We start from the raw sequence: 56,190 nt of genomic DNA, 5'->3' as shown, positions 1-56,190 counted from the left end.
CATGACGGGTCCCTCTCTCCGGTCACGGCACTGGGTGGTTCGCCCTGAAACACACCGTAATCATCGGGACCGGAACGGACCGAACATTCCTCCTATCTCCCCCCTAACGGAGCGCCGGCAGCCATCGTCAGTCGCCGTCCGTCAGCACCAGGGCCTGCACCTCGGCGTACGACGGCAGTCCCCCCGGCATGGTGGACCCGCCGTCGCGGACGGCGTCGGCGGCGGCGAGCGCGGCGCCCAGCGCGGCCCGGAACAGCAGCGAGCCGGTGCTGACCCGGGCCGCCCCGGCCCCGCCCAACTCAGCCAGCCCTGGGCCGCCCGGCTGGTACAGCGCGTTCACCGGAGCGTCGATCCGCTCGGTGAGGATGCGCAGGGTGGCCAGGTCGACGGTCCCGGGCACGAAGATCCCGTCGGCACCGGCCAGCCGGTAGGCGCGAGCGCGAGCGAGGGTCTGCGGCAGTGGGTCGTCCACCCCGAGCCACCAGGTGTCGGTGCGGGCGTTGACGAACAGCTCCGGCACCGCCGCCTTCACTGCCACAATCTTGGCAGCGGCGACCTCGGTGTCGGCGAGAGTGCCGTCGGCACGCCCGTCCTCCAGGTTGATCCCGACCACGCCGGCCCCGGCCAACTCCGCCACGTACTCGGCGACCTCGACCGGGTCGTCGCTGAACCCGGCCTCCACGTCCACGCTGAGCAGCACCGGCATCCGAGCCAACCGGCGGGCCAGGGCGAGGGTCTCCCCCGCGGTGGCCGCGGTCCCGTCGGGCAGGCCGGCGGTCGCGGCGACCCCGAGGCTGGTGGTGCCGATGGCCGGATGTCCACGCGCGGCGAGCGCCGCCGCCGAGGCGTGATCCCACGCGTTGGGCAACAGCAGGGGGCGGCCGGCGCGGTGCAGGGCGTGGAACGCCGCACGACGTTCGATCATCGGACGCTAACCTCCAGAGTTGTCGGCACCCGCAGGGTCGGGTGCGGCTCGTGGCGCACCGGGGTCGGAGCACGCCGGCAGCGTTCCCGCAGCACGTCGAGCACCCCGCTGGCCAGCGCCAGGGCGTGCCGGTCGCCGGGGCAACCCCGCTCCCCCGTCCCGAAGGTCAACAGCCCGGCACCGGGCCGACCGGGCTGGAACGTCGCGGGCTCGGTGAACGCCTGCGGGTCACGGTTGGCCGCGTCGAAGCGCAGCAGCACGGGGCTTCCGGCCGGCAGATCCCGCCCGCCCAGCCGTACCTCGTCGACGGTGACCCGTCGGGTGGCCCGGACCGGCGGGTCGAGGCGCAGCACCTCGGCCAGCAGGTCGGCGGTCGGTACCGTGGCCGCCGCTCGCGGGCCGGCCGGGGGCACCAGGTGATGGGCGGCGGCGCCGATCAGGCCGGCCGTCGCGTCGCACGCCTGGACCAGCAGACCGATCAGGTTCGCCAGTACCTCCGGCGGACCCTGCGGCGCGAGTGCCAGCAGCGTCGTCACCGCCCGGTCGGCCCGCGAGGTCGAGGCCGGGTCCACCCCCGGGTGGTACGCCGCCGCGACGACAGCGACCGCCGTCCCGGCGGCTGCCGGATCAGCGAAACCGAGGCGATCGGCCAACGCCCGCAGCGGCACCGGCCGGGCCAGTTCCCGCATCACGTCGACGCGGTCGCCGGCGCGGTCGAGAACGGCCACTGTCAGCCGCGCCGCGTCCTGTCGCAGGTCGTCCGGGGCCAGCGCGGCCAGCGCGCTCACTGCGACCGCCCGACGGTCGGCGTGCTGTCGTGGTGAACTGAACCGGCTGACCGTGGCGCGCAGCCAGGCGAGGGTGCCGGGCGGACCGGTGTCGACGGCCGGCACCTGGAATGCCCTGTCGGTCAGCGCCGCGCGTACGTCGGCGTGCCGGGTCACCCACCAACCGCGTTCCGGTTCGAACGAGGGCGGCCCACACGCCGGTGTTCCCGGGGCGGGCGCAATGTACGGCCAGTTGTCAGTCACCGCCCGACCGTAGGGCGCGAACCGTTCGCCCCACACCGAACGATCCCGCCCCGCCCCGCGCTGACCCTGCTCCGCGATCTTGCATTTTCTGTCCCGACGCAAGGGGCATATCCACGCATCTCAGCAACGGAAAGTGCAAGATCGGCGTGGTCCTCTTGCTCGACCGCCACTGGCGACGGCTGCCGCTGCGCGTCAGGCTCGGCCGCTGGTGGGTGCCGGGAAAGAAGCGGGGGCGAGGGTGTCGTCGGGGACGTCCAGGGTCTCGGCGAGGGCGACGCGGCCGGTGGGGGTGAGACGGATGGCGCGGCCGGCGCCCTGGCTGATCCAGCCCAGATCGGTGAAGCGGCGGCAGAGCGCCGCGCCGAGTGCTCCGGCCAGGTGCGGGCGGCGCTCGGTCCAATCCAGGCAGTCGCGGACCACCGGGCGTCGACCGGTGCGCAGCAGATGCACCGGTACGCCCAGTTCGGTCGCCCACGCCCATCCTTCGGAGGTCAACGCCAACCCGCTGGACTGGTCCAGCCGTCCGCCGGCCAGCAGCGCGTCGTACATCAGCACGCCGAGCCGCCCCGCCAGGTGGTCGTAGCAGGTCCGGGCGTACGCCAGGGCGGCGGTGGAGGTCGCCGCCCGCAGCGACCCGGTCGGTGCGGGCGTCGTTGGGGCGTGGCCGGCCAGGTCCTCGATCAGCTGGGCCACCGACGGCCCGGCCAGCCGCAGGTAACGGTGCCGGCCCTGCCGTTCCTCGACGAGCAGCCCACCGCGGACGAGTCGGTTGAGGTGGTCGCTGGCCGTCGACGGGGCGACACCGGCGCGCCGGGCCAGCTCGCCGGCGGTCCACGCCCGCCCGTCGAGCAGCGCGACACAGATGCTGGCCCGGGTGCCGTCGGCCAGCAGAGCGGCCACCTCGGCCATCCCCCGCCCCTCGGCACCTGCGGTCATCGCCTCATCATGCCCGGCGATGGCGGCGCATCAGCGGTGCGGGTGCCTGGCTCGAACCGACGGCCGCCACGATCAGGTGACCTCGTGCAACACCGGGACGATCCGGAAGTCGACGGTGGCGTGGTCGATGGTCGCGTGCACCGGCGAGTCGGCCATTTCGGTCATGATCCCTGACGCGCTGCGCCGGCCGTCCGCCACCGAGTCCCAGGCGACGATGTCGGTGATCGTGCCATCATCGGTCGCGATAATGCGGCGCCAGCGGAAGCCGGGCTGGCGTCGTAGGTAGTCGTCGATGTCTTTGTTGGACTTGACGAAGTCGGCGCCGGTGAGGCCGGGGACGAGCCGGAATGTCGTCATCTCGAGCGCTTCACTCATGATCTTTCTCCTCCTCGTGCGTGTTCAGCCTTGCGCGGTGGACCGCATGATGATCTCGTTGACGTCGACTGTGTCGGGCTGCGCGATTGCGTGGGCGATGGCGTCGGCCACCGCCGAGGCTGGCATGCCGAGTTCCTCGGTCGCTGCCCGAGCGGCAGCCTGGATCTGCGGGTCACCGCCGCGCTGGGTGAGTTCGGAGTGGGTGTACCCCGGGCTGACCAGGGTCACCCGGACGTCCCGGTTCTCCTGACGCAGGCCTTCGGTGAGCGCCCGGATGGCGTACTTGGTGGCGCAGTACACCGACGCCGTCGGGTCGACACGGTAGGCAGCGGAGGAACCGACGTTGATGATGTGGCCCTTGCCGCGGGCCCGCATGAGCGGCAGGGCCGCCGCGACGCCGTGCAGCGTGCCGCGTAGGTTCACGTCGATCATCTGGTCCCACTCGTCAGTCCGCAGGGAGTCGAGCGTGGACAGGGCCATCACCCCGGCGTTGTTGATCAAAACGTCGATGCGCCCGTGCCGGTCATGCACGCCCTCGACGAAGCCGAGCACGCTGTTCCTGCTGGTCACGTCGAGTTCCTGGTAGTCGGCCGTGCCGCCGTCATGGCGCAGTTCATCGACGAGCGCGGCGAGCCGCTCGACCCGTCGCGCGCCAAGCACGACGTGGTGGCCGTCGGCGGCCAACCTGCGGGCGGTCGCCGCACCGATGCCGCTGCTCGCGCCGGTGATAAGAATGATCTTTGAGGATGGGCTGGTCACTGCTGCTCCTGGTCTCGGTTGGTGCCTGCGTCGAGGCAGCGCGTGTCCAACCATCCTGCGGCGGCCGGGAGCCGGGAAGGGCGGCCTTTCCTAGGTGCACCGCACCCTGGAACGCCGCCCTGGACCTGCACGGCTCCGTCCGCCCCGGCCATCACACCGACCCAGCCCGGTTTCGACGTCGCTGTCCGGTTCCGCTGGCGAACGGCTGCCGGCGATGCCCGCCGTCGCGGTAGCGGCCGTCGAGGGCGGGGACCGGAGCTTTAGGCTGGTGGACATGGTCGCCACCAGCAACGGGCTCGGCGACTACCTCCGAGCCCAGCGTGCCCGTGTCGACCCCAGGGACGTTGGACTGCGCGGGGGCGGCGACCGCCGGGTGTCCGGGTTGCGCCGTGAGGAGATCGCGGTGCTGGCCGGCGTGAGCGTCGACTACTACGCCCGCCTCGAACAGGGCCGGGAGCGCAACCCTTCGGCGCAGGTGCTCGACGCGATCGGACGGGCCCTGCGCCTCGACCTGGATGCGCGCGGCCACCTCTTCCGGCTCGCCGGGCTGAACCCCAGCCTGGGTCCGACGAGCTTTCGAGATTCGGTTCACCCCGAGTTGCTGCGGCTGTTGGACGCGTTCCCCACCTCCGCCGCCTACGTGCTCAACCCCGCGTTCGACGTGCTGGCCACGAACAATGTGGCGGCGGCACTGCTGTCACCCTTCGTGGGCACTGTCAACATGGTCCGGGTGCTGTTCCAACATCCGCAGGCGCGCACCGTCTTTCCGGACTGGCCAACTCTTACCGAGAACGTCGTACACGCTCTGCGGCTCAATGCCGGCCTCTTTCCAAACGACCCGGAGATCCAGTCGCTGGTGGCCGACCTGGGGCGGGGCTCGCCAGAGTTCCGGACCCTCTGGGCGAACCAGAGCGTGCGCGGTCTTACCAGGATGTTCAAGGTGGTGCAGCACCCGGCCGCCGGACGGATCGAGTTGACCTACCAGACGTTCGACGTCCGTGATGCGCCCGGACAGCAGCTCCTGGTCGGCATGCCGGAGCCGGGGAGCCGCAGCGCCGAGGCCCTCGCCGCACTGGCCACCACGTACAGCCTGCCTGACAGGCGTCGGTGAGGCGCTTGCCTACTGCCCTACTCTGGAGGAGCCGCGGCGCCACTTCGGCAAGTCGGGGCCTTAGCGCCTGCATCGCCGGGCGGATAGAAGTAACCGGATGATCTGGACGAAGTTCAGAAGCGACCGCACCCCTCGCCGACTCCGTGCCGTGTCCGAACTGCGGTTTCCTGCCAGCGGGCGTCAACATCTCAGGAACCGGTATCCCCATCTCAGCGACGACGACCTCGTTCTCGTCGAAACCGCGACCCGGCAGTGGTTCCGGATCATCGCCCGCCAGCCCGGCGCGAAGCTGTCGATGCCGTCGGTGGTCGTGGACGATCTGTGGCAGGAGATGACCCTGCACGCGCGGGACTACGCCACCTTCTGCGACGCCGCGTTCGGGCGCTCTACGCACCACCGACCGACGTCCGCGACGAGCAGCGACAGGACCGACGCCAATCGCGGGCCTCTCCTGCTCGCCACGCTCGGCCATGGCCGGCGTGACGAGGGGTGTGGCCCGACCGGCCTTCCCCTGTTGTTCCGGGTGGACCAGGAACTGCACATCCACGACGGCAACCGCTACCTGGCCGACTGCGGAGGCCGTGGCGAATGCTTCCCGGTCTCCGGGCGGCTCTGCCTGCAACACCTCGCCGGGCCGGGCAGGCGGCCCAAGCCACCCGGCATTCGCGGCGACCTGCCCTTCAACGACGGCCGCCACGGCTACGCCGGCGGTGCGGGCGGTGGCGGCGGCGGCGAGTTCAGTGGCGGGGGCGACGGCGGAGGCGGCGACGGCGGTGGGGGCAGCAACTGAGGCTCCGGACGACGCGTGACGACCTCAGCCGCGGCCGGTCAACGGGCTCACCGTCCGGTCCGTGCCGTCGTAGCTGCGGGCGGCGTCGAAGTCACCCGTCGGACGCTGCCCCCCGGCGACGGCACGAGCCATCCGCAGGTCCGCGTTGCGGAACCGCAGGGCCAGGCTCAGGTGCGGCACCCATGCGTCGGGCGCATGCCACGGGCGGTGTCCGTCGGCCTCGGCGAGAACGTCCCAGACGGCGGCGTGCAGCGCGGTCAGCGCCGGAGTGGGTCGGACGAGCCAGACCAGTGGGGCGCTGCCGTCGAGGACGACGACCCGGTCGAGCGTCACCGGCACCGGCAGCGCGGCGTCGAACAGTGCGGCGAGGCGGTGCTCGACCCCCGGCGGGAACTCGTCGACGGCGGCGAGGGTGAGGTGCGGCCGGTTGGTCGGGTGGATGTTGCGGGCCAGGCTGGGCAACCCGGCGGCGGCCAGCCGACCCCAGACCGCCCGGACCGCGACCTCCAGGCCGGGCGAGCAGACCAGTTCCACCGTACGCACGCGCCCACGCTAGCCGGCGACGCTCCTGCTCGGCGGACGCCAACCGAAGTCAGAGCCAGCCGTTGTCCCGGGCGGTGCGGACGGCCTCGGCCCGGTCGGCGGCGCCGAGCTTCTGCACGGCGGCGGAGAGGTGGTTGCGCACGGTTCCGGTGGACAGGTGCACCCGACGGGCGATCACCGCGACCGGGGCACCGACCTCCGCCAGCCGCAGCGTCTCCAGTTCCCGAGGGGTCAGCGGGCACGGGGGCAGGGTCAACGCGTCGGCGGCCAGCGAGGGGTCGACGTAGCGCCCTCCGGCGTGCACCCGGCGGATCACGTCGGCGAGCGCCCCACCCGGCGAGCCCTTGGGCAGGAACCCTCGGGCGCCGGCGGTCAACGCCTGGCGCAGGTGCCCGGGACGACCGTGCCCGGTCAGCACGACCACCGCGCAGTCGGGTCGGACCCGGGTCAGCTCGGCGGCCACCGCGATGCCGTCCAGGCCGGGCATCTCCAGGTCCACCACTGCCACGTCCGGGCGGTGCGCCAGCGCCGCGGTGACGGCTGTCGGCCCGTCGGCGGCGTGTGCCACCACCTCGATGTCCGGTTCCAGGGCGAGCAGCGCGGCGACGGCTACCCGGATCAGGTCCTCGTCGTCGGCGAGCAGGACGCGGATCACGACGGCGCCGGCACTGTGGCTTCGAGGGTGAAGATCGTGTCCTCCCGGCGTACCCGCAACTCGCCCCCGGCAGCGGCGAGCCGGTCGGCCAGCCCGCGCAGGCCGTGGCTGTGCGCGTCCGGGCCACGGTCGTCGGCACCGTCGTTGGCCACCGTCATCCTGGCCACGCCATCCTCCCGATCGATGCGGATCCGGCACCAGTCGGCCCGGCTGTGCCGCAACACGTTGGTGCTCGCCTCGCGCAGCACCGCCGCCAGCTCGGTGGCGGCGGGTTGCGGCAGGTCCGCCGGCAGTGGCAGAACCGTGCACCGCACCCCGCAGGAGCGCAGCACCCCCACCACCGCGGCGAGCTGTTCGTCGAGGTCGACGGCCCGATAGCCGTGCACGGTCTCCCGTACCTCGCTCAGCGCGGAGGCGGCCAACCGTTGCACCTCGGCGGCTTCCCGCCCGGCCCGTTCCGCGTCGACCGGGGCGAGCCGGGCGGCGAGTTCGGCCTTCAACGCGATCACCGTGAGGCGGTGCCCCAGGACGTCGTGCACGTCGCGGGCGAAGCGCAGCCGCTCCTCGGCGGCGGCCAGCCGGGACTGGGCGGCCTGGCCCTGCCGGGCCTCCACGAGCAGGTCCCAGAACCAGACCTGGAACCCGTTGACGGCGGCCACTGCCGCGCCGATCCCACCGGTCACGGCGAGATGGCGCGGAACGGAACCACCGGTCCACCAGGCCACCGCCACCGCCACCGCCAGGACGCCGACCGCGACCGCCAGCGCGGCCCGCCACCGCACCAGCAGCGGCGTCATGCCGATCAGCGCCGCACCGAGCCAGGCCCAGGTCGGCCACCTGCCGGCCGCCACCGGACCCACCAGCGGAACGGTCAGCACCGCCACCGCGACCAGACTCAGCTCGGCCCGACGCCGCCAGCGCGGGTCGAGCCACGGCGTCACGGCCGCGTACAGGACGACGGTCTGGGCGATCACGAAGGCGAGGATCCCGACCGCGCCGAGTGTCACCCGGCCCGGGTCGGGCTCGCGGGTCAGGCCGACCGCCGGTAGCAGGACGCTCGCCCAGACGCCGGTGGCCAGCGACACCAGCGTCGCCTGCCGGGCGCGACGCAGCCGGCGGTCCGCCCGGGGAGTCACCGCCTCGCTCGCCACGCACCGATCCTAGGACCGCCCCGCGCACGGTCCACCCATGCGAACCGTCACGGTCGGGCCGTGCGGTCCGCACGGTTTTCCCGTGACGAACGGGTCTGCCGGCCACACCGGGGGCACCGGCAGGGTCGAGGCATGGAAAACACCCGGATGTACGCGGACAGCCTCACCGCCGTACCGTCGACCGCGCCCCTGCCCACCGACGAGCCGACCCCCTCGGCCCCGACACCGACCAGCGCGGCACCGACCGCCGCGGCACCGGCCAGCGGCAGACGGCGGCTGCTGGGGCACCTGGGCGAGATGGCAGTGGCGATGGTCGCCGGGATGCTGCTGCTCGGGCCGTTGTGGGAGCTGGCCGGCGCCGCTCTGGGCGTCGGCGACGCGCTGACCCGGCCGGAGGTCGCCGCACTGGTGATGGCCACGAACATGACCGTCGGGATGACGGTGGGGATGCGCTACCGGGCGCACCGCTGGCACGCGGTCGGCGAGATGGCCGCCGCGATGTACGTTCCGTTCCTGCTGCTGGTCGTGCCGTTTCGGGCCGGCCTGATCGACGCCGACGCGCTGATGCTCGGCGGTCACCTGCTGATGATCCCCGCGATGGTGCTGGTGGCGGTCCGACACCGACACGAGGCGTTGGCGCCGGTACGCCGACACCGGGTCGTGGTGGCGCTCGCCCACCGCTGGCCGACCGGGTTGGCGCTGCTGATGACCGTGGACATGTGGGTCGACCCGAGCGTGCTCAGCCCGTGGACCATGCTGGTGCTGCCCGGCGGCTACCTGGTGATCGGCGTGGCCCGCCGCACGCTGGGCGGGCGGGGCGTGCTCGCCACCCAACTCGCCGGTCTGTTCTGCTGGGTCGCCCTGACGCTGATCGCGGTGAAGGCCGGCGGGCGGACCGCCGACTGGCTGGTGGCGTTCGGGTGGTTGGCGCACGCCGGCTGGGACCTGGCGTACCACCGCAGCGGCCGGGTGGTGCCGCGCGGCTACGCCGAGTTCTGCGCGGTGCTCGATGTGGCCCTCGCCGCGGTGATGGTGCTGGCCATCCTGACCACCGACGCCTGATCGAGGCCGCCGTCGGGACCGCGGAACGGCCGCAGCACGGGCTCGGGGACAGCTCTTGTGGCGGTCGCCGCAACGCCCCGGACGGCGTGATGAAAGGCTTGGCGCATGAGTTCCGCACCTGCACAGCACGACGCACCGATCGACGCCACCCCCGACGGCACCGACGAGGTGAGCGCCTTCACCGAGCTCGGGCTCCGCGCCGAGCTGCTGGGCGCGCTCGCCGCCCTCGGGTACGAGGAGCCGACCCCCATCCAGCGGGAGGCTATCCCACCGCTGCTGGAGGGTCGGGACCTGCTGGGTCAGGCGGCCACCGGCACCGGCAAGACGGCCGCGTTCGCGCTGCCGCTGCTGAACCTCATGACGGCACACCGCCAGGGCGGCGACCCGGTGGCGCTGGTGCTGGTGCCGACCCGGGAGCTGGCGGTACAGGTCTCCGAGGCGTTCCACCGCTACGGCAAGGACCTGGGCGCGCGGGTGCTGCCGATCTACGGTGGGCAGCCGATCGGGCGGCAGTTGCGGGCACTGGACAGCGGTGTCGATGTGGTGGTGGCCACCCCGGGTCGGGCCCTCGACCACATCGCCCGGGGCACCCTGCGCCTCGGTGGATTGGCCACGGTGGTGCTGGACGAGGCCGACGAGATGCTCGACATGGGCTTCGCCGAGGACATCGAGGCGATCCTGGAGCACGCTCCGGCGCAGCGTCAGACGGTGCTCTTCTCGGCCACCATGCCGTCGCGCATCGACGGGATGGCCCGCCAGCACCTGCGTGAACCGGTGCGGATCGAGATCGGCCGGGAGCAGCAGGTAGCGGGCGAGGCGCCCCGGGTGCGGCAGAGCGCGTACATCGTGACCCGCGCGCACAAGCCGGCCGCGCTGGGTCGGGTGTTGGACGTGGAGTCCCCGACCGCGGCGATCGTGTTCTGCCGCAGCCGGGAAGAGGTCGACCGGTTGACCGAGACGATGAACGGTCGCGGCTACCGCTCCGAGGCGCTGCACGGTGGCATGAGCCAGGAGCAGCGCGACCGGGTCATGGGCCGGCTGCGGGCGGGCACCGCCGACCTGCTGGTGGCCACCGACGTGGCGGCGCGTGGGCTGGACGTCGAGCAGCTGACCCACGTGGTCAACTACGACGTGCCGTCCGCCCCGGAGTCGTACGTGCACCGCATCGGCCGGGTGGGTCGGGCTGGCCGCGAGGGCGTGGCGATCACCCTCGCCGAGCCGCGTGAGCACCGGATGCTCAAGACCATCGAGCGCGTGACCGGCCAGCGGATCACCATCGACAAGATCCCCACCGTGGCCGACATGCGTACCCGCCGGCTGGAGCTGACCCAGGCGGCCCTGCGGGAGAGCCTGCTGGAGGACGACCTCGACCCGTTCCGGGTGATCGTGGAGACGCTGACCGACGAGTTCGACCTGATGGAGGTCGCCCTCGCCGCCGTGAAGCTGGCCCACGAGGTGACGTCGCCGGGCTCCGACGACGAGGAGGAGATCCCGCAGGTTCCGGTCCGTGGGCCGCGCGAGGGTCGACCGGAGGCCGGCGGCCGGGGCGGCGACCGGCGGGGCGGGGGCCGGCCACGCTCCGGCGGCGGCAACACCGTCCAGGTCTTCGTCGGCCTGGGTCGACGCGCCGGGGTGCGCCCGCAGGACCTGGTCGGCGCGATCACCGGGGAGACCGGCATCCGCGGCCGGGACATCGGCTCGATCGAGATCGCCGACCGGTTCTCGCTGGTGGAGGTGCCGCAGGGGGTGGCCGACGAGGTCATCTCCGGGTTGCGCTCCAGCACGATCAAGGGCCGCAAGGCCACCGTGCGCCGCGACCGCGGCGGCGACGAGCGCTGAACACGCCGTCGGCGACCGCCGGGGCACGACGGTCGCCGACGACACGCCCGGCGGGGCGGCGGGAGAAACGCCGAGCACCCGCCGCCCCGCCGGCGCTAGCCGATGTTTCCGTTGACCACGTTGTTGGCCCCGGCCAGCGACGCGCCACCGGACCGGTGGTCGTACGCCCGCATCACGTTGTTGGTGACGATCCAGTTGTTGCTGGTGCCGACCGTCACGATTGGTCGGTCCTGGCGGCGGGGCGTCGCGTCGTCGTAGAACTGGTTGCCGATCACCTGGCACAGGTCGGCGTCACGGCCGAGGATCCCGTTCGCGCCGTTGTCGTGGATGTCGAGCCCCATGATCCGGGTACGTCCGGATGAGGAGACCTCGATACCGTTGGCGGCGTTGCGCCACAGCCGGCCGCCGATGAACTGGGTCCCCCAGACCTGCCGCAGGTCGGCGCCGCTGCCGGTGCCACTCGTGCCGTTCGACTCCAGGTAGACGTTCTGGAAGATGTTTCGATGGGCGGGTTCGCGCAGCTCCACGCCGTTGCCCCGGCAACCCCAGACGTGCAGGTTGTCGAAGAAGCAGGCGCTGTCCAGCAGCCGTATCCCGGTCTGGCACTCACCGACCCAGACGTTGAGGAACTCGTTGTCGTACGCGACCTTGTTCACGAGGATGCCGACGCCGAGGCAGTCCTCGATGTTGATATCGGTGATCTTGTTGGCGTGGGCGCTGGTGTCCGCGTCCTTGCCGAGGAACTCGATGGCGTGGCTGCCCGAGTTGCCGAAGTGCAGGTGGTGGAAGGTCGACCGGGGGCCGCGGACGGTCAACAGCACGTCGGAGGTCCGCATGCCGTAGAAGTGCACGTTGGAGATCTGGTTGTACTTACCGCTCGATACCAGACGACCGGTGTAGCCCGGGGCCGGCTGGATGATCGCCGCGCCGATGTTCTCGCCGGTCCAGGTCACGCTCGTCGGGAAGCGGACCTCCGATCCGAGACCGAGTGCGCCCACCGGTTGGAAGATCTCCCCGCCACCGGCCGGCAGCAGGTTCAGCGCGGTGGTGACCTTGTCCGACTCGTCACTGCCGTCGAGCCGGCAGCCGACCCGGGGGTCCCGGAGGCTGAGCGGGGCCTCCCGCACTGTCGTGACGGGCGGTGATCCCGCCTGTTCGGCACCGGCGAGGGTGGCCACCGTCGTCGCCACCGCGGCGCCCGCGCCGCCGGCGAAGAGCACCCGCCGTCCCAACCGTCGGCCCGGTGGATCTGACCGTTGTGGCACTGCCGGCGGTACCGCACCAGGTGCGCTCACGATCGGTTCCATGCCTCTCCCCCGTTGAGTGCCACCTCGAGCGGCGGGCAGACTCTACTGTGCATTGTCGCCTGCTGGCCGACGCGGATCAGAGAGCGTACGGGCCGAAACGGCCAACGGCCACCACGGCGGCGAGGACGAGCAGCACCGCGCAGGCGACAGCGCCCTGGATCTCGGTGCGACGCCCGTCCTGGGTGGTCTGCTGCTTGCGGGCGCGCAGGTGCACCAGGATGCCGCCGATCATGACGATGACCAGCCCGACGGCGGCGAGTGGGGTGAGCACTGTGGCGATGCCGGTGGCGGCCGGCAGCACGAGCCCGGCGGCGGCCAGCAACTCGACCGCGCCGAGCGACCTGACCTGTGACGGCGGCACCGGGTCCACCCACCGCATCACGTCGCGCAACTTCTCCTTGGGCTGGCTCAGCTTGGCCAGTCCGACGCCGGCGAAGACGGCGGCGAGAAGGATCTGAATGATCCAGAGCACCACGTTCACTGGGGTTCCTCCAGGGGGCCGCCTCGCGGCGGAGAGGTGGTTGACGGTGCAGACGAGACAGTAGACCTTCCCCCGCGTACCGAAGGGCCCCCGCCGTCGGAAGACGGCGGGGGCCCGAACGGTCGGAGCGTCAGACCGAGAAGAGCGCCGGACCGTCCAGCGTCTTCACGTCGGCCGGGCGCAGCGCCAGGGCGAGCACGTCGGCGACGTCGGCCAGGGTGTGCACTGTCAGCGCCTCGCGCACCTCGGTCGGCAGGTCGTCCAGGTCGGGCTCGTTGCGCGCCGGGATGATCACCTCGGTGAGGCCGGCCCGGTGCGCGGCGAGCAGCTTCTGCTTCACCCCACCGATCGGCAGCACCCGGCCGGAGAGCGTCACCTCACCGGTCATCCCGAACTCGGGGCGGACCGGGCGACCGGTGACCAGCGACGCCAGGGCCGTGACCATGGTGATGCCGGCGCTCGGACCGTCCTTGGGCACCGCGCCCGCCGGGAAGTGGACGTGGATCCGGCGTCCCGCGAGAGCGTTCGGGTCGATGCCGAACCGCCGCCCGTTGGAGCGCAGGTAGGAGAGCGCGATCTGCGCCGACTCCTTCATCACGTCACCGAGCTGGCCGGTCAGGGTCAGCCCCGGCTCGCCCTCCATGCTGGTCGCCTCGATGAAGAGCACGTCCCCACCGGCACCCGTGACGGCCAGACCGGTGGCCACGCCGGGCACGGCGGTGCGCTCGGCCGATTCCGGGGTGAACTTCGGCCGACCCAGGTAACCGGTGAGGTTGTCGGTGCCCACGCGTGCCGGCGTCGGGTCCGTCGCCAGCGTCACCGCCACCTTACGCAGGATCTTGGCCAGGGCCCGCTCGAGCTGCCGGACGCCGGCCTCCCGGGTGTACTCCCCCGCGATCAGCGCGAGAGCCTCGTCGGCAACGGCGACCTCGTCGACGGTCAGCCCGGCCCGCTCCCGCTGCCGGGGCAGCAGGTGGTCGCGGGCGATGGCGACCTTCTCGTCCTCGGTGTAGCCGTCCAGGGTGACCAGCTCCATCCGGTCCAGCAGGGGGCCGGGAATGGACTCCACCACGTTGGCGGTGGCCAGGAAGAGCACGTCGGACAGGTCGAGGTCAACCTCCAGGTAGTGATCCCGGAAGGTGTGGTTCTGGGCCGGGTCGAGCACCTCCAGCAGGGCGGCGGCCGGGTCACCGGCGTAGCCGGCGGCCAGCTTGTCCACCTCGTCGAGAAGCACGACCGGGTTCATCGAACCGGCCTCGCGCAACGCGCGGACGATCCGACCGGGCAGCGCCCCCACGTAGGTGCGCCGGTGCCCGCGGATCTCCGCCTCGTCGCGGACGCCGCCGAGCGAGACCCGGACGAAGTTACGGCCGAGCGCCCGCGCCACGGACTCGCCGAGGCTGGTCTTACCCACGCCGGGAGGACCAGCGAGGGCGAGCACCGCGCCGGAGCCGCGACCACCGACGACACCCAGGTTGCGCTCGGCACGCCGGTTACGCACCGCCAGGTACTCCAGGATGCGGTCCTTGACGTCGGCCAGGCCGGCGTGGTCGGCGTCGAGCACGGCTCGGGCGGCGGCCAGGTCGGTGTTGTCCTCGGTACGCGTGCCCCACGGCATCTCGAGCACGGTGTCCAGCCAGGTACGGATCCAGCCCGCCTCCGGGGAGGCGTCGCTGGCCCGTTCCAGCTTGCCGACCTCCCGCATGGCCGCCTCGCGTACCTTCTCCGGCAGCTCGGCGGACTCGACGCGGGACCGGTAGTCGGCGGAGCCGTCCGGCTCGTCCTCGCCCAGCTCCTTGCGGATCGCGGCGAGTTGCTGGCGCAGCAGGAACTCGCGTTGGGACTTCTCCAGCCCCTCGCGGACGTCACTGTTGATCTGCTCGGTGACCTCCTGCTCGGCCAGGTAGTCCTTCACCCAGCCGACCAGCAGCTCCAGCCGGGCGGTGACGTCCGGCGCGGCGAGCAGCTCGGTCTTCTGCTCCAGCGTCAGCCAGGGCGCGTAACCGGCCGAGTCGGCCAGCTCGGAGAGGTCGGTCATCCGCTCCACCGCGTCGATGACCTGCCAGGCGCCCCGCTGCTGGAGCACGGAGGTCACCAGGGCGCGGTACTCGCGGGCGAGTTCCCGGGCCCGACCGGCGTAGGCGGGTTCGTCGAGTTCGGTCGCCTCGACCCAGAGGGCGGCGCCGGGGCCGGGCACGCCGGAGCCGATCCGGGCCCGGGACAGGCCACGGATGACGGCGGCGGGCTCACCCTCGGGCAGCCGGCCGACCTTCTCGATGGTGGCGACCACGCCCACCGGACCGTACTCGCCGTCGATGCGCGGCACGGCCAGCAGCTTGCGGTCGCCGGTCGCCCGCGCCGCGTCGATCGCGGCCTGGGTGGTGGGGTCGAGGGTCACCGGGATGACCATGCCGGGCAGCAGCACGGCGTCGGTCAGGGGAAGTACCGGAAGAGTTGCCATCGAACACCTGCTATCGCGTTGAGTTGAGCGTGTCTCACTCAAGTAACAAAGCGTTCCCCTTGTTCCGACCTGTGACCCAGACCACTCTTCTCCCGGTCCGTCGGGTCGCCCGGGACCGGCGGGCGACCCGACGAGGCACCTCAGGTGAGCTTGCTCTTCACCGTGTTCACCACCGAGCCGGCCACCCCCGGGTTGGTGCCGTACAACCGAGGGTCACCCGGAGGCAGCACCGGTTCCGGCGCGTTCGCCCGCGGGTTGTCGTCGTACCGGAACTCGCCCTTGCCGTCCGGCGAGGGCCCGGACGCCCAGCGCCCCTGGGCGGCGTCGGTGCCCGAGGAGAAACCCAGGTACGTGTAGCCGTACTCCTCGGTGAACTCACCCGAGTCCGGGAAGGCCTCCGGCACCGGCATCTCCTCCAGCCCGTCCTCCTTGAGCTGCTCGATCGCCGCCAGCCACATGTTCTGGTGCATCGTGTCGCGGGCCAGCAGGAAGCGCAGCATCTGCTTGACGCCCGGGTCGTCGGTCATGTGGAACAACCGGGCGACCTGGAGCCGACCCTGCGCCTCGGCGGTGACGTTGAGCTGGAAATCGGCCAACAGGTTGCCGCTGGCGGTGATGAACGCGCCGTTCCAGGGCACCCCGTTGGAGTCGGTGGGCAGGGCCCCACCCCCGCCGTGGATGAAGTGCGCCGGATTCTCACCGGCGTAGGTCGCGGCACCTCCGGGATCCTCCGCGATCCCCTCGGTCAGCGACAGCGGCGCGTTGTCCAACAGCCGGGTGATCATCGTGACGATCATCTCGACGTGGCCCATCTCCTCGGTGCCGACGTCGAGCAGCAGGTCCTTGTACTTGCCGGGCAGCCGGCAGTTCCAACCCTGGAAGAGATACTGGTTGGCGACCGTCATCTCACCCCACTTGCCGCCCAGCACCTCCTGCAACCGCCGGGCGAACGCCGCGTCCGGGCCGTCCGGCTTGGCTTCGAACTGCAGATCCTTGACGTGGCTGAACATCCAACCTCCTCGGTACCGGAAAACAGGTAGCGAGGCCGTTCCCGCCCCGATGACCCGAGCGGGCCAACCGGTGTCCCGCCCGGGTCAGCGCACCGGCCGAGCCATCGGCAGCAGCACCTCCAGCGCCACTCCACGGGGCCGTAGCCGGTACGCCCGCAACGCTCCACCGTCGGTCGCGACGAGCTGCCGCGCGATCCACAGGCCCAGACCGGACATCCCGACGGCCGGCGCCGGACGCCGCAGCGCGACCAGCAGCGCTTCGTCGACCCGACCCTCGTCGGTGACCAGGATGCTCAGGCTGGGGCCGCGCACCGTGGCGTAGAGCCCGACCTGTCCGTCCGGCGGCCCGTGCCGCAACGCGTTCTGCACCAGGTTGACCAGCACCTGTCGAGTTCGTCCCGCCGGCACCGGGAAGGAGGCCGCTCCCCGGGTGGCCCGCGCCCGCCGACGGCCGACCGGCACCAGAGCGGCGGCCTCCCGCAGGATGCCCGCCAGCGCGACGGCCGGCTCCGGCTGCGGAGTCGGCGTCAGCACGCCGGTGCCGGCGGTCGCGTCGCGCAGCAGGCTCTGCAGGTGGGCGGCCTGGTCACGGGCCAGCTCACTGAGCGCCCGCCGGTCGTCCCCGGTCAGCTCCCGACGCTCGTCTGCCAGCGCGCGGGTCAGCGAGGTCAGGGTGCTGATCGGCGTCCGGAACTCGTGGCACAACACCCGCAGCAGCAATTCCGAATCGGCCGCCGTCGGTCGCCTCTCGCCGGGTGTCGGCTCAATGGGGCGCAACCCTCGCAGCAGGTCCCGCAAACCGTGCCGTACGCGCATCCACCCGACTCCCCTCGTTCGGTGCGAACCCGCATGATCGGTACCCGCTGGGGAACGGCGCAGACATGCCGGGAGCCTCCACCTTGCGACTCGTCGTCGTGGACGATCACCCCCTTTTCGTCCGCGGCCTGGAGTTGCTGCTCCCGATCACCACAAACGGCCGCGCCGAGGTGGTCGCCTCGACCGGCGACGCCGCCGCGGCGGCGGCCCTCGTCAACAGCTGCTGCCCCGACCTGGCCCTGGTCGACCTGCACATGCCGCCGCCCGGCGGTATCCGGGCGGTGGCCGCGATCCGGCGGACCACCCCACGGGTACGGGTGGTCGCGATGTCCGGTTCCGCCGAGCCCGGGCCAGCGGTGGAGGCGCTGCGGGCCGGCGCCGAGGGGTTCCTGCCGAAGACCAGCGAACCGGAGGAGCTGCTGCCCCCGCTGCTGGCGATCCTCGACGGCTGGGCGGTGCTGCCGGCCGAACTGCTGCGCGCCATGCTGCGGCCCACGCGCTCCGCGCCCGTCGACCTGGACGGCGAGGAACGGCGACTGCTGCGAGCGATCGCCGCCGGCCGCAGCACCGTCGACATCGCCGAAGAACTGCACGTCTCCGAACGGACGGTGAAACGGATGACCGCCGCGTTGCTGCGCAAGTTGCGGGTCTCGAACCGGGCCGAGGCGGCTGCCGTCGCCGGTCACAGCGGCATCCTCGGGGAATGAAGCCTCCGCACCGAACCGATTCACGGTTTTGCTCGGTAACGGAATCGCGACGCGCCGAATGAATGGAAGGCATATTGTTGCGGATTACCGGGGTGGTAGGTCAGACTTTGGACACATCCCGCCGCACACAGGGAGTAATCGGCAATGGCGAGAAAAGTAATCACGGTCCTGACCGACGACCTCGACGGTGGGAAGGCCGACCGGACGGTTGAGTTCAGTCTCGACGGCGTGGCCTACACGATCGATGTCTCCGACGAGAATGCCGGCGTCCTGCGCAAGGCGCTCGATCCGTACATCAATGCGGGTCGGCGGATCGGGCGCGGTCCGGTGGAGAGCACCCGTTCTGTCCGGCGACCGGGGCGACCCACCGGCGCGGGAATGGATCGGGAGCAGAACCGGGCCATCCGGGAATGGGCCGTCAAGAACGGCTACAAGATTTCCGAGCGCGGCCGGATCCCGGTTGAGGTCGTCGAGGCGTACAAGAGCCGCTGACGCGACTCGACGGGGCCCCGCCGGAAACGGCGGGGCCCCGTCGTTTGTCCAGGCACCCGAAGCGAGGCGGCGGCCGGCCACCCCGGGTTGTCGCCCCGGGTGGCCGGCCGCCGTTGGCACGTGAACTCAGTTGACGTCGATACGCACCGAGTCGAAGGCGGGAGTCTGGTTGGCCCGCTCCATCATCGGCAGGCGGTGCGAGCCGTCACCGGCCCAGACGGAGCACTGGGCGGTACCGGACTCCGGCAGGCCCGGAATCTGGATCGTCACCTCGTCGGGCTGGGCGCCACCGCGGCCGTCCTCGGTCGCGACGAAGAACGCGGGCACCTCCTGCGGCTCCGGCGGAGCGGTCAGGCTGTCCAGCATCCGGCAGGCGGTGTGGAAGTGACCGCGGACCAGGCCCTGGTCGTTGAGGAGCGAGCTCTCCACGTAGTAGCCACCCTGACCGGCGGCCAGGAAGCGGTCCCGGACCAGATTGCGGGTACTGACCCGCAGGGTGAAGGGCTGGTTCTGGCCGACCTGCTCGGGGAACTGGGTGATCAGCAGCGACGGGTTGTTGGCCGCCGCGCCGACCTCACCGAACTCGGTGCTCACGCAGCGGTTGCCGTTCTGGAAACCGTCGTGCGGCTGGAGCCGGCTCTCGTCGCAGTCGTTGGCGAGCACGCCGAGCCCGGCGCCGGGCTCGGTGCCACCGCCGTTGTTCCCGCCGCCGTTGTTGCCACCGCCGTTGTTGCCACCACCGGGGGTGGTGGTGGGCGTGGTGCCGCCGCCGTTGTTGCCGCCCGTGCCGCCGGTGGGCTGCACCTGGCACTCGGCGAGCTGCGCGAGGCCCTGCGGCCGGGGTCCGACCCGGTCGATGGCGGTCGTGATCCGGTCCAGCACGGCGCGGCGCTTGCCGGCCAACGGCTGGAGGATCGCGTTGCGGATGAACGCCTCACCCTTGTTGCCCTCGGCGGCGAGCCGGCGGTCCGCCTCGGCGATCTGGGTCTGCAACTGGGCGAGGTTGCGGTCCACCTCGGCCCGAGCCCGGTTCGGCACCTGCGGCAGTTTGGCCGCCACATCCGGACAGGCGATGGCGGTGCCGGTGCCCACGGTGCCGTCCTTGCCGTCCTCACACTCGGGAACCGACTGCTGTCCGTCACCCCAGTGATTACGCACCCACCGACCGTTCTGCCAGGTACGGCTGGTAGAACCGCCACCGGTCGGCGCGGTCGCGCCCGGGCTCGGCTCCACGCACTGCCCGGAAGCCGGACGGGGCTTATTTGTCCGCCGGTCCTGGGCCGACGAAATCTGAGTCACGGCGACAACTCCGCCGAAGACCGCGAGCGTGCCGACAACTGCCAGCAGACGCTTGCTCCGCGCGTTGCCGGAAGGCCGGCGCGCCCGAGTGGACCTGCGCATCGAATTGCTCTCCTTCTCGATCCGGTAGTGGATTTCTGCCCTCGGCGGACCGACGGATGTGAGTGGCACGCCGCGGTGGCGACCCACCGTGACCTACCCGGTAATGCGTCGATGGCCGACGATGCCCTTTCCGCACCGTCTCCCGCGCCCGGTGGACGCGGATGGGGAGATCCTGTTCATTCGCGCAGGAGTACGGGGCGGCGGCCGGGAAGGTTCAACAGACGCACAGGAAATTGCCGCGACCCGACGCGGAGCCGGTGTGGAGCAGGAGCAGCAGGTGAAAAGGGGCGCTGGTCAGTCGGCGCAGAGGTGGTCGAAGGCGAACCCGCCGACCAGTTCGTGGCGGCGCTGGCTCAGCGCGGCGATCTGCGCGGTCCACTCGGCGCGTGACAGCAGGTCGGCGACGGCGTTCTCCCGCAGTCGTTCCCCCACGGCGACGGCGGCGAGATCCTCGGCCAGCCGGGCCGCGTCGATGCCGCAGGAGAAGCGGTGTTCGGTCACCGAGACCTGCTCGATGAGGCACGCGTCGGGGCGTACCTGCACCCAACTCCACCCCTGTGCCGGCCCGTCCACCCAGCGGACGTGCAGTCCTCGCACGATCGGGTCGGCCACCCGCCCGGCCACGTACGCCTCGACCGCCGCAGCGCGGGTCAGCGCACCGAGGTCGTTGACCGGCCCGGTACGTCCGTCCGGCAGCCGGCCCAGGATGTCCCGGAAGCCCACCGGCGCCGGTTCGGTCCCGCCGGCGGTCGGCCCGCCCGCGGCGTAGGCGCGCGCGTCGATCACGTACTCGACCAGGCGGCGGCCGTGCTCGGCGGCGTTCAACGTGGGCGAACCGATCCGCAGAACGGGCAGGCCGGCGGCCGCGCTCACCGCGTCCGTGAGTCGCTCGACGCGCTGCTCCGCCGAGCCGGGAGACGGCACCGGGCCGATCTGCACGGCGGCGACCGGACGGCCGGTGTCGGCGGCGTGGACCACGAAGTCGAAGCTGGCGCGGCTCGCCGAGGTCCACTGGCTGCCGGTGACGCCGGGTGGGCGGCCCTGGACCAGATCAGTGAGCCGGCGTGCCGGCAGGACCCGATGGCCGGCGCGGCTGAGCAGCGCGTCGCGCCCCGCCTCGGCGGGCATCGCCCGCAGCCAACCGCGGTCGTCGCTCCCGATGCTCGTCATCTGCCTGATCCATCCGCCGGTCGGTCGAGCCGGGCCGAGTCTAGGTGGTCGATCATGGGCCACCGACTTCTTGTGTGACCGGGATCACAGTAGCGCCGACGTTCCAGAGACTGCCGCCAGGTGTATCCACCGACCGCCGGTACCGGACCGGCCCGGAGGTGACCATGTCGCGACAGCAGTTCGGCTTCCTCGCCGGGTTCCTCGCCGTGGCGGTCTGGGCGCTCGCCGGCGTCGGCGTGGCCGCCCTCGCCGTGCTCGTCGGCCTGCTCGGCTGGCTGGTCGTCCGGGTGCTCGACGGCGACCTCGCGGTGACCGGTCTCGGTGACCGCCGCGCCGACGCTCGGCGGCGCCGATGACCACCCGCCCGTCCGCAGGGACGAACCCCGGCACCGGACCGGCCGCCGGGACGAGCGGTCCGGAACGCCGCCCGGGCGACATTGCGGACGTCGCGCGGATCGCGGTGCAGGCGGCCAGCCTCGTGCCGGGCGTGTCCGTCGTCCGCCCGGCGGCGGTCCGCCTGGATGACCGGTCCGTCGGACTCGACCTGCACCTCATCACCTGGTACGGGCACAGCGTGCCGACGATCGCCGAGACGGTCCGGGCGGTGGTCACCGACCGGGTGGCCGCCCAGACCGGGCTCAGCGTGGCGGTGGTGACCGTCACCGTGGACGACCTGCTCGTCCCCGGCGTCGACTCCTCCGGCGTCGGCACCGCCACACCGGAGGACGGCTGAGATGCGCACCGCCAACCGGGTCGCCTCGTTGCTGCTGGCAACCGCCCTGCTTCTCGGTGGCGCGGCGGCGGCCGTCCAGGCGTTGCTGCTCACAGTGCACCGACCGGCACCGCTCGACACCAGCGGCTGGCTCGACGCGCTCAGCGGCACCCGGTGGCGAGACCCCACCGTCCGGGCCGTGGCCGGCGGGGCCCTCCTGCTGGGCCTGGCCATCCTCGTCGCCCAACTGCGCCGCTGGACGCCGGTCCGCCTACGCGCCGACGAGCGCGACGGCTGGCACCTGCACCGACGCTGTGTGGAACGGCGGCTCGCTGACGCGGCCAGCGCGGTGCCGGGCGTCCGCCACGCCCGGGTCCGGGTCCGACGGCGCGGCGGCCAGTGGCGCCCCCGGGTCCGCGCGACCGGCGATCCGGCGGCCCGGGCGGAGATCGAGTTCGCCGTGCGCCAGGAGCTGCGCCACCTCAGCGCACCCCGCCCCGCCCGGATCGACGTCCGGCTGCTGCCTCGGCGACGGCCGGCGTGACAAACGCCGGGCACCGACTGCTGTGGACCATCATCGCGTTGCTGCTGGTCGGGGGCGGCGGGGCCGCGCTGACGGCCAGCCTCGGCACGTTGCCCGGCGCTGACCCGGCGGCGGTGCTGCTCAGCGCCGAGCTGGTCGACAGGTGGCGGATCGCCGCGCCGTGGAGCACCCTGGCCGCGGCCGTCGCCGGAGCGCTGTTCGCGCTGGCCGGGCAGCGCCTGCTGACCCGGGAGCTGCGGGGCCCGGACGGCGCGCTGCGCGGCACCCTGAGCCACCCCGGACGCCGGCCGGGCCGGACCCGGCTCGCCACCGACGTTCTCGCCGACGCACTGGTACGCGACCTGACCGGCAACCCCGGGGTACGCCGGGCCCGCGTGGTGCTCACCGGCGCGCCACCGCGCCCCGACGTGTGGATCCGGGTGGACCTCACCGCCGACGCGTCGGCCACCGGCGTACGCGAGCACGTTCGCGCCGCGGTACGCCGATTCGCGGCGACGACCGACTGCCAGCCCGCGCACCTCGACGTGACCGCCCGCATCGAGCCCGGCCGCCCCTGTCAGCGGCCCGGCGGCTCAGTCAGCGGTTCGGCGGGCGGCCAGGGTGCTGGCGCCGATGGAGACCGCCAGGGTCAGCAGAACCACGGCCAGGGTCAACCAGACCGGCAGCTTGCCCACCGGCGTCTCGGCGAGAATCAGTTTCAGCCCGGCGAAGGCCAGTAGCAGCGCGAGCCCGTACCGCAGGTAGCCGAAGTGGCGCAGCAGGCCGGCGAGGCAGAAGTAGAGGCTGCGCAGGCCCAGGACGGCGAACGCGGTGGCCGTCCAGACCAGGAAGGTGTTGGTGGTGATGGCAAGGATCGCCGCCACCGAGTCGATGGCGAAGACCACGTCGGTGGCCTCGATGGCGACGAGCGCGACCAGCAGCAACGTCGCCATCCGTCGGCCGCCCACCCGGGCGGTGAACCGGTCTCCGTGGTAGCGGGCGTCGGTGGGCACCAGCCGCCGGAACAGCCGGACGGCGATGTTGCGTTCCGGGTCGACCTCCGGCTTTCCGCGTACGGCCAGCCGCCAACCGGTCCAGATCAGGAACGCGCCCAGCACGAACCCGGCCCAGGCGAGCCGGTCCAGCAACTCGGCGCCGGCGAAGATGAACAGCAGCCGGAAGACGAGTGCCCCCACGACACCCCAGAACAGCACCTTGTGCTGGTAGCCCGACGGCACCTGGAAATAGCCGAAGAGCAGCGCGAAGACGAACACGTTGTCCACCGAGAGCGCCTTCTCCAGCAGGTAGCCGGAGAAGTACGCGATGGCCGGGTCACCGCCGAGGCCCCACCAGACGACCAACCCGAACAGCAGACCCGCGCCGATCCAGACGGCGCTCCACAGCAGTGCCTCACGGAGTTCGATGACGTGGTTGTCCCGGTGCAGGAGCACATCCACGGCGAGCATCACCGCGATCACCGCGCCGACCGCCGCCCAGGCCCACAGCGGGACCGCGACCGTCGCCTCAGCCACCGACGCCCTCCGCATCGACCACCGCGCACCGCCCGTCAACCAGGCCGGCCGGCCCTTTCCGAGCCTAGGTGAACGCCCGACCCGGCATCGGACGGTCGCACGAAGTCGGGTCGGGCACCGGTGAGGCCCGCCATGGCGTCGCCCCACCGCCCGGGCCCGCAGCGCCACCGGGACCGTCGGCGCACGACCGGCGTACGGGGGCCGCGGAGCAGGTTGCGGGTCCGCCACACATCGGTGACGGGTGATACGGCAGGATCGACGGTGACCGGACACATCACCCAACACGGCAGGAGATCCCCGCATGACCCAGGCAGCAGGCGCCCAGTCGGGCAAGCCCGAGGTTGGTCCGATCGAGGGTGCACCGCCGGCCGACCTCGTGATCGAGGACATCACCGTGGGCGACGGCCCGCAGGCCGAGCCGGGCCAACTGGTCAGCGTTCACTACGTCGGCGTGTCGCACTCCACCGGCGGCGAGTTCGACTCGTCCTGGAACCGGGGCGAGGCGTTCGACTTTCCGCTCGGCGGCGGTCAGGTCATCGCCGGCTGGGACCAGGGCGTCGCCGGCATGCGCGTCGGCGGTCGCCGCCGCCTGACCATTCCGCCACACCTGGGGTACGGCGACCGGGGCGCCGGCGGCGTCATCAAGCCGGGCGAGACGCTGATCTTCGTCGTCGACCTGCTCGGAGTGAACTGACCGATCGTCGGGGTCGCCGGCCCACGCCGGCGGCCCCGCGCCCGGGTGCGACGGTGGCGGCCCACCTCGTCGACCGGGTTCAGGCGGCCAGTTGCAGGTCCGTGGTCGCGACCACCGGGCGACGCGCGGCCTCGATCGGCGAGGTCAGCTCCAGAATCGGCATCACGCGGTGCAGCCCGGTGACGCGCAACACCCGCGCCACCACCGGGCTCGGGTCGACCAGGACCAGCTCGCCACCGCGGGCCCGCACGCGCAGATGCGCGGCGAGCAGCGTGCGAACGCCGGCGGCGGAGAGCAGCCGCAGCCCGGACAACTCCAGTTGAAGCACCGGGCGGGCCGGCGCGGACCACAGCGCGGACCGGAACGCGGCCACCGTCGCGATGTCGATCTCGCCGGCCACCCGCACGAGGACCATCTGGTCACCCACGCTGACCTGCACGTCCAGCCGGTCGCTGTGCTCTTCCATGCCCAGAAATCTAGCCGCCACCACCGACACTTTCGCCCCTCCGCGGAGTGATTCCGGGTACGCCCAGGGGCATACCCCGAGGTACCCCACCTCCCTCTCGGGGTGGAGTCAGGGGCTCGGGCGGCGCGCCGCGCGGGCCCGGAACCCGGGGGTCGGCCGGCATTCGGGTGGAGAATAGGTCGATGTTGATCCCCCGGCCCCGGCCGCCCCGGCTGATCCGCCCCGTCCGCGAGCCGGCGACCAGCCCTCCGGCGCTGGCCGGGCCATGGGCCCCCACCGACCGCCGGCTCGACGAGGCCGAGTTGCTACCCCTCCCCGCGGGCGCCGTCGGCCCCGAGGACGTGCTGGTCGACGGCGCCGGGCGGGTGATCAGTGGCGACGAGGACGGTCGGCTGTGGTGGTGGCCGGTCGACGCGCGGGCCGGCACCCCACCCCAACTGCTGGCCGAGACCGGGGGCCGTCCGCTCGGCATCGAGCTGGACCCGTCCGGCGAGGCCCTGGTGGTCTGCGACGCGTACCGCGGGTTGCTGCGGGTCACCCCGGACGGCGCGGTACGCGAACTGACCGGAACGGCACCGCCGGTGCACCTGGCCAACAACGCGACGGTGGGCCGTGACGGCACCATCTACTTCACCGACAGCTCCGACCGGTTTCCGGTCTCGCACTGGAAGCGGGACCTGCTGGAGCACCGTCCCAACGGTCGGGTGCTGGCCCACCATCCGGGCAGCGGCCGCACCGAGGTGGTGACCGACGGGCTGTACTTCCCCAACGGGATCGCGCTGACCCCCGACGAGTCGGCGCTGATGCTGGTGGAGACCAGCACCCACCGCCTGCTGCGAGTCGAGCTCAGCGGCGGTGTGCGGGTCCTCGCCGACCTGCCCGCGTACCCGGACAATCTCGCCTCGGTGGGTGACGGGACGTACTGGATCGCGCTGCCCAGCCCGCGTGTGCCGATCGCCGAACGGCTGCTGCCCCATCCGCGGCTGCGCCAGATCGCCGCCCTGCTGCCCGACGCGATGCAGCCGCAGCCACGCCGCTACGGGCTGGTCGCGCTGGTCGACGACGGGGGAACGGTCCGCCGGACGCTGCACGGTCCGAACGGGCACTACTCGATGATCACCGGGGTACGCCAGCACGGCGACCACCTCTGGCTGGGCAGCCTGACCGGGTCCGGGGTGGCTCGCGTGCCCCTGGGGTGATGGCCTGGGGCGGCGACTGGGCCGGTCCCGCCGGGTACCCCTGGTGTGACGGGCGCGGGCGGCGACAGGGCCGGTCCGCCGTCGTGGCGGCCCAGCCCTGTCAAGCCGTCAGTGCTGCCTCAGCGGCCGCTGACCGAGGGCGCCGGTGCGGGCGATCCGCCGGCCACCGCGCCCGGGTGCGCCGGGGCGACCGGCGCGGGCTTGAGCCCGGGCGGCACCGGTAGGGCGCTGCCCCGGGCGAACTCGTCCCAGCTCACGTTCCACGCGGTCCAGCCGTTGCCCGGCTGTAGCTCCACCTCGGTGCCCTTGACGGTGACCAGGTCACCAACCTGCGTCACCCCCATCAACCAGTCGGCCGCGGTGGCGGAGACGTTCGCACAACCGTGCGAGACGTTGGTGTTGCCCTGGTCCCCCTCCGACCAGGGGGCGGAGTGGATGAACTCGCCGCCCCAGGTGTAGCGCTGGGCGTCGTCGACGTCGACCACGTAGCCACCGTCCGGCTCACCCCGGGTGTCGAAGGTGACCCGCTCGTGCTTCTCCATGATCACCATCTTGCCGCTGGAACTCGGTGTGCTCGGCTTACCCAGGCTCACCGGGATCCGGCGGACCTGCTTGCCGTCGCGCAGCACTGTCATCTGCTTGGTGGCGTTGTCGATCTCCAGCGAGACCTGCCGTCCGATCTTGGAGGTCGCGGTCCGCTCGGCGTCGCCGACCAGTTTCTTTCCGATCGGCAGACCCTCCAGACCGGCCCGGACACTGATGGTGGTCCCCGGCTTCCAGAAATCGGGAGCCCGGTAATAGACCTGACTTCCATCCTCAAGCCACGACCAGGCACCCGGTTGCGGCGGATTCGTCTTTACGAACAACCGCCGCTGGACATCCGCCCTGGCCTCTTTCGGAATTCCTGGGTCGAACGCCACCGTTACCGGCATCGCCGTGCCGTACGTCCGATTACCGTTGAAATAGAGGGTGCTGGTGATCTGCGGCCTGGTCGATTTGGCCATCGTCGTGAACGTGGTGGTGCGGGTGGTGGTGGCACCGGAGTCACCGGTCGCGGTCACCTCGGCGGTGTAGGTCCGTCGTGGTTGCAGCGGGGCGCTCGGCACCCAGCCGGAGCCGTCCTCGCGCGGCTCGGCGTTGACCTGCTTGCCCTTGTCGTCGGTGAGGCGTACGCCGGTGACCCGCCCGCCCGTGACCACGGTGCCCACCTCGGCGCTGACCGGGACGTCCCGGGCCTTGTCCCCCGGCGTCACAGCGAGCTCCGGTGGGGCGGCGTGCTTCTTGGCCGAGCCGGTCGCCGAACCCCGGTCGGCGGTGCACGCACCCAGGACGAGTGGTGCCGCCGCGATGGTTACCGCCAACAGCGTCAATCGCCGCCTAGACATCATGTTTCAGTCCCCCCGTTTTCGACTTCCCTCCGCCACATTCTTGCCCGCTTGAGGGGACCATTCGCGGCATTCGGAAATACTCGGCGGCGCATTTATCGACGCATTTTCCGACAATGCTCCGCTTGGCCGGAACAGGGGTTCAACCGACCCGTGTCATGCGCTTTGCTCCGCTTGAGCGACGCAACGTCGACTGTCCGAATGGCGGGGGCGGTGGCACGGCCGGCCGGCTTCATGATCGACTCGACTTCAAGGAAGTCGCCGCATCCCGGTCGCCCTGCCGCGACTTCCATGAACCCCGGGTGGATCAGGCGCCGGGGCGGGCCGGGCCGGGCGGGGCTGATGGCGCGCGCGGCGGCGCGGCGGCGCGGGAAGTAGAAGGTCAGGCCGGGTGGCGCACCTCGTGGGCGGACTTTTGTCAATTGAAGCGAAACTTCCGGCGAACGCGACAAAGCTTTGCCTTCGTCCGGAGGCAAGGGTAAGGTCTCGATCTAGATAGAGGGTTGCCCATTCGTCGATCAACTTGCCGCCACCTCTGCCGGGTCGCCGCGTTCCGCCCCCCGATGGGTCCGGGCCGCACCCGCGCCGTCCCTCACCGTTCCAGCCGGAGCCCGCCTCCGGCCGGTTCGGCGCGCCCGGCGGACGGCAGTCAGGTCGACCGCCGCCGACGGCGTACCAGCCGTCAGGAAGGGACCACCACCATGGATCAACAACTCAACCGACCGGGGCCGACCCCGGCGTCCGAGCCGGTCAGCCGGCGTGGAGTGCTGCGCGCCGCGACCGTCTCCGCGGCCGCTGTCGGCGCCGCCGGCCTGCTCGGCGGCCCGGCCGTCGCCGCGCCCGCCGCATCCACCGGGCAGGCCCAGGGCCGCCGCCGGGTGCCGGTGGACCGGATCAGCATTCAGCTCTACACGCTGCGTGATCAGCTCGCCGCCGATCTGCCCGGCACCCTGGACGCGCTGCGTCGGATCGGCTACCGGCGAGTGGAGCACGCAGGTTTCGTCGGACGCACCGCCGCACAGTTCCGGGCCGCGCTCGACGAGGCCGGCCTGCGTTCCACCTCCGGGCATGTCGGCATCCCGCAGCCGTTCGACGCCGCGACCTGGGAGCAGGCTCTCGCCGACGCCAACGTGGTGGGCTGCAAGAAGATCGTCCACCCGTACTTCGGTCGGGACGCGAGCGGTCAGCCGATCCGGGACCCCGCCGTCTACCGGGCCTTGGCTCGCGACCTGAACCGCGCCGGTCGGCTCGCCGAACGCGCGGGGCTGGACTTCGGCTACCACAACCACCAGCTCGAGTTCGTGCCGCTGACTGGCGGCGCGACCGGGTTCGACATCCTCAGCTCGCAGACCGATTCCCGGTTGGTCCACTTCGAACTCGACCTCTACTGGACCTGGCGGGGCGCCCACGACCCGGTCGACGTGATCCGGGCCAACCGCGGTCGGATCCGCCAGGTGCACGTCAAGGACCTCGACGTCGAGGGTGGTTTCGCCGACCTCGGCGACGGCGTCATCGATTTCGGCCGCATCTTCGCCCACGAGCGGGAGGCCGGCATCGAGGAGTACATCGTGGAGCGTGACGACGCGGGCACCGCACCGCGCTCCCCCGCCGACGCCCTGGACACCGCTCGCGTCGGCTTCGACTATCTCGCCTCACTTCGGTACTGAAACCACCCCGGGGGATTCACCTGATGAACAGGACCGCATTCGCGTCCGCCCTGCTGTTGGTGACGGCCGGTCTGGCCGTGCCACAGTCGGCAGCGTCCGCGGCGCCGGCCGCGCCGCCGGACAGCAGCTTCCAGAAAGTGACACTGAACGACTTCCCGGGCGAGCCGATGAGCCTCGCCGTCCTGCCCGACCTGCGGGTGCTGCACACCTCCCGCACCGGTGAGGTCCGCATCCACGACCCGCGCACCGGGCTGAACACCCTCGCCGCCGACATTCCGGTGTACGAGCACGACGAGGAGGGGTTGCAGGGCGTCGCCATCGACCCGAACTTCGCCCAGAACAAGTGGGTGTACCTCTACTACTCCCCGCCGATGGACACTCCGGTGGACGACCCGGCGACCCCCGGCGTCAACGAGGGGGACGCGCCGGAGACCGGCACCGAGGCGGACTGGCAGCGATTCAAGGGCGCGTTGCGGCTGTCCCGGTTCAAGCTGGACGGGATGAAGCTGAACCTCGCCAGCGAGCAGCAGATCATCGACGTGCCCACCGACCGGGGCATCTGCTGCCACGTCGGCGGCCAGATCGACTTCGACAGCAAGGGCAACCTGTACCTGTCGACCGGTGACGACACCAACCCGTTCGCCTCCGACGGCTACATCCCGATCGACGAGCGGGCCGACCGCCACCCGGCGTACGACGCCCAGCGCACCTCGGCCAACACCAACGACCTGCGCGGCAAGCTGCTGCGCATCAAGGTGAAGGCCGGTGGTGGTTACACGGTGCCGGCCGGCAACCTGTTCAAGCCCGGCACGGCGCAGACCCGCCCGGAGATCTACGCGATGGGGCTGCGCAACGCATTCCGGTTCGCCGTCGACAGGCGTACCGACGACGTGTACGTGGGCGACTACTCCCCGGACGCCTCCAGCCCGAACCCGGAGCGTGGGCCGGCCGGGCACGGCCGGTGGATGCTCGTCGACAAGCCGGCCAACTACGGCTGGCCGTACTGCGTGACGCCGACGATCGCCTACCGCGACTACGACTTCGCCACCGGCGAGTCCGGCGCCAAGTTCAACTGCAAGCGCCCGGTCAACGACTCACCGCACAACACCGGCAAGCGCGTGCTGCCGCCGGTCGAGCAGCCGGAGGTCTGGTACGCGGCGGCCCCCTCGGCCGAGTTCCCGCAGCTGGGCACCGGCGGCATCTCTCCGATGGGTGGCCCGGCGTACGAGTACGACGGAACCAGCACGTCGCGCACCCGCTGGCCGGCCTACTACGACGGGGTGCCGCTGTTCTACGAGTGGTCCCGCGACTACATCAAGGAGCTCCGCCTCGACGAGGACGGCGACGTGACGGACATCCGTCCGGTGGCGCCGTCGCTGGTAGTGGACAACCCGATGGACATGGAGTTCGGCCCGGACGGCGCGCTCTACGTGCTGGAGTACGGCGACGGCTACTTCGCCGAGAACCCGGACGCGCAGCTGTCCCGGATCGACTTCGTCCGCGGCAACCGGACGCCGATCCCGAAGATCAGCGGCACGCCGACCGTCGGGCAGGCCCCGCTGACCGTCGCGTTCTCCAGCGCCGGCACGACCGACCCGGACGGTGACAAGCTCAGCTACGCGTGGGACTTCAACGCGGACGGCTCGGTGGACAGCACCGCTGCGAACGCGAGCTGGACGTTCCCGGAGAACGGCTCGTACACGCCGACGTTGAAGGTCACCGACCGCACCGGACGGTCCGCCTCGGCGTCCCTGCCGCTGGTGGTCGGGCCGACCGCGCCGATCGTCGAGTTCGTCACCCCGGAGGCCGGGCAGCCGTTCCAGTTCGGGCAGACGGTCGCGTACGAGGTGAAGGTCACCGACGACCTGCCGGTGGACTGCTCCCGGGTGAAGGTCACCTACGTGCTCGGGCACGATGAGCACGGGCACCCGCTCTCCACCTCGACGGGTTGCTCCGGGTCCATCCCCACCTTCCTGGACGGTGGGCACAGCGGCGCGGACAATCTGACCGCGGTGTTCGTCGCGGAGTACACCGACGCGCCGACCGACCCGGGCGTACCCGCTCAGTCCGGTTCGGCGACGGTGGTGCTGGACCCGACCCCGGTGGCCGGTCTGGCCGGCTGATCAGCTCAACCACGACAGTGGCGGCGGCCGGATCCTTCCGGCCGCCGCCGCATGTCGTTCAGCTCCAAGATCTCGCCGGCGCCATCGGCGGGGCCTCCGGACAGCGGCCGGCGGCCGGTCAGCTCCAGTCGCTGTCCACGTGGTTGTCCCGCCACCGTCCGCCCACCGGCGGGGTGTCCAGTCGCATCCCCTCGTCGGCGTTGCCGGCCAGGTCGTTGTCCTCGACCCGGCAGTCCACGCAACTGCCCCGCTCGGTGATCCACAGCCCGTGCGTCTGGGTCGGGTCGTCGTGGTTGTCCCAGACCCTGTTACCCCGGATGGTGGCCGAGTCGAACGGCGCGTCGACGGTGATGCCGGCCCGCACCTTCGGTGCGGCGGCCAGTTCGTATCCACACCCCGGCGGTGGCACGTCCCCGCTCCACGCGCTGAACGCGTCCGGGCGGACCGGGGCGAGGGTGAGTTCGTCGCCGGTGTTGGAGGCCACCATGGCCACGGCCTTCCCGACCCGCAGTACCTTGCCCCGGTGCCCGTCGTGCGGCCAGTTGGCCGACCGGTCCACCAGGCACCGCTCGCTGTAGCGGACGGCGTCGCCGGTACCGCCGGTGCCCTCGCCGTACTGCCGTCCGTTGTTGCGGATCCGGTTGTTGAGCAGCACCGCGTCGGTCATCTGGTGGTCGATCCGGATCGCGTCGAGGCCGTTGCCCCAGAACTCGTTGCTCTCGATCACCACGTCCCGGATCGAGCCCCGGTAGCCGCGCCCCAGGTCGTGCGAGTGATAGCCGTGCCGGCCGTTGCCGCTGATCCGGTTGCCCCGGACGGTGTACGGGCCGGGGCTGTTGCCGATGCTGACCCCGTCGCACATGTTGCCGTCGATGACGCAGTCGGTGAGCAGCCCGCCCCGGCCGGCCACCGACGAGGTGCCCTGCGCGGACACGTCGAACCCGGTCTCCAGGTTTCCGGTCATGGTGCAGGCGGAGACGATCAGGCCGTCGGCGCCCCAGTCGGAGATGCCGAAGCGGTTGCCCTGGCTGTGGCAACCGATGATGCGGTAGCCGCGCGGCGGCGCCCAGTAGTCCTTCTGCAGTTCCAGGAAGATGCCGTTGGTGCCGTTGGCCAGGGCGGTGCAGTTGGCGATGGTCAGCCGTTCCACCGCTCCCCAGCCGCCGATGCCGATCCCGATGCCGGCGCCGCCCATCTGCTCGCCGTTGTCCAGTCGGCCACAGCCGACCACCACCACGCCGTCGATCAGGGAGTCCTGGAGGAAGTCGCAGCCCAGCCCGGTGGCGGCGGTGTGGTGGATGTAGAGGTTGCGGAAGACGCCCCGCACCACGTACTGGAGGCCGAGGCCCTTGGCCAGGTAGTTGTACTCGGCCATGGCGACGCCGGAGCCGTCGATCTGGAAGTCGGAGAAGGTGCAGTCGGCGATGTGCCGATCCCGGTCGGCGCCGTGCTGCACCGTGGTCCAGAAGGCCAACGGCGTCGGGTCGGCCCGGTTGCCCTCGTTGCTGAGCATGAACCGGGTCGCCGCCGGGCCGGCCCCGATCAGCGACACGCCGCTGCGCCACACAGTGCCCGCGTCCCGGATCGAGTAGATGCCCGGCGGGCAGTAGATGACCCGGGCCCGTCCGTCCGAGGCGTACCCGGCGCCGAGGCGGTCCACGAGGGCGGCCAGCGCCGGCTGGTCGTTTGTCGCGCCGTCACCGGAGAGCCCGTACTCCAGCGCGTCGCAGTACAGCGGCGCGCCGGCCGAGGCGGGCCGTCGTACCCGGACCGAGTTCAGTAGCAGCTCGTTCGCCACGGCCACGGGCGGGCTCCCTTCGACGCGTTCGGTGCGCTCCGGCGGGGCCGACTTCCCGGTGAGGCCGCCGGGAAACCCGGCCCGATGGCACCGCCGGGAAACCCCGGCCTCGATGGCACCGCCGGCGACCCCGGACGTGCGCCGGCCCCGGCGCCGCATCAGCAGCGCCGGGGCCGAGGGGGTACGCGTCAGACGGCGGCGATCAGCAGCGCCGGTCGCTCCACGCAGTCGGCGACGTGCCGCAGGAAGCCGCCGGCCACCCCGCCGTCGCAGACCCGGTGGTCGAAGGTGAGGCTGAGCTGCGTCACCTTGCGGACGGCGAGCTGCCCGTCGACCACCCACGGCTTGTCCACGATCCGCCCGACCCCGAGCAGGGCCGCTTCGGGGTGGTTGATGATCGGCGTGGAGCCGTCGACGCCGAACACCCCGTAGTTGTTCAGCGTGAAGGTGCCACCGGTCAGCCGGGCCGGGGGCAGGCTGCCGGCCCGGGCGGCGGCGGTGGTCGCCGCCAGTTCGGCGGCCAGCTCGGCGGTGGTGAGCCGCTGGGCGTCGCGCAGCACCGGCACCAGGAGCCCCCGGTCGGTCTGCGCGGCGATGCCGAGGTGCACCCCGGCGGACTGGACGATGCGCTGCGCCTCGGTGTCGACCCGGGCGTTGAGCTGCGGGAACCGGCGCAGTCCGCTGAGGCAGATCCGGGCCAGCAGGGCCAGGATGCTCACCGGCGCGTCGGGCATCGCGGCGTTGATCGCGGCGCGGGTCTCCAGCAGCCCGGTGGCGTCCACGTCGACCCAGATGGTCACCTCCGGGATCTCCCGCCGGCTGCGGGAAAGTTTGTCGGCGATCACCTTGCGGACGCCGGTCAGCGGGACGATGACGTCGCCGTCCCCGGCCGGGGCCGACCCGACCTGCGGGTCCGGCACGGCGGCGAGCCGGGCGGCGGGCGCGGTCAGCGCGGCCTGCACGTCGGCGCGGCGGATCACACCCCCGGGTCCGGTGCCTCGCACCGTGTCGAGGTCGACGCCGTGCTCCCGGGCCAGCCGCCGCACGATCGGCGAGATGACCAGGGCGGCAGTAGGCGGTGCCGGTTCGCCGGACGCGGCAGCCGCGCCGGTCGGGCCGGCGTCAGCCGGTTCGGGGGCCACCGCCAGGCGGGGGCGACGCCGACGACGGGTGGTGCTGCCGTGCCCGGTGCCGTACCCGATCAGCACGTTGCCGGAGCCGGCGCGCTCCTCCTCGCGGTAGGTGGCGTGCCCGGCGGGCTCGTCGCCCCCGTCCAGCGGCGCAATGGTGATCAACGGCTGGCCGACCGGGCGTACCTCGCCGGCCGCGCCGTGCAGGGTGACCACCCGTCCGGCGTACGGGCAGGGCACGTCGACGACGGCCTTGGCGGTCTCCACCTCGACCACGCTCTGGTCGACGGTGACCACGTCACCTACGGCGACCCGCCACTCGACGATCTCGGCCTCGCTCAGCCCCTCGCCCAGGTCGGGCAGGAGGAAGACCTGCGTCCGTTCGACGATGGTCATGCCGCCGCCCAACGCGCGTCCGGCTGGTCGTCCCACTGGAGGCGGGCCACCGCGTCGAGCACCCGGTCCACGCCGGGCAGGTGGGTGTGCTCCAGCATCGGCGCCGGGTACGGGATGTCCAGTCCGGCGACCCGCAGCACCGGGGCGTGCAGCGCGTGGAAGCAGCGCTCCTGCACCCGGGCGGCGATCTCCGCGCCGACGCCCGCGAAGCCGGGGGCCTCCTGGATCACCACGCACCGGCCGGTACGCCGGACCGAGGCGGTGATGGTCTCGTCGTCGAACGGCACGATGGTGCGCACGTCGACGACCTCCAGGTCCCACCCCTCCTCCCGGGCGGCCTCGGCGGCCTCCAGCGCGACCGGCACCGCCGGCCCGTACGCCACCAGGGTGGCGTCGCGTCCGGGCCGGCGCACGACGGCCCGACCGAACGGCTCGTTGCGGGTCGGCAGAGACGCCTCGGCGCTGGCGAAGTAGAGCTTCTTGGGCTCCATGAAGATCACCGGGTCGGGGTCCTCGATCGCCTCGCGCAGCAGCGAGTACGCGTCGTCGACAGTCGCCGGGGTGACCACCTTCAGCCCGGGCGTGTGCGCGTAGTACGCCTCGGACGAGTCGCAGTGGTGCTCGACTCCGCCGATCCCGCCCGCGTACGGCACGCGGATGACGATCGGCACGCTCAGCGCGCCCCGGGTGCGGTTGCGCAGCTTCGCCACGTGCGAGGCGATCTGCTCGAACGCCGGGTACGCGAACGCGTCGAACTGCATCTCGACCACCGGGCGCAGGCCGGACATGGCCATGCCGACGGCGAAGCCGACGATGCCGGCCTCGGCGAGGGGGGTGTCGAAGCAGCGGTTCTCGCCGAAGCGGGCCTGGAGGCCGTCGGTGATCCGGAAGACGCCGCCGAGCGCGCCGACGTCCTCACCGAAGACGACGACCCGGTCGTCGGCGGCGAGCGCGTCGGCGAGCGCGGTGTTGAGCGCCTTCGCCATGGTGGTGGCCATCAGGCGTCACCCTCCTCGGCGTGGGCGGCGGCCAGCTCGGCGCGGACCTGCTCACGCTGTTCGATCAGCTGCGGGGTGGGCTCGGCGTAGACGTGGTCGAAGAGGCTCAGCGGGTCGACGGTGGGCTGCTCGTTCATCCGGGTCCGCAGGTCCGCCGCGTACGCCTCGGCCTGCTCGGCGATCTCGGCGACCGCCGCGTCGTCGAGCACACCGCGGGCGCGCAGGTAGGTCTCCAGCCGGGCGACCGGGTCCCGGTCCCGCCAGGCGTCGACCTCGGCGCCGTCGCGGTAGCGAGTGGCGTCGTCGGCGTTGGTGTGCGGCTCCATCCGGTAGGTGTGGGCCTCGACCAGGAACGGTCCCTTGCCGGCGCGGGCGTGGGCGACCGCGCGGGTGAGCACGGCGAGCACCGCGACCGGGTCGTTGCCGTCGACCTGCTCGCTGGGTACGCCGTAGCCGACGCCCTTGTAGGCCAGCGACGGCGCGGCGGTCTGCCGCGACAGCGGGACGCTGATGGCGTACTTGTTGTTCTGGACGAAGTAGACCACCGGCGCCTTGAACACGGCGGCGAAGTTGATCCCCTCGTGGAAGTCGCCCTCGCTGGTGGCGCCGTCGCCGATGAAGGCCAGCGCCACTGTGTCGCGACCCTGGTACGCCTCGCCGTACGCCAGCCCGGCGGCGTGCACGCACTGGGTGGCGAGGGGGGTGCACTGCGGTGCGGTGTGCACCTCGGTCGGGTCGTAGCCGCAGTGCCAGTCGCCGCGCAGCAGGGTGAGCACCTCGACCGGGTCGATGCCTCGGGCAACCAGCGCCATCGATTCGCGGTACGTGGGGAAGACCCAGTCGGTGTCGCGGACCGCGAGGACCGCGCCGACCTGGCACGCCTCCTGGCCCCGCGAGGACGGGTAGACGGCGAGCCGGCCCTGCTTGGTCAGGGCGGTCGCCTGGGTGTCGAAGCGGCGGCCGAGCACCATCCGGCGGTACAGCTCGCGCAGCACCTCGGCGGGTGGTTCGGGGTAGTCGGCGCGGGCGGGCAGCGGCGTGCCGTTCTCGGCGAGCAGGCGGACCGGCTCGGCGTCTGGCAGCAACGAGCGCGCCGGGTCGGGCGGGGTGACCGTTCGACGGGCGCGCGGGGATGCCCTGCGGACCGCCTGGGGAGTGGTCGTCACGGCGGAACCTCCTGGGACGTGTGGTGAGCCTATGCTTCCGCTTGTGGATGATTGACTCAAGATCGACACGGAAGGCGGGACGGTTGGCATGCGGAGGGCCCAGCAGTGAGCCAGGAGACCGCCGACGAAGCGAGCCGGGGTACGGGATCGGGACGATCGGCCCGAGCCCTGGACGAGGTCGACCGGCGGATCCTCGACGAGCTGGTCCGCGACGGTCGGACGTCGGTGCGCACCCTCGCCGAACGGATCCACATCTCCCGCACCAACGCGTACGCGCGGGTGGAGCGGTTGCTCCGCGACGGGGTGATCACCGGGTTCCGGGCCCAGGTGGCGCCCGAGGCGGCCGGGCTGGGCACCTCGGCGTACATCGCCCTGACCATCGAGCAGAACACCTGGCGGGAGGTGTCGGCCGAGCTGGCCCGGGTGCGCTACATCGAGCACGCCGCGCTGCTCGGCGGTGACCACGACGTGCTCGCGCTGGTGCGCGCCCCGGACAACGCCGCGCTGCGCGACGTGGTGCTGGGCCGGGTGCAGAGCATTCCCGGGGTGCTGTCCACCCGCACCTGGCTGGTCTTCGAGGAGTTCGACGGGGCCGGCAGCCCCTGGGCGTGAGCGGCGGGCTCAGCGCTCCGGCGGGGCCTCCAGCCCGTCGCGGTCGGCCAACTCCAGCAGCGGTTCCAGCGAGTGCCGGTCACCGTCCAGGCCGGCGTGCGGGTCGCCGCGCTCGGCGAACCGGGCCGGCATGCTGAGCACGTCGAAGTCCTCCGGACGGACCTGGTCCAGCTCCGACCAGTCCAGCGGCGCGGAGACCAGCGCGGCCGGCGTCGGCCGGATCGAGTACGCCGAGGTCACCGTGTGGTCGCGGGCCATCTGGTTGTAGTCGACGAAGACCGGCCGGTCCCGCTGCTCGCGCCACCAGGTGGTGGTGACCAGGTCCGGCAGCCGACGCTGCATCTCCCGGCCCAGCGCGAGCACCGCCCGACGGCACTCACCGAAGCTCCACCGCGGCTCGATCGACAGGTAGACGTGCAGCCCTCGACCGCCGGTGGTCTTCGGGTAGCCGGTCATGCCCAGCTCGGCGAGGAACGCCCGCACCTCGTGCGCCACCGGCACCACCTGCTCGAAGCCGACGCCGGGCATCGGATCCAGGTCGATGCGTAGCTGGTCGGGGCGTTCCACGTCGGCGGCGGTGACCGGCCACGGGTGAAACCGCAGGGTGCCCAGGTTGGCCGCCCAGATGACGACCGCCAACTCGCTCGGCGCGACCTCGTCGGCGGTACGCCCACTGGGGAAGGTGATGTGCGCGGTCCGCACCCACTCGGGCGCTCCCGCCGGCAGCCGCTTCTGGTAGAACGCGTCGCCCTTGTTGGTCTGCCGGGTGGCGATCGTCGCGCCCTCGAAGACACCGCGCGGCCAGCGTTCCAGCATGGTCGGCCGATCGCGCAGCGCCCGCAGGATGCCGTCGCCCACCGCCAGGAAGTAGCGGACCACGTCCAGCTTGGTCAGCCCACGCTCGGGAAAATACGGCTTGTCGGGGCTGGAGACGCGGACCAGCCGCTCCCCCACCTGAATCTCCTCCGCCGTCGTGGCCACGCACCGAGGGTACGCGGTGGTCAGGTGATCAGCAGGCACCGACTGGCGTCGATCGCACTTCTTGACCCGGTCGGGCAGGATGGCGTCGTGCGCCAGCAGAAGACCAGATCGGGTGGGGCACCCGCCGTACGGATCGACGACGCGAAGATCGAGGACATCCCCGCCCTGCTCGCCCTCGACGCGCTCTGTTTCCCGCCCGACGACCCGGCGCACGAGCCAGCGGCGCCGAGCGAGATCGAGAACGGCGTCGCGGGCGGGCACGTCCGGGTGGTCCGCGCCGGCACGGAGATCGTCGGCTTCCTCCAGTACGAATTGCCGAGCGCCCATCACCTCTACCTGAGTGGGCTCGGAGTGCACCCGGACCAGCGGCGCACCGGTGTGGGTGCGGCACTTCTCGACGACTTCGTGGCCCGGGCACGGGCGGTCGGGGCGCAGCCCCACCCGACCATCTCCACGGTGACCAGCCCGGAGAACCTGGCCATGCTCGGGTTGCTGCTGTCCCGCGGGTTCGTCGTGCGCACCATCGTGCCGGACTACTTCGGCCCGGGACGCGACCGCTACTACTGCCAGCACAAGTCACGGGTGGAGTACGTCGACGCCGACGAGCGCTATCTGATCCCGGTTGCCGCGTCGGCACAGATCGCCACCCTGCTGGCCGGCGAGCAGAACGTCATCACGGGACTGGTGAACCTGCCCGCCGGGCCGGCCCTGGAGCTGTCCCGGTTCGAGAAGGAGGACTTCGCGGCCCTGCAGTCCGACGAGAGCGCCGCCGGGATCGCCTTCTCCAGCGGCATCCTGGCCTCGATCGCGTTCGTGCTCGGCCTGTCGTTCGCCTCCCCGGCCTATCCCGACGGGGTACGGGTGCTGCTGATGTGCTCGGCCCTGGCCACCACCGCGTCGCTGATCATCTATGCCAACACCTCCGGTGAGCTGGCGCGGCTGCGAACCAACAGCTTCGGCCGGTACACCAAGTGGGGCAACGTGCTGTCGGAGTTCGGCGGTGTCTTCCCCTTCCTCATCGCCCTACCGGTCACCTTCGCGAGGATCACCTCCTCGGTGGGCGTGGCCCTGGCGGCCGCGGCCCTCTTCGGCGCCGCACTGCTCGTCTACGACCGGTCGGCCTTCGCCATCTCGGCGCGCTTTCGACAGAGCGTCAGCACGACCGCACTGTCCCTCTTCGTCGCCGCCGCGCCGGTGCTGGGCGTCCTCGCGGTACGCCACTCCGCTCCGATGGTCCCCTGGGCCTGGACGGGAGCGGTACTCCTGGCCCTGGCCGCCCAGTCCTTCACGTACCTCTTCCGCCGGCGCGACGAGTCGACACCCCAGGCAGGGCTGCGCCCCTGGCAGAGCCGCCGCTAGGCGGCGGACGGCGCTCCGATTACCAAACGCTCGTGCCGGGTAGGGGGGCCGCATGGCGGAACTGGCAACCCTGTGGATCGTCCGGCACGGCGAGAGCACCGCGAACGTCGCGGCGACGCACGCCGAGGCGTCGGGCGCGGAGCTGATCGACCTCACCCACCGCGACGCCGACGTGCCACTCTCCCCGACCGGAGAGGAGCAGGCTCGGGCGACCGGCCGTTGGCTGGCCGAGCTGCCGGACGCGGGGCGACCGGACGTGGCTGTGGTGTCGCCGTACCTGCGGGCGGTGCAGACCTCGCGGCTGGCGCTGGCCGGCACCGACATTCCCGTGCACCGCGACGAGCGGCTGCGCGACCGGGAGCTGGGCATCCTCGACGGACTGACCGGGCACGGGGTGCGCCGGCGGTACCCGGACGAGGCCGAGCGCCGGGAGCGGTTGGGCAAGTTCTACTACCGGCCGCCGGGTGGGGAGTCCTGGACGGACGTGGCGCTGCGGCTGCGGACGCTGCTGGGCGACCTGCGCCGCGACCACGAGGGTTGCCGGGTGCTGCTCTTCGGCCACGACGCGCTGGTCTTCCTGCTTCGCTATCTGCTGGAGGGGTTGACCGAGGACGAGCTGATGGCGCTCACCCGGCAGGACGTGATCGCCAACTGTTCGATCACCGAGTGGTCGGCGGACGGCGAGGACCGCCTGGCCCTCACCGCCTTCAACGATGTCGCGCACCTGCGTCAGCAGGGCGCCCAGCCGACCAGGGAGGACGAGATCCATGCCGAGCCGGTCTGAGGTGAAGGTGATCACCCCGGCGTTGCTGCGGGACTGGGCGCTGCCGGTTCCGGTCGGTGGAAAGGAGAGCCGGGGCACCGTGCTGGTGGTCGGCGGTTCCCGCTTCACGCCGGGCGCGGTGCTGCTCGCCGGGGTGGCCGCGCTGCGCGCCGGTGCCGGGGTGCTCCAGTTGGCCGCCGCCGAGTCCACCGCCGCCGCGCTGAGCATCCAGGTGCCCGAGGCGCTGGTGGTCGGGTTGCCGGAGACCTCCGACGGCGCGGTGGCCGCCGACCGCGACGGGCAGCTCGGCGACCTGGTCGCGCAGGCCGACGTGGTGGCGATCGGCCCCGGCTTGAAGGCGATCGACGAGACCAACCGCCTGCTGGGCCTGGTTCTGGAGGCGGCCCGTCCCGACACGTCGCTGGTGCTCGACGCGTACGCCCTCGGTGCGCTCAGCCACGCACCGGACCTGCTGGTCGGCTCGGGTCGGCCCGTGGTGCTCACCCCCAACGTCACCGAGGCCGGGCACCTGCTCGGGCGGGAGCCGGGCGACGACCTGGACGCCGAGGCGGCCGAGTTGGCCGCGCGGTACGAGGCTGTCGTGTCGCTGTACGGGCACGTGGCCGCTCCGGACGGGCGGGGTTGGCGGGAGGAGAGCGGCGACGCCGGGCTGGGCACCTCCGGCAGCGGGGACGTGCTCGCCGGGTTGCTGGCGGGGCTGCTGTCCCGGGGCGCCGACCCGGCGCAGGCGGCCTGCTGGGGCTCGTTCGCGCACTCGGTGAGCGGCCAGCGGCTGATCCCCCGCTACGGCCGGATCGGCTTTCTGGCTCGGGAGTTGCTCGACGAGATCCCCCGCACCCTGGCGATGGTCTGAGGCGGTTTCACCTGTTTCCGCATTCGGTGTCGGGGTACCGGAACCCCACCAGCCGAGACTCGTCAGGGAGGTCATACCGGTGTCGACCGATGCCATCGTCCTGCTCAAAGAGGACCACAAGGAAATGCGCCGCCTGTTCACTGCCTTCCAGGACGCCGAGGAGGGGCCGGCGAGCCAGCGGCAGAAGCTGGTGGACCAGATCCTGGAGGCACTGACCGTGCACACCTATCTGGAGAACGAGGTGATGTACCCGGAGGTCCGGCGGCTGCTGCCCGACCTGGAGGACGACATCCTCGAGTCGTACGAGGAACACCACGTCGCCGATGTGCTCTGCGCCGAGCTGGCCAGCATGGACGCCGACGACGAGCGGTTCAACGCCAAGACGACAGTGCTGATCGAGAACGTCACCCACCACGTCGAGGAGGAAGAGCAGGAGTGGTTCCCCAAGGTCCGCGACGCGCTGGGCCGCAAGCAGCTCCAGGAGATCGGCGAGAAGATGATCGCCTTGCGCGCGGACGCGCCGCGTACCCCCACCGCACCGAAGGCGATCAAGAAGGCGCTCGACGCGGTGCCGGCCTGAGGCACCCGCTCACACCGAAGGGCCCGGCACGATGCCGGGCCCTTCGTCGCGCGCCACGGGTCAGCTGCCCGAGCCCGGCTCGGCCATCCGGCGGTGCTGCTCGGACTTGAGCTTGTCCGGAATGATCTTGCCGGCGGCGGTCTGCACCTTGTTCATCAGCGAGCCGGCGGTGATCGTCTGATCACCCCTCATCATCGCCTCGAAGCCCTGCTCGGCGACCTTCGCCGGGTCGTCCTTCCTGCCCGAGCCCACCCGGGTGTCCTCCATGTCGGCGCGGTCGAAGAACTCCGTGTCGGTCGGCCCGGGCATCAGCGAGGTCACCGTGACGCCGGTGTCCTTCAACTCGTTGCGCAGCGCCTCGGCGAAGGACTGCACGAACGACTTCGACGCGTTGTAGACCGCCTGGAACGGCCCCGGCATGGTGGAGGCGATCGACGAGGTGAAGAGGACCCGGCCCGCGCCCCGCTCGACCATCCCGGGCAGCAGCCGCTTCGCCAGGTGCACCGTCGAGCGCACGTTGAGGTCGACGATCTCCAACTCGTCAGCGAGGTCGGTGCCGCCGACGAAGGCGCCACCGGCGCCCCGGCCGGCGTTGAGCGCCAGCGCGTCCAGCGGCCGTCCGGTCGCGGTGACGGCCGCCACCAGTTCCGACACGCCCTGCTCGCGGGCCAGGTCGACGCGGACCGACCAGATCTGCGGGCCGCCGTCGCGGCGCAGCTTCTGCGCGGCCAGCTCGATGCCGTCGTCCTCGGCCGCGATCACCAGGTCGAAGCCGTGCTCGACGAACTGCGCCGCCAGCTCGTACCCGATCCCGCTGGAGGCGCCGGTCACCAGGGCGAGCGGCCGGTCGGAGGTGGGTGTGGTCATGTTCTCGACTCCTTCTGTGCGAACCCTGGCCGCACCCGTGACGGTGCGGTGGTCTCCTACCGTGTGCCCCGCGACGCACCGCCCAATCACGTCGGCGGGGTCGCCTCCCGGAGGGTGGCCCGAACGGCCGGCTCCGGCCCGGTAGGATCCTCCCGGGCCGTTACTGGCGCGTGGGGATGGAGAACCATCGGGGAGCGGCCTCGTCACGTGGACGTTTGCCGAGCGCCTGGGCCTTCCCGCACGTCTGTTGGAGGTCGCATGTCCCGCAACGCCGAGTCCACCGCATTCCGGAGTGCCCTTGAGGTGATCCGGGCTGTCGAGCCGCGGGTCGCCGACGCCATCGGCGCCGAGCTGACCGACCAGCGGGAGTCGCTCAAGCTGATCGCCAGCGAAAACTACGCCTCCCCGGCGACCCTGCTGGCCATGGGCAACTGGTTCAGTGACAAGTACGCCGAGGGCACCGTCGGCCGCCGCTTCTACGCCGGCTGCCAGAACGTCGACACCGTCGAGGCGCTCGCCGCCGAGCACGCCCGGGAGCTGTTCGGCGCCGCGCACGCGTACGTGCAGCCGCACTCGGGCATCGATGCCAACCTGGTCGCCTTCTGGGCGGTGCTGGCCGACCGGGTGGAGTCCCCCGCCCTGAAGAAGGCCCAGGTCCGCCAGGTCAACGACCTCACCGAGGCCGACTGGTTCGCGCTGCGCCGCGAGCTGGGCAACCAGCGGATGCTCGGCATGTCGCTGGACGCCGGCGGCCACCTCACCCACGGTTTCCGGCCGAACATCTCCGGCAAGATGTTCGACCAGCGCAGCTATGGCACCGACCCGGCGACCGGCCTGATCGACTACGACCGGGTGGCCGAGGCCGCCCGCGAGTTCAAGCCGCTGATCCTGGTGGGCGGCTACTCGGCGTACCCCCGGAAGGTGAACTTCCGAATCCTGCGCGAGATCGCCGACTCGGTCGGCGCCACCTTCATGGTCGACATGGCGCACTTCGCGGGCCTGGTGGCCGGCAAGGTGTTCACCGGCGACTTCGACCCGGTGCCGCACGCGCACATCGTCACGACCACCACGCACAAGTCGTTGCGCGGCCCGCGCGGCGGCATGGTGCTCTGCCAGCCGGAGTTGGCCGACCAGGTCGACCGGGGCTGCCCGATGGTGCTCGGCGGCCCGCTGCCGCACGTGATGGCCGCCAAGGCGGTCGCGCTCGCCGAGGCCCGCCGGCCCGACTTCGCCGACTACGCCCAGCGGATCGTCGACAACGCGAAGGCGCTCGCCGAGGGGCTGCTGAGCCGGGGCGCAACGCTGGTCACCGGCGGCACCGACAACCACCTGGTGCTGATCGACGTGTCCGGCTACGGGCTCACCGGCCGGCAGGCCGAGCAGGCCCTGCTCGACTCGGGCATCGTCACCAACCGCAACTCGGTCCCGCAGGACCCGAACGGCGCCTGGTACACGTCCGGCATCCGGATCGGCACCCCGGCGCTGACCACCCGGGGCCTGGGCACCGCCGAGATGGACCAGACCGCCGAGCTGATCCACACCGTGCTGACCCAGACCACCGCCGGCGCCAACGCCGACGGCACGCCGTCGAAGGCGAAGTACAACCTGGACGCCGGCCTGGCCGACAAGGTGGCCCGCCAGGCCACCGACCTGCTGGCCACGTACCCCCTCTACCCCGGCATCGACCTGAGCTAGCCCTCGACCGCGTCGATCATGGAGTTGTGGTGCCCGATCCGGGCTGGTGCACGACTTTCGTCCACCACCACAACCCCATGATCGACGCGGGGGCCTCAGTCCATCGGGCGCTTCAGGTGGTAGCGGTGGACTTCGGTGCTGCCCTGGACGTTGTTGACGTCCTCCGCGGCGGAGACCAACTCCCACCCCTCCCGGCCCGCGCGGTTGAGGTGCGCGATGGCGGTGTCGCCGTAGGCGGTGATGTCCTTGCGTGACCCGTCCGGCGCGTACCAGACGAACGAGACGTGAAAATTGCGGCCCTGTCCCTGATAGCGACGGACGAGCAGGGCGTACTCCCAGGCAACCATGCGGCTTATTATGACCGTCCAACCAGGACGGCGGCACGCGGGTCGTCGCGCATTGCCATCCGATGAACGCGGTGTGTCAACCCGCCCGGCGAGTCAACTCGTCGGTGATCAGCGCCGCGAGGCGGTCCAGCCCGACGTCGATCTGCTCCGGTGTGACAGCGCTGACCGACAACCGCAACGCGTGGACCGGCACGCTGTCGTCGTAGAAGTGCGCCATCGGCGTCCACAGCACCCCGTAGTCGCGCCCCGAGCGGTCCAGCAGCGCGTCGTCGACCGGGAACGGCACGGTCACCACCACGAAGAACCCGCCGGCCGGCACCGTCCACCGCACCGCGGGCCGGTCCGGCTGAGCCGGAAAGCGCCGGGTGAGGCCGGCCACCAGGTGGCGCAGATTCCGGGTGTACGCGGACCGCTCCCGGGTGTTCGCGGCCACCAGGCTGCATCCGTGCTCCAGCAGCCGGCCACCGATCACCGCCTGCGCGATCGGCGACGTGTTCACAGTGACCATGCTCTTGATCATGGCGAGTTGGTCGGCGAACGGGCCGACCCGCCCGTCCGGGCCGGCAACCCGCTGGTCGGCGACGACGTACCCGACCCGTGCGCCAGGGAGCACGGTCTTGGCGAACGAGCCGAGGTAGACGACCCGCCGCCCGGTGTCCAACGCCTTCAGGGTGGGCGGGCGCGGCCCGTCGTCGCTGTGGAACAGACCGTACGGGTTGTCCTCCAGCAGCAGCAGATCCTCCTGCCCGGCCAGGTCCAGCAGCCGTTGCCGGTGTGCGGCGTCGATGCTGACCCCGGAGGGGTTGGCGAAGTCCGGCATCAGGTAGCAGGCGCGCGGCCGCAGCCCCGCCGCCCGCGCCCGGCGCACCTGGGCGGCCAGGTCGGCCAGGTCGACCCCGGCCGACCCACTCGCGACCGGCCACACCGGCAGGTCCACCAGCCGGGCCGCCCCGGTCAGCCCGACGTACGTCGGGGCGACCGCGAGCAGCACGTCCGTCGGCCCGGCCCGCAGCGCCCGCAACACCAGGAACATCGCCTCCTGGCAGCCGACGGTCACCACCACGTCCTCCGGGTCGACGGTGATCCCCTCGTCGACCGCGAGGTTGCGGGCGATCAGGTGGTGCACGATGCCCTTGGTCCGGCCGTACTGCAGCAGCAGCCGCCGGGCCTGCTCGGGTCGGTGCCCCAGGTCGTCGACGAGGTGCCGGTGGAAGGTGTCCAGGTGCCGGTGCACCGCCGCGAGGTCGAAGAACTCCTCGTACGGCCGGCCGGCCGCGAGGGACACCGCCGCCGGGTAGCGCTCGGACACCTCGTTGAGGAAGTTCATCGAGGTCAGCGCCGGATCGCCCAGCGCGGGGTGCAGGTCGGCGACGCTCAGGTCGACCGGTTCGCCGGCGGCCATCGCTCAGCCGACCCCGAGGGTGCGCAGCTCGGCGGCCGCCACCACGTCGGCGCAGCCGGCCAGGATGAGCGCGTCGGTCAACTCGGCCACGAGCAGCCCCAACGCGTCCCGGGCGGCCGGTTCGCCACCGGCTGCGAGGGCCCAGAGCAGCGGCCGGCCGACCAGCACCCCGGCCGCACCCAACGCCAGCGCCCGCAGCACGTCGGTGCCGCACCGGATGCCGCTGTCCAGCAGCACCTGGCAGTCGTCCCCGACCACGTCGACGACCTGCGGCAGCATGGTGACGCTCGCCGGTGAGCCGTCCAGTTGCCGCCCGCCGTGGTTGGAGACGACCACCGCGTCCGCGCCGACCCGTACCGCCTCGGTCGCGTCGCGCGGGTCCAGCAGCCCCTTGACCACCAGCGGCAGGTCGACCTGCTCGCGCAGCCACGCCAGGTCCGCCCAGCGCAGCGCCGGCGCGAACGACGCGGCGGTGTGCGCGGCGATCGCGGACACCCCGGGCGCACCGGCGTGCGCCAGCGCGTCGCGACCGTCGGGGAGGTTCGCGGCGACCACCTCGGTCGGCAGCCGGAACGCGTTGCGCAGGTCCCGGGGACGTCGGCCGAGCACCGGGACGTCCACGGTGACCACCAGCGCCCGGCACCCGGCCGCGACGACCCGGTCCAGCAGGTCGCGGACGAGCGCCCGGTCGCGCAGCCAGTAGAGCTGGAACCAGACGTCCGCGCCCACCCCGGTGACCTGTTCGATGGGGGTGCTGCCCAGCGTGCTGGCAAGGTACGGGATCCCTGCCGCGCCGGCCGCCGCCGCCAGACCCAGTTCTCCGTCCGGGTGCACCAACCGCTGGTACGCCATCGGCGCCACCCCGACCGGCATGGCGTACCGCCGGCCGAGCAGGTGGGTGCCGAGGTCGACGGTGTCCACCCCGCGCAGCACCCGGGGCAGCACCGCGACCCGGTCCAGCGCGCGACGGTTCGCGGCGAGGGTCACCTCGGACGCGCTGCCGCCGGCCAGGTAGTCCCACACGTCCGGCGGCAGCACGGCCCGGGCCCGCTCGGCGTAGTCGGCGAGCGACACGGCCGGCAGGTCGGCAAACACCCGCTCACCCATCGCCCGGCCCCGGACCCGTCGCGGCATCCGGCTCGGCCGGCTCATCCACCCCGCCCGGCCCGGCCGGCAGTCCGAAGCGCTCGCGGAGGAAGGCCGCGGCGCTTTCCTGCGCGCGCCGACCGTCGGTGAAGGTGCCCGGCATGGCGAAGAACCCGTGGATCATGCTCGGGTAGTGCTCCAGCCGGGTGGACACACCAGCGTCGCGCAGCCGCTCGGCGTACCGCTGCCCCTCGGCGCACAGGGGATCCAGTTCGGCGGTGACCACCAGCGCCGGCGGCAACCCGGACAGGTCGTCGGCGAGCAGCGGCGAGGCCAGCGGATCCTTCGCGTACGCCGGATCGGCCAGGTAGTGCGTCCGGTACCAGGCGACCGAACGGCTGTTGAACAGCGCCGGGTCGTCGTCCCCGGCCGGTTCGCCGCTCTGGTCGGTGTTCGGATAGACCAGCAACTGCGCGGCGAGCGGCGGCCCGTCCGTACGGCTGAGCAGGGTGACCGCGGCGGCCAGGTTCCCGCCGGCGCTGTCGCCTCCCACCGCCAGCCGGGTCGGGTCCACTCCCAGCTCGTCGGCGTGCCGGGCGATCCACGAGGTGGCGGCGTGGCAGTCGTGCACCGCAGCCGGGAAGGGGTGCTCCGGGGCGAGGCGGTAGCCGACGGTGATCACCTGACAGGGCACGGCGTTGGCCAGCCGCCGGCAGATGCCGTCGGCGGTGTCGATGCTGCCGAGCGTCCAGCCGCCGCCGAAGAAGTACAGCAGGGTGGGCAGCGGACCCGACCCGGTCGGCCGGTACACCCGCAGCCGCAGCTCACCGGCGGGCCCGGGGATCCGCTCGTCGCGTACCTCGGTCACCGGCTCGACCGCGCCGCTGCCGGCGCGGATCGCGGCCAGGTCCGCGGCGCGCGCCTCGGACAGGGTCTGTGCGTACAGCGGCGGGGTGCCGGCCGCGGCACGGGCCGCCCGGTAGGCCGCCACCTCCGGGTGCACTGCCATCTCGCTCCTATCCACCGGTGTTGACCAGCAACGTGTCGATGCCGCGTAGAAACAGGCTGCCGCTGTACGCCGGCGCCTCGGTGACCCTCAGCGCGGGGAACCGGGCGAACAGCCGGGGCAGCGCGAGGCGGCCCTCCAACCGCGACACCGCCGCGCCGAGGCAGAAGTGCGGGCCCACCCCGAAGGCCAGCGACGGCGGGCCGCAACGGGTCGGGTCGAAGGTGTCCGGAGCCGGGAAGCGGGCCGGGTCGCGGTTGGCCGCCCCGATCATGATGAGCACGTTGTCGTCAGTGGCGACCGGCACGCCGTGCAGCACCGTGTCGGTCGGCGCGGCGCGGGCCAGGAAGTGCACGGGGCTCGCCAACCGCAGCACCTCGTCGACGCAGCCCTGCGCCAGCGTGGCGTCGGTGGGCAGCGCCGCGACGGTCTGCGGGTGGGCCAGCAGCAACGGCAGCCCGTTGCTGAACATGTAGACCGTGGTGACGAAGCTGGCGTTGAACAGCACGATCAGGTTGCTGACCAACTCCTCCTCGGTCAGCTCCACCTCCCCGGAGTCGAGCGCCTCGACCAACGCGCTGAGCAGGTCGTCGCCGGGCACCCGGCGGCGGTGCCCGAGCAGCTCCCGGTAGAAGGCCCGCAACTCCCGCGCGGCGGTGTTGGCCGCGGCCAGCCGCTGCGGGGTCTTCCCCGCCACGTCCAGGAACTCGTCGATCCACTCCACCCGCTCGCGGTACCACTGCAACTCCGCTGCCGGGATGCCGATGAACTCGGCCATCACCAGCGCCGGAATCGGGTACGCGAAGTCGGCCACGAAGTCGACGACGCCCTCCCCGGCGTCCGCCATCCGGTCCAGCAGCTCGTCCACCACCCGCAGGATCACCGGTTCCAGCGCGCCGAGCCGGCGCGGCGTGAAGGTGCGGGAGAAGACGTGCCGCATCCGGGTGTGATCGGGCGGGTTGACGAACATCATCGAGGTCTGGAAAGTCCGCAGGATCTCCTGCTCCTCCCAGCCCGGCGGCGGCTGCTTCGTCCACTCCGGATCGCGCAGCAGCCCGTCGACCAGGTCGTAGCCGACCGCGACGGCGGTCACCGTCCGGTGCTCGGCGCGGGCCGGCAGCGCGCTGATCGGGCCGAGCCGGTGCAGGTCCGCGTACCACGGGTACGGGTCCTGTCTGCCCTCCTCGCTGTACAGGCCGGTGAGTATCTCGTCCACGTCCACGGCCAACTCCTCCCCCCGCCGATGTCGGTGACCGGGGGCAGCGGGGATCACCCGCCGCCCCCGGCCCATGTCACAGGTCGAGCAGCCGCAGCGGCACGGCGTTTGCCAGTGCCTGGTTGCCGGCGTCGTTCGGGTGGATGTGGTCCCCCGAGTCGTACGCGGGCAGCAGTTGGCTGGGCCGTGCCGGGTCGCGCAGCACCCGGTCGAAGTCGAGCAGCCCGTCGAACTCCCGACTGCCGCGCAGGTACGCGTTCACCGCCTGGCGGGTGGCCTCCTTCTGCGGCGTCCACACGCCCGGCGCGCCGTGCCCCTCGTACGGCGTCAGCGTGGCCACCAGGCTGGTCAGCCCGCGCTGCTGGAGCTGCTGGTTGATCTGCCGCAGCGTGCCGATGATCGCCTCGGGTGAGTCGTTCGACATCCAGATGTCGTTGATGCCCAGGTGGGTGACGACGGTACGCACCCCGGTCTGGCCGAACACGTCCTCGTTGAGCCGGGCCGCCGCGTTCGGGCCGAGCTGGTAGTAGCCCGGGTAGTTGCCGTCGCCCGGCTCGGTGCCCTCGTGGTTGAGCCGGTTGCCGGCCAGGCTCAGGTTGAGCACGCCCGGGGTGCGCCGGTCCGGCCGGTCGGCGAGCAGCCGGTCGGAGAGCAGGTCGGGCCAGCGCCGGTTGGCGTTTACGGTGCTGCCATTGCCGTCGCCGATGGAGTCGCTGAGCACTACCAGCGCGCCGGGGCTGCCCTTGCGCTGCACGTCGACGCCGGAGAGGAAGAACCAGCAGCAGGTCGGACGGGTGGTGAACCCGGTGCCCTCGGCCACCCCGGTCAGATCCCCGGCGCCGATGAAGTTGGCCTGCTGGGACTGCCCGTGGAACGTGGTCGGGCCGGTCGGCGTCGGGAAGTGCACTGTGACCACCAGGTCGCTGTCGTCAGCGACCGGGAAGGCCAACGGGTCGCTGAGCAGTTCGGCGCCCCGGTTCATGGTCGCCGTGGTGGCACCGGTGAAGGTCAGCGGGCGTACCGAGGCGGCGTCGATGTCGGAGAGGTCGTCGGGGGTCGCGGTGTTCGGCCGGGCCACTGTGGCGCGTCCTACCTTGACCGCCTGCTCGCCGTAGAGGTTGCTCAGGCGGACCCGCAGTGCCGGGCCGCCCACGGAGACGTGCACGATCATCCGGACGCTCTGGTCGTTGAGGCCGGTGTTGGTCAACCCGACCGAGTTGCCCCGGGTGACAGCGGTGGCCCAGCTGCCCGCCCACTCGGCGCGGTCGGGTCGGCTGGCGGCGGTGCCGGACGGACCGGCGCTGGCGACGACGGCGGGTGCGCCGGCGATCAACAGCGCGGCCGCAGCGGCGATGACATGCCATCTCTTCGGGGTTGCCGTTGCCATGGAACCTCCATCGTGTGGCAGCCCAGGGCCGTCCGCTGACGGCGCCCGCCTGGACGATGGTCCAGAAACCTAGCCGCCGCCGCTGACAGGCGTCAATCAACCTGATCGACGCGATCAAATGTCCGGCGGGACGCTCGGACCGCCCGTCGGCACGGTTTCGACCAGCCGTTTCCCGCCTAGGCTTCCAGGCGGCGGCGGAGCGGTCGCCCGAGCGCGCCACCGTCGCGTCGTCACCGGGAGCTGCCCGGGGACCGCCGCTTTCTCGGATGGGGGCTGCCGGATGACTGACGGACCCGGGCACACCACTACCTACGTGCACAGGGTGTTGGACCTCTTCGCCGAATTCGGCGACCGGGAGGCGTTGGTCGGCGCCGATCGGCGACTCACCTACGCCGAGGCCGCCGCGCGGGTCCGGGCGATGGCCGCGACGTTGACCCGGCATGGCGTACGGCCGGGGTCGGCGGTGTTGGTGACCGTGGCGAACACGGTGGAGGGTCCACTGCTGCAACTGGCCCTGCACCTGCTCGGCTGCCGGACGATGTGGGTCGCCCCGGTGACCGCGCGCCGGGAGGTCGACGAGTTCATCCGGTTGGCTCGCCCGGACGCCCTGGTCTACGACGCCCGGGACGGGGCCAGCCTGGGCCCGGAGCTGGCCGTCGCGCTGCCCGGCACACCGGTCTGCTGTCTGGGCGCGGGTGGCGCCGGCCCTGACCTCACCGCCGACACCGACGTGGCGGAGCTGCCGGCGTCCGTGCCGGCGCCCGAGTCGTTCCTGCAGACCAGTGGCACCACCGGCAGCCCCAAGCTGGTGCACCACCGGGAGAGCTTCTACGCCCAGATCCTCGCCCTTGCCGCCGACTTCCGCGCCGCCGGGTTCCCGTTGCTTCGACACCTGTCGCACTCGCCGATGTGGCTGGCCAGCGGGCAGATCACCACACTGTTCAACCTGTTCACCGGCGGGGTGCTGTTCCTGCGCGACGACTGGGACCCGGTGGCCTTCGTGGACACCGTGCAACGGGAGCGGATCAACTCGACCTTCGTCACCCCGCCGATGCTTTACGAGGTGTTGGACCACCCGGCGCTGGTGGGCGCGGACTTCTCCGCCATGTTCATGTTCAACGTGGGCGCCGGGCCCGCCGCGCCCGCCCGGCTGCGCCAGGCCATCGCGCGGTTCGGTCCGGTGCTGCGCATCGTGTACGGCCTCAGCGAGGCGGTCGTGATCACCGCGCTGCCCGGGCTGACCGACGATCCGGAGCACCCGGAGCGGTTGCGCTCCTGCGGGCGGCCCTACGGCGACGTCCGCATCGAGATCCGCGACGACGACGGCGCGGTGCTGCCGACCGGCCGCGACGGCGAGGTGTGGGTGCGGACCCGACTGAGCTTCGCCGGCTACCACGGTCAGCCCGAGCTGACCGCGCAGACGCTCGTCGACGGGTGGGTGCGAACCCGCGACATCGGCCACCTCGACGACGACGGCTACCTCTACCTCGTCGACCGGGCCCACGACATGATCGTCACGCATCGCCGGAACTGGGCGATCTTCTGCCGTCCCATCGAGGACGTGCTGGTCGGGCACTCCCAGGTACGGGCCGCCGCCGTGATCGGCGTGCCGGACGAGACGGTCGGCGAGGTGCCGTACGCGTACGTGGTGCTCGGGCCGGGCGCGACGGTCACCGGGGCGGAACTGATCGACCTGGTGACCGCCGAACTCAACGAGATGTGGGCGCCGGCCGCTGTGGAGTTCCTCGACCGGCTGCCGGTGAACCGGTCGATGAAGGTGGACAAGCGGGCGCTGCGCGCGCGGTACGCGGCCCGTCGGGCGGCGGCGGTCGGGGCGTGACCCCCCGCCGACAACTGGTCGTCCTGGTCAGCGCGGACCTGATCTCCAACCTGGGCACCCGCATCTCGGTGGTGACCATTCCGTGGCTGGTGCTGGTCACCACCGGCAGCCCCACCAAGATGGGTCTTGTCGCGTTCGCCGAGACCCTGCCCTACCTGCTGTCCAGCGCGTTGGGCACGCCGTGGGCGGACCGGATCGGCCTGCGCCGTACCTCGATCCTCTGCGACGCGGGCAGCGCGGTGGTGATGGTCGTCGTGGCACTGACCCCGTGGTTGGGCTTCGTCCCGCTGGTGGCGCTCGTCGCGGTGGCCGGCGCGCTGCGGGGCATCGGGGACCGGGTGAAGCACGTGATGTTCCGCCCGGTCGCGGAGGCCGCCGGAGTGCCGCTGATCCGGCTGACCTCCGCGTACGACGGGCTCAGCCGGGTGGTGACACTGTTCGGCGCCGCAGTGGGCGGCCTGCTGATCGCTGTCTTCGGGGTGACCGAGGCGATCCTCATCGACGCGGCCAGCTTCGGGGTCTGCGCGCTGCTCATCGGTGTCCTGGTCCGCCCGCCGGCCGTCCCGACGCAACCCACCCAGCCGGAAGGTTACCTGCGCGCCCTGCGGGGTGGCTTCAGTTACCTGGGCCGGGACCGGCCGCTGCTCGGCATGCTCGCCGTCATCTCGGCGCTGAACATGGTGGCCAACGCGAGCGTGGCCGTCTACATCCCGGTCTGGGTCGCCCGGGAGCTGCCCGGCCCGAGCGGTCTCGGCCTGGTGCTGGCGGCGTTCTCGGCGGGCGCGCTGCTGGGCAACCTGGTGTTCACCGCGCTCGGGCCCCGGCTGCCCCGGCGGCTGACGTTCCTGGTCGGCGCGCTGGTCGCCGGCACGCCCCGGCTGGTGGCGCTGGCGATCAGCGACGAGCTGCCGGTGGTGCTCGTGGTGACGTTCCTGTCCGGAATCGGCATCGCGGCGGTCAACCCGCTGCTCGGCGTGGCGCTCTACGAGCGGGTGCCACCGGAGTTGCAGACCCGGGTGATCGGCATCGCCGGTTCGTTGGCGTTCGTCGGGTTGCCGGTCGGCGCGCTGCTCGGCGGCTGGTCGGTGGACGCTCTGGGATTCACCCCGGCCCTGCTGACCATGGCGGCGGCGTGCCTGGTGGTCACCGCGTACCCGCTGCTGAGCAGGGCCTCCGGCCCGGAGACGCCGGCGCGGCCCACCCCCGTCACCACCCGGTAAAGCGCGCGCGTTGTTCGTCGGACGTTCGGCTGCTGGCCGCGCGGGCGTCGACCGGGGACGGCTAGCGTCGACCGTCGTCACCGCACCTGGAGGTCGCCGCGTATGACGTCACCCACCCGCCGCCGCACCGCCGAGGTCACCGCCGTACGCCGGATCGGCGACAGCGCGCCGCACAGCGCGTTCACCGACCTGGTCCGGTACGCCGGACGTTGGTTCTGCGCCTTCCGGGAGGCCCGCACCCACCTCAGTGACGACGGCGTGATCCGGGTTCTGACGTCGACGGACGGTCGGTCCTGGACCTCCGCGACGGTCATCGCGCAGGCCGGCACCGACCTGCGCGATCCGCGCTTCGTGGCACGACCCGACGGGCGGCTGCAACTGCTGGCGGCGGCCGCCACCGGCGCGGTCACCAAGACGTTCCAGACGGTGACCTGGCTCTCCACCGACGGGCACGCCTGGGGCGGTCCGACCCAGGTGGGCGAGCCGGGCGTCTGGGTGTGGCGGGCGGCCTGGCACGACGACGCGATGTACGGCGTCGGCTACGGCACCCGGGAGCCGAGGTTCGCCCGGCTCTACCGGAGCACGGACGGGGTGGACCTGCGGCAGTGGGTGCCGATGCTGTTCGAGGACGGGTACCCCAACGAGTCCGGTCTGGTCTTCGCCCCGGACGGCACCGCCCTCTGCCTGCTGCGGCGGGACGCGGGCACCGCGAGCGCGCAGCTCGGCCGGGCCGTGCCGCCGTACCGGGACTGGACCTGGACGGATCTCGGTGTCCAGGTGGGCGGGCCGACGCTGCTCCGGCTGCCCGACGGGCTGCTGCTGGCCGGGGTGCGGCTGCACGACGGCGAGGTCCGCACCGCGATCTGCGTCGTCGACCCGGACCGGGGCGAGCTGACCGAGCTGGTCGCGCTGCCGTCCGGCGGCGACACCAGCTACCCCGGCCTGGTCTGGCACGACGACCTGCTCTGGGTGAGCTACTACTCGTCGCACGAGGGGCGGACCTGTGTCTACCTGGCCGAGGTCAGCCTGACCGGCTGAGCCTGGCCGGGCAGCCCGGCGGTCGGCTAGCGTGCCGGCATGCCATCGACGCTCACCGAATCGACGGACCCGTACTGTCTGCGCCCCGGGGAGGCTGCCGAGCTGCTGAACGGGCACCCGTGGCGGCGGTTCGTGGCGCTCGGCGACAGCGTCGTGGAGGGCATGTGTGAGCCGACACCGGGCTACCCGGACGTGCAGTGGGTCGACCGGGTCGCCGCCGAGCTGACCGCCGTGCGCCCCGAGTTGGCGTACCGGAATCTGGGTCGACGCGGGCTGCGCGCGCACCAGGTGCGGGCCACCCAGCTCGCCCCGGCGCTGGCGTTCGCACCGGACCTGGCGCTGGTCGTCTGCGGGGGCAACGACGCCTTCCACCCGGCATACGACGCGGAGGCGGTGGACGCCGAGCTGACCGCGATGATCATCGGGCTGCGCGACGTGGGCGCCGACGTGATCACAGTTGGCATGTTCGACGTCTCGCACAGCCCGGCGGTGCCCGCGCACCTGCGGCCCGGCCTGGGCGACCGAATGCGCCGCCTGTCGGCCCACACGGCAAGCCTGGCCGAGCGCCTGAACACCATCCACGTGCACCTGACCGACCATCCCCTGACGGCCGACCCCACCCTCTACAGCACCGACGGCCGCCACGGCAGCGCCCGCAGCGACGCCGTGGCCACCGCCGAAACCCTCCGCGCCCTGTCCACCCGCCATCCCCTCCGGCGCGGTTAGTCGGTTAGGAGGATTCCGGTTAGGAGGACGCCGTGGGCCAGGTTGAGGACGCCGTCGCAGCCGGGGTAGCCGACCCTCGCCAGGCCGCCGGAGGCGTGCCGACCGAACAGGTACGGGGCCAGGGAGTACGGGACGTCGGCGGTGACCGTCTCACCCGTCTCGATCTGGACGAAGTCCATCGACACCCGGTCGGTCGGCAGGTACTCCTGGAGGATGGCGCCGCCCTGGTCGACGGCGGCCCGCACACCGTCGGCCCAGTCCGCCGCGCTCAACTCCGGGCCGAGCAGCACACCGTGCCCGGCCGAACCGTCGGCCGGCTTCGCCACCAACGTGGCCTGATCGGCGATGGCCCGGTCGAGCACCGCGGCGGTCAACGGCAC

General features: G+C 72.2%; 55 protein-coding genes and 1 riboswitch (2 of these 56 running past the window's edge). Of the genes, 23 read left to right on the top strand and 32 right to left on the bottom strand.

The genetic code is table 11. The features are described from left to right. From PSH03_RS09635 to PSH03_RS09610, 6 genes are all read right to left on the bottom strand, one after another. On the bottom strand, positions 1–3 hold the start of the coding sequence (locus PSH03_RS09635) for a DUF5715 family protein (protein WP_238688896.1). It extends 966 nt beyond the left edge of the window; the window shows 3 of its 969 coding nt (coding positions 1–3); the start codon lies at positions 1–3; the stop codon falls past the left edge of the window. 124 nt (positions 4–127) lie between these two features. Then, positions 128–925 carry an isocitrate lyase/PEP mutase family protein gene (locus PSH03_RS09630; RefSeq protein ID WP_238688895.1) on the bottom strand — a complete coding sequence of 266 codons (798 nt, stop codon included), beginning with the start codon at positions 923–925 and terminating at the stop codon, positions 128–130. Beyond that, positions 922–1,956, bottom strand: coding sequence for a cytochrome P450 (locus PSH03_RS09625; RefSeq protein WP_238688894.1), 1,035 nt, complete (start codon positions 1,954–1,956; stop codon positions 922–924). Before PSH03_RS09625 ends, PSH03_RS09630 begins: the two co-directional genes overlap by 4 nt. Positions 1,957–2,148: 192 nt before the next feature. After that, entirely contained in the window at positions 2,149–2,892 is a 744-nt protein-coding gene (locus PSH03_RS09620) for an ArsR/SmtB family transcription factor (protein WP_238688893.1), read from the bottom strand. Between the two features lie 72 nt (positions 2,893–2,964). Beyond that, complete coding sequence (locus PSH03_RS09615; protein WP_238688892.1) at positions 2,965–3,267, bottom strand: hypothetical protein; 303 nt, start codon at positions 3,265–3,267, stop codon at positions 2,965–2,967. Between the two features lie 24 nt (positions 3,268–3,291). Continuing rightward, entirely contained in the window at positions 3,292–4,026 is a 735-nt protein-coding gene (locus tag PSH03_RS09610; RefSeq protein ID WP_238688891.1) for an SDR family oxidoreductase, read from the bottom strand. Positions 4,027–4,300: 274 nt separating this feature from the next. Between PSH03_RS09610 and PSH03_RS09605 the strand changes: the two genes are divergently transcribed. Then, complete coding sequence (locus PSH03_RS09605; protein WP_210786286.1) at positions 4,301–5,137, top strand: helix-turn-helix domain-containing protein; 837 nt, start codon at positions 4,301–4,303, stop codon at positions 5,135–5,137. 97 nt (positions 5,138–5,234) lie between these two features. Continuing rightward, the gene (locus PSH03_RS09600; protein ID WP_502361698.1) at positions 5,235–5,927 is read left to right on the top strand and encodes a UCP032817 domain-containing protein; all 693 of its coding nucleotides are present in this window, start codon (positions 5,235–5,237) and stop codon (positions 5,925–5,927) included. A 24-nt stretch (positions 5,928–5,951) separates the two neighbouring features. Here the strand turns inward: PSH03_RS09600 and PSH03_RS09595 are convergent, their stop codons facing one another. The 3 genes from PSH03_RS09595 to PSH03_RS09585 are packed head-to-tail and all read right to left on the bottom strand — an operon-like array spanning position 5,952 to position 8,276. Continuing rightward, positions 5,952–6,470: a 2'-5' RNA ligase family protein gene (locus PSH03_RS09595; protein ID WP_210786288.1), complete on the bottom strand. Its 519-nt coding sequence runs from the start codon at positions 6,468–6,470 to the stop codon at positions 5,952–5,954. Between the two features lie 49 nt (positions 6,471–6,519). After that, a complete protein-coding gene (locus tag PSH03_RS09590; RefSeq protein ID WP_238688889.1) occupies positions 6,520–7,125 on the bottom strand; it encodes a response regulator transcription factor in 606 nt (201 codons plus the stop codon). Then, positions 7,122–8,276 carry a sensor histidine kinase gene (locus tag PSH03_RS09585; protein WP_238688888.1) on the bottom strand — a complete coding sequence of 385 codons (1,155 nt, stop codon included), beginning with the start codon at positions 8,274–8,276 and terminating at the stop codon, positions 7,122–7,124. Before PSH03_RS09585 ends, PSH03_RS09590 begins: the two co-directional genes overlap by 4 nt. Before the next feature lie 132 nt (positions 8,277–8,408). Here PSH03_RS09585 and PSH03_RS09580 point away from each other — a divergent pair, with 132 nt between their 5' ends. Together PSH03_RS09580 and PSH03_RS09575 are read left to right on the top strand one after the other, a co-directional pair. Beyond that, positions 8,409–9,338 (top strand): hypothetical protein, encoded by a 930-nt coding sequence (locus PSH03_RS09580; RefSeq protein ID WP_238688887.1) that lies wholly within the window; start codon positions 8,409–8,411, stop codon positions 9,336–9,338. 105 nt (positions 9,339–9,443) lie between these two features. After that, the gene (locus PSH03_RS09575) at positions 9,444–11,177 is read left to right on the top strand and encodes a DEAD/DEAH box helicase (protein WP_210784874.1); all 1,734 of its coding nucleotides are present in this window, start codon (positions 9,444–9,446) and stop codon (positions 11,175–11,177) included. Positions 11,178–11,272: 95 nt separating this feature from the next. Here the strand turns inward: PSH03_RS09575 and PSH03_RS32815 are convergent, their stop codons facing one another. The 5 genes from PSH03_RS32815 to PSH03_RS09550 all read right to left on the bottom strand — a co-directional run bounded on the left by PSH03_RS32815 (position 11,273) and on the right by PSH03_RS09550 (position 17,252). Next, positions 11,273–12,472: a right-handed parallel beta-helix repeat-containing protein gene (locus tag PSH03_RS32815; RefSeq protein ID WP_238688886.1), complete on the bottom strand. Its 1,200-nt coding sequence runs from the start codon at positions 12,470–12,472 to the stop codon at positions 11,273–11,275. An 88-nt stretch (positions 12,473–12,560) separates the two neighbouring features. Continuing rightward, positions 12,561–12,965, bottom strand: a complete 405-nt coding sequence (locus tag PSH03_RS09565; RefSeq protein WP_210784872.1) for a DoxX family protein — start codon at positions 12,963–12,965, stop codon at positions 12,561–12,563. 130 nt (positions 12,966–13,095) lie between these two features. Then, positions 13,096–15,426 carry an endopeptidase La gene (gene lon / locus PSH03_RS09560; protein WP_210784871.1) on the bottom strand — a complete coding sequence of 777 codons (2,331 nt, stop codon included), beginning with the start codon at positions 15,424–15,426 and terminating at the stop codon, positions 13,096–13,098. A gap of 140 nt (positions 15,427–15,566) precedes the next feature. Continuing rightward, a complete protein-coding gene (locus PSH03_RS09555) occupies positions 15,567–16,436 on the bottom strand; it encodes a manganese catalase (RefSeq protein ID WP_210784870.1) in 870 nt (289 codons plus the stop codon). 84 nt (positions 16,437–16,520) lie between these two features. Then, positions 16,521–17,252, bottom strand: a complete 732-nt coding sequence (locus PSH03_RS09550; protein WP_238688885.1) for a sensor histidine kinase — start codon at positions 17,250–17,252, stop codon at positions 16,521–16,523. A gap of 98 nt (positions 17,253–17,350) precedes the next feature. Between PSH03_RS09550 and PSH03_RS09545 the strand changes: the two genes are divergently transcribed. Both PSH03_RS09545 and PSH03_RS09540 read left to right on the top strand, forming a co-directional pair. After that, positions 17,351–17,959 (top strand): response regulator, encoded by a 609-nt coding sequence (locus PSH03_RS09545; RefSeq protein ID WP_238688884.1) that lies wholly within the window; start codon positions 17,351–17,353, stop codon positions 17,957–17,959. Positions 17,960–18,103: 144 nt separating this feature from the next. Further along, the gene (locus PSH03_RS09540) at positions 18,104–18,451 is read left to right on the top strand and encodes a histone-like nucleoid-structuring protein Lsr2 (RefSeq protein ID WP_210784867.1); all 348 of its coding nucleotides are present in this window, start codon (positions 18,104–18,106) and stop codon (positions 18,449–18,451) included. A 126-nt stretch (positions 18,452–18,577) separates the two neighbouring features. Here PSH03_RS09540 and PSH03_RS09535 read toward each other — a convergent pair whose 3' ends face one another. Together PSH03_RS09535 and PSH03_RS09530 are read right to left on the bottom strand one after the other, a co-directional pair. Then, positions 18,578–19,852 (bottom strand): hypothetical protein, encoded by a 1,275-nt coding sequence (locus PSH03_RS09535; protein ID WP_238688883.1) that lies wholly within the window; start codon positions 19,850–19,852, stop codon positions 18,578–18,580. Positions 19,853–20,146: 294 nt separating this feature from the next. Next, the gene (locus tag PSH03_RS09530; RefSeq protein WP_210784865.1) at positions 20,147–21,022 is read right to left on the bottom strand and encodes a PDDEXK family nuclease; all 876 of its coding nucleotides are present in this window, start codon (positions 21,020–21,022) and stop codon (positions 20,147–20,149) included. A 164-nt stretch (positions 21,023–21,186) separates the two neighbouring features. Between PSH03_RS09530 and PSH03_RS09525 the strand changes: the two genes are divergently transcribed. From PSH03_RS09525 to PSH03_RS09515, 3 genes are read left to right on the top strand one after another with little or no spacing between them, the layout of a single operon-like run. Then, positions 21,187–21,378 carry a hypothetical protein gene (locus PSH03_RS09525; protein WP_210784864.1) on the top strand — a complete coding sequence of 64 codons (192 nt, stop codon included), beginning with the start codon at positions 21,187–21,189 and terminating at the stop codon, positions 21,376–21,378. Beyond that, positions 21,375–21,755 (top strand): Asp23/Gls24 family envelope stress response protein, encoded by a 381-nt coding sequence (locus tag PSH03_RS09520; protein WP_238688882.1) that lies wholly within the window; start codon positions 21,375–21,377, stop codon positions 21,753–21,755. The genes PSH03_RS09525 and PSH03_RS09520 overlap by 4 nt, the downstream gene beginning before the upstream one ends. 1 nt (position 21,756) lies before the next feature. After that, positions 21,757–22,278 (top strand): DUF6286 domain-containing protein, encoded by a 522-nt coding sequence (locus PSH03_RS09515; RefSeq protein ID WP_238688881.1) that lies wholly within the window; start codon positions 21,757–21,759, stop codon positions 22,276–22,278. A 572-nt stretch (positions 22,279–22,850) separates the two neighbouring features. Here PSH03_RS09515 and PSH03_RS09510 read toward each other — a convergent pair. Further along, a complete protein-coding gene (locus PSH03_RS09510) occupies positions 22,851–23,804 on the bottom strand; it encodes a TerC/Alx family metal homeostasis membrane protein (protein WP_210784862.1) in 954 nt (317 codons plus the stop codon). 286 nt (positions 23,805–24,090) lie between these two features. Between PSH03_RS09510 and PSH03_RS09505 the strand changes: the two genes are divergently transcribed. Then, positions 24,091–24,483: an FKBP-type peptidyl-prolyl cis-trans isomerase gene (locus PSH03_RS09505; protein WP_210784861.1), complete on the top strand. Its 393-nt coding sequence runs from the start codon at positions 24,091–24,093 to the stop codon at positions 24,481–24,483. Positions 24,484–24,562: 79 nt separating this feature from the next. Here the strand turns inward: PSH03_RS09505 and PSH03_RS09500 are convergent, their stop codons facing one another. Then, a complete protein-coding gene (locus PSH03_RS09500) occupies positions 24,563–24,949 on the bottom strand; it encodes an STAS domain-containing protein (RefSeq protein ID WP_210784860.1) in 387 nt (128 codons plus the stop codon). A gap of 182 nt (positions 24,950–25,131) precedes the next feature. Between PSH03_RS09500 and PSH03_RS09495 the strand changes: the two genes are divergently transcribed. Next, on the top strand, positions 25,132–26,148 hold the full coding sequence (locus tag PSH03_RS09495) for an SMP-30/gluconolactonase/LRE family protein (protein ID WP_238688880.1): 1,017 nt from the start codon (positions 25,132–25,134) through the stop codon (positions 26,146–26,148). A 119-nt stretch (positions 26,149–26,267) separates the two neighbouring features. On the opposite strand, the gene PSH03_RS09490 is transcribed toward PSH03_RS09495, so the two are convergent. Beyond that, on the bottom strand, positions 26,268–27,536 hold the full coding sequence (locus tag PSH03_RS09490) for a L,D-transpeptidase (RefSeq protein ID WP_238688879.1): 1,269 nt from the start codon (positions 27,534–27,536) through the stop codon (positions 26,268–26,270). A gap of 698 nt (positions 27,537–28,234) precedes the next feature. On the opposite strand from PSH03_RS09490, the gene PSH03_RS09485 reads away from it, so the two are divergent. Beyond that, positions 28,235–29,200: a sugar phosphate isomerase/epimerase family protein gene (locus tag PSH03_RS09485; RefSeq protein ID WP_210784857.1), complete on the top strand. Its 966-nt coding sequence runs from the start codon at positions 28,235–28,237 to the stop codon at positions 29,198–29,200. 23 nt (positions 29,201–29,223) lie between these two features. Continuing rightward, a complete protein-coding gene (locus tag PSH03_RS09480; RefSeq protein WP_238688878.1) occupies positions 29,224–31,323 on the top strand; it encodes a PQQ-dependent sugar dehydrogenase in 2,100 nt (699 codons plus the stop codon). 118 nt (positions 31,324–31,441) lie between these two features. On the opposite strand, the gene PSH03_RS09475 is transcribed toward PSH03_RS09480, so the two are convergent. The 4 genes from PSH03_RS09475 to pdhA form a co-directional block, all read right to left on the bottom strand. After that, on the bottom strand, positions 31,442–33,121 hold the full coding sequence (locus PSH03_RS09475; protein ID WP_238688988.1) for a right-handed parallel beta-helix repeat-containing protein: 1,680 nt from the start codon (positions 33,119–33,121) through the stop codon (positions 31,442–31,444). A 188-nt stretch (positions 33,122–33,309) separates the two neighbouring features. Beyond that, positions 33,310–34,647 carry a dihydrolipoamide acetyltransferase family protein gene (locus PSH03_RS09470; RefSeq protein WP_372494726.1) on the bottom strand — a complete coding sequence of 446 codons (1,338 nt, stop codon included), beginning with the start codon at positions 34,645–34,647 and terminating at the stop codon, positions 33,310–33,312. Next, complete coding sequence (locus PSH03_RS09465) at positions 34,644–35,648, bottom strand: alpha-ketoacid dehydrogenase subunit beta (protein WP_210784881.1); 1,005 nt, start codon at positions 35,646–35,648, stop codon at positions 34,644–34,646. Before PSH03_RS09465 ends, PSH03_RS09470 begins: the two co-directional genes overlap by 4 nt. Beyond that, a complete protein-coding gene (gene pdhA / locus PSH03_RS09460; protein ID WP_372494725.1) occupies positions 35,645–36,811 on the bottom strand; it encodes a pyruvate dehydrogenase (acetyl-transferring) E1 component subunit alpha in 1,167 nt (388 codons plus the stop codon). Before pdhA ends, PSH03_RS09465 begins: the two co-directional genes overlap by 4 nt. A 105-nt stretch (positions 36,812–36,916) precedes the next feature. On the opposite strand from pdhA, the gene PSH03_RS09455 reads away from it, so the two are divergent. Further along, complete coding sequence (locus PSH03_RS09455) at positions 36,917–37,423, top strand: Lrp/AsnC family transcriptional regulator (RefSeq protein WP_210784855.1); 507 nt, start codon at positions 36,917–36,919, stop codon at positions 37,421–37,423. A 9-nt stretch (positions 37,424–37,432) separates the two neighbouring features. Here the strand turns inward: PSH03_RS09455 and PSH03_RS09450 are convergent, their stop codons facing one another. Then, a complete protein-coding gene (locus tag PSH03_RS09450) occupies positions 37,433–38,404 on the bottom strand; it encodes a DNA polymerase domain-containing protein (RefSeq protein ID WP_210784854.1) in 972 nt (323 codons plus the stop codon). 87 nt (positions 38,405–38,491) lie between these two features. Between PSH03_RS09450 and PSH03_RS09445 the strand changes: the two genes are divergently transcribed. The 4 genes from PSH03_RS09445 to PSH03_RS09430 all read left to right on the top strand — a co-directional run bounded on the left by PSH03_RS09445 (position 38,492) and on the right by PSH03_RS09430 (position 41,980). Then, complete coding sequence (locus PSH03_RS09445; protein ID WP_210784853.1) at positions 38,492–39,763, top strand: GNAT family N-acetyltransferase; 1,272 nt, start codon at positions 38,492–38,494, stop codon at positions 39,761–39,763. A 52-nt stretch (positions 39,764–39,815) separates the two neighbouring features. Next, complete coding sequence (locus PSH03_RS09440) at positions 39,816–40,547, top strand: histidine phosphatase family protein (RefSeq protein ID WP_238688877.1); 732 nt, start codon at positions 39,816–39,818, stop codon at positions 40,545–40,547. Then, positions 40,531–41,400: an NAD(P)H-hydrate dehydratase gene (locus PSH03_RS09435; RefSeq protein WP_210784851.1), complete on the top strand. Its 870-nt coding sequence runs from the start codon at positions 40,531–40,533 to the stop codon at positions 41,398–41,400. The genes PSH03_RS09440 and PSH03_RS09435 overlap by 17 nt, the downstream gene beginning before the upstream one ends. 79 nt (positions 41,401–41,479) lie before the next feature. Further along, positions 41,480–41,980: a hemerythrin domain-containing protein gene (locus PSH03_RS09430; protein WP_238688876.1), complete on the top strand. Its 501-nt coding sequence runs from the start codon at positions 41,480–41,482 to the stop codon at positions 41,978–41,980. A gap of 60 nt (positions 41,981–42,040) precedes the next feature. Here PSH03_RS09430 and PSH03_RS09425 read toward each other — a convergent pair whose 3' ends face one another. After that, complete coding sequence (locus PSH03_RS09425; RefSeq protein WP_210784849.1) at positions 42,041–42,847, bottom strand: SDR family NAD(P)-dependent oxidoreductase; 807 nt, start codon at positions 42,845–42,847, stop codon at positions 42,041–42,043. Positions 42,848–42,996: 149 nt separating this feature from the next. Continuing rightward, a riboswitch (ZMP/ZTP riboswitch) is annotated at positions 42,997–43,086 on the top strand. A 19-nt stretch (positions 43,087–43,105) separates the two neighbouring features. Here PSH03_RS09425 and PSH03_RS09420 point away from each other — a divergent pair. Further along, positions 43,106–44,542, top strand: a complete 1,437-nt coding sequence (locus PSH03_RS09420; protein ID WP_210784848.1) for a glycine hydroxymethyltransferase — start codon at positions 43,106–43,108, stop codon at positions 44,540–44,542. A 95-nt stretch (positions 44,543–44,637) separates the two neighbouring features. Here the strand turns inward: PSH03_RS09420 and PSH03_RS09415 are convergent, their stop codons facing one another. The 6 genes from PSH03_RS09415 to PSH03_RS09390 all read right to left on the bottom strand — a co-directional run bounded on the left by PSH03_RS09415 (position 44,638) and on the right by PSH03_RS09390 (position 50,953). Next, a complete protein-coding gene (locus PSH03_RS09415) occupies positions 44,638–44,898 on the bottom strand; it encodes a hypothetical protein (protein ID WP_210784879.1) in 261 nt (86 codons plus the stop codon). A gap of 67 nt (positions 44,899–44,965) precedes the next feature. Continuing rightward, positions 44,966–46,291, bottom strand: a complete 1,326-nt coding sequence (locus tag PSH03_RS09410; protein ID WP_210784847.1) for an aminotransferase-like domain-containing protein — start codon at positions 46,289–46,291, stop codon at positions 44,966–44,968. Positions 46,292–46,294: 3 nt separating this feature from the next. After that, on the bottom strand, positions 46,295–47,398 hold the full coding sequence (locus PSH03_RS09405; protein WP_238688985.1) for an alpha-hydroxy acid oxidase: 1,104 nt from the start codon (positions 47,396–47,398) through the stop codon (positions 46,295–46,297). Further along, a complete protein-coding gene (gene lipP1, locus PSH03_RS09400) occupies positions 47,391–48,386 on the bottom strand; it encodes a LipP1 family hormone-sensitive lipase (RefSeq protein WP_210784846.1) in 996 nt (331 codons plus the stop codon). The genes PSH03_RS09405 and lipP1 overlap by 8 nt, the downstream gene beginning before the upstream one ends. 7 nt (positions 48,387–48,393) lie before the next feature. Then, entirely contained in the window at positions 48,394–49,605 is a 1,212-nt protein-coding gene (locus tag PSH03_RS09395; RefSeq protein WP_238688875.1) for a cytochrome P450, read from the bottom strand. A gap of 70 nt (positions 49,606–49,675) precedes the next feature. After that, positions 49,676–50,953 (bottom strand): SGNH/GDSL hydrolase family protein, encoded by a 1,278-nt coding sequence (locus PSH03_RS09390; protein ID WP_210784877.1) that lies wholly within the window; start codon positions 50,951–50,953, stop codon positions 49,676–49,678. Positions 50,954–51,266: 313 nt separating this feature from the next. On the opposite strand from PSH03_RS09390, the gene PSH03_RS09385 reads away from it, so the two are divergent. From PSH03_RS09385 to PSH03_RS09370, 4 genes are all read left to right on the top strand, one after another. Next, a complete protein-coding gene (locus tag PSH03_RS09385; RefSeq protein ID WP_238688874.1) occupies positions 51,267–52,826 on the top strand; it encodes an AMP-binding protein in 1,560 nt (519 codons plus the stop codon). Next, positions 52,823–54,046, top strand: coding sequence for an MFS transporter (locus PSH03_RS09380; protein ID WP_210784843.1), 1,224 nt, complete (start codon positions 52,823–52,825; stop codon positions 54,044–54,046). The genes PSH03_RS09385 and PSH03_RS09380 overlap by 4 nt, the downstream gene beginning before the upstream one ends. Before the next feature lie 102 nt (positions 54,047–54,148). Beyond that, positions 54,149–55,084, top strand: coding sequence for a sialidase family protein (locus PSH03_RS09375; protein WP_238688873.1), 936 nt, complete (start codon positions 54,149–54,151; stop codon positions 55,082–55,084). 39 nt (positions 55,085–55,123) lie between these two features. Beyond that, complete coding sequence (locus PSH03_RS09370) at positions 55,124–55,810, top strand: SGNH/GDSL hydrolase family protein (protein ID WP_238688872.1); 687 nt, start codon at positions 55,124–55,126, stop codon at positions 55,808–55,810. Here the strand turns inward: PSH03_RS09370 and PSH03_RS09365 are convergent. Beyond that, a protein-coding gene (locus tag PSH03_RS09365) for a hypothetical protein (RefSeq protein WP_238688871.1) crosses the window boundary here: on the bottom strand, positions 55,807–56,190 show its end. 975 nt of this gene lie beyond the right edge of the window; only the last 384 of its 1,359 coding nucleotides appear in the window; the start codon falls outside the window, past its right edge — the gene reads right to left on this strand; it ends in the stop codon at positions 55,807–55,809. The two genes, PSH03_RS09370 and PSH03_RS09365, sit on opposite strands and share 4 nt — an antisense overlap.

It is taken from the genome of Micromonospora salmantinae (assembly GCF_022230905.1).
In the GTDB taxonomy this organism is placed as follows: Bacteria; Actinomycetota; Actinomycetes; order Mycobacteriales; family Micromonosporaceae; genus Micromonospora; species Micromonospora salmantinae.
Note: the sequence above shows the minus strand (reverse complement) of the source record. Positions and strands in the feature narration are given on the sequence as shown.

Excerpts from the sequence above, each read along its gene's own strand:
- PSH03_RS09630 (WP_238688895.1), bottom strand. The coding sequence starts at position 925 with ATGATCGAACGTCGTGCGGCGTTCCACGCCCTGCACCGCGCCGGCCGC.
- PSH03_RS09620 (WP_238688893.1), bottom strand. The coding sequence starts at position 2,892 with ATGACCGCAGGTGCCGAGGGGCGGGGGATGGCCGAGGTGGCCGCTCTG.
- PSH03_RS09615 (WP_238688892.1), bottom strand. The coding sequence starts at position 3,267 with ATGAGTGAAGCGCTCGAGATGACGACATTCCGGCTCGTCCCCGGCCTC.
- PSH03_RS09605 (WP_210786286.1), top strand. The coding sequence starts at position 4,301 with ATGGTCGCCACCAGCAACGGGCTCGGCGACTACCTCCGAGCCCAGCGT.
- PSH03_RS09600 (WP_502361698.1), top strand. The coding sequence starts at position 5,235 with ATGATCTGGACGAAGTTCAGAAGCGACCGCACCCCTCGCCGACTCCGT.
- PSH03_RS09580 (WP_238688887.1), top strand. The coding sequence starts at position 8,409 with ATGGAAAACACCCGGATGTACGCGGACAGCCTCACCGCCGTACCGTCG.
- PSH03_RS09575 (WP_210784874.1), top strand. The coding sequence starts at position 9,444 with ATGAGTTCCGCACCTGCACAGCACGACGCACCGATCGACGCCACCCCC.
- lon (WP_210784871.1), bottom strand. The coding sequence starts at position 15,426 with ATGGCAACTCTTCCGGTACTTCCCCTGACCGACGCCGTGCTGCTGCCC.
- PSH03_RS09555 (WP_210784870.1), bottom strand. The coding sequence starts at position 16,436 with ATGTTCAGCCACGTCAAGGATCTGCAGTTCGAAGCCAAGCCGGACGGC.
- PSH03_RS09550 (WP_238688885.1), bottom strand. The coding sequence starts at position 17,252 with ATGCGCGTACGGCACGGTTTGCGGGACCTGCTGCGAGGGTTGCGCCCC.
- PSH03_RS09540 (WP_210784867.1), top strand. The coding sequence starts at position 18,104 with ATGGCGAGAAAAGTAATCACGGTCCTGACCGACGACCTCGACGGTGGG.
- PSH03_RS09535 (WP_238688883.1), bottom strand. The coding sequence starts at position 19,852 with ATGCGCAGGTCCACTCGGGCGCGCCGGCCTTCCGGCAACGCGCGGAGC.
- PSH03_RS09530 (WP_210784865.1), bottom strand. The coding sequence starts at position 21,022 with ATGACGAGCATCGGGAGCGACGACCGCGGTTGGCTGCGGGCGATGCCC.
- PSH03_RS09525 (WP_210784864.1), top strand. The coding sequence starts at position 21,187 with ATGTCGCGACAGCAGTTCGGCTTCCTCGCCGGGTTCCTCGCCGTGGCG.
- PSH03_RS09520 (WP_238688882.1), top strand. The coding sequence starts at position 21,375 with ATGACCACCCGCCCGTCCGCAGGGACGAACCCCGGCACCGGACCGGCC.
- PSH03_RS09515 (WP_238688881.1), top strand. The coding sequence starts at position 21,757 with ATGCGCACCGCCAACCGGGTCGCCTCGTTGCTGCTGGCAACCGCCCTG.
- PSH03_RS09510 (WP_210784862.1), bottom strand. The coding sequence starts at position 23,804 with ATGCGGAGGGCGTCGGTGGCTGAGGCGACGGTCGCGGTCCCGCTGTGG.
- PSH03_RS09505 (WP_210784861.1), top strand. The coding sequence starts at position 24,091 with ATGACCCAGGCAGCAGGCGCCCAGTCGGGCAAGCCCGAGGTTGGTCCG.
- PSH03_RS09500 (WP_210784860.1), bottom strand. The coding sequence starts at position 24,949 with ATGGAAGAGCACAGCGACCGGCTGGACGTGCAGGTCAGCGTGGGTGAC.
- PSH03_RS09495 (WP_238688880.1), top strand. The coding sequence starts at position 25,132 with ATGTTGATCCCCCGGCCCCGGCCGCCCCGGCTGATCCGCCCCGTCCGC.
- PSH03_RS09490 (WP_238688879.1), bottom strand. The coding sequence starts at position 27,536 with ATGATGTCTAGGCGGCGATTGACGCTGTTGGCGGTAACCATCGCGGCG.
- PSH03_RS09485 (WP_210784857.1), top strand. The coding sequence starts at position 28,235 with ATGGATCAACAACTCAACCGACCGGGGCCGACCCCGGCGTCCGAGCCG.
- PSH03_RS09480 (WP_238688878.1), top strand. The coding sequence starts at position 29,224 with ATGAACAGGACCGCATTCGCGTCCGCCCTGCTGTTGGTGACGGCCGGT.
- PSH03_RS09470 (WP_372494726.1), bottom strand. The coding sequence starts at position 34,647 with ATGACCATCGTCGAACGGACGCAGGTCTTCCTCCTGCCCGACCTGGGC.
- PSH03_RS09440 (WP_238688877.1), top strand. The coding sequence starts at position 39,816 with ATGGCGGAACTGGCAACCCTGTGGATCGTCCGGCACGGCGAGAGCACC.
- PSH03_RS09435 (WP_210784851.1), top strand. The coding sequence starts at position 40,531 with ATGCCGAGCCGGTCTGAGGTGAAGGTGATCACCCCGGCGTTGCTGCGG.
- PSH03_RS09425 (WP_210784849.1), bottom strand. The coding sequence starts at position 42,847 with ATGACCACACCCACCTCCGACCGGCCGCTCGCCCTGGTGACCGGCGCC.
- PSH03_RS09420 (WP_210784848.1), top strand. The coding sequence starts at position 43,106 with ATGTCCCGCAACGCCGAGTCCACCGCATTCCGGAGTGCCCTTGAGGTG.
- PSH03_RS09410 (WP_210784847.1), bottom strand. The coding sequence starts at position 46,291 with ATGGCCGCCGGCGAACCGGTCGACCTGAGCGTCGCCGACCTGCACCCC.
- PSH03_RS09405 (WP_238688985.1), bottom strand. The coding sequence starts at position 47,398 with ATGGGTGAGCGGGTGTTTGCCGACCTGCCGGCCGTGTCGCTCGCCGAC.
- lipP1 (WP_210784846.1), bottom strand. The coding sequence starts at position 48,386 with ATGGCAGTGCACCCGGAGGTGGCGGCCTACCGGGCGGCCCGTGCCGCG.
- PSH03_RS09385 (WP_238688874.1), top strand. The coding sequence starts at position 51,267 with ATGACTGACGGACCCGGGCACACCACTACCTACGTGCACAGGGTGTTG.
- PSH03_RS09375 (WP_238688873.1), top strand. The coding sequence starts at position 54,149 with ATGACGTCACCCACCCGCCGCCGCACCGCCGAGGTCACCGCCGTACGC.
- PSH03_RS09370 (WP_238688872.1), top strand. The coding sequence starts at position 55,124 with ATGCCATCGACGCTCACCGAATCGACGGACCCGTACTGTCTGCGCCCC.